Raw genomic sequence first — 57,671 nt, 5'->3', positions numbered from 1 at the left:
CGCACCGGCTCGCCCATGTCGAGCACGAAGACCTCGCCGTTGCCGCCCATGGCCCCGGCCTGGATGACCAACTGGGCCGCCTCGGGAATCGTCATGAAGTAACGGGTGATGTCCGGGTGGGTCACCTCCAGGGGGCCGCCCTGCTCGATCTGGCGACGGAAGCGCGGCACCACCGAGCCGCTCGAGCCCAGGACGTTGCCGAACCGCACCATGCAGAAGCGTGGCCGGCCATTCCCCTCCTCCCGGGCCGCCAGCGCCTGGCAGATCAGCTCCGTCAGGCGCTTGGAGGCTCCCATCACGTTGGTGGGGCGCACCGCCTTGTCGGTCGAGACCATCACGAAGCTCTCGACGCCTGCCGCCACCGCCGCCCGGGCCAGCCCCAGAGTCCCGAAGACGTTGTTGCGCAGCCCCTCGACCAGGTTGCACTCCACCAGGGGCACATGCTTGTAGGCGGCGGCGTGATAGACGGACTGGACCGCGAAGCAGTCCAGGATCTCGCGCATGCGCTCCCCTTCCCGCACCGAGGCCAGCAAGGCGTGGACCTTGACGCGCTCCCCTCGGTCCGCGACCCAGGCCTGGAGTTCCTGGTCGATCGCATAGAGCGCATACTCGGCATTGTCCACCAACACCAGGGCACGAGGCCCCTGGGCGATGACCTGCCGGCACAGCTCGGCCCCGATCGAGCCGCCCGCGCCGGTCACCATGACCACCTTGTCGCGGATGTCGGTCGTCATCAGCGCGGGAAAGGGCGGCACCGGCTCCCTGCCCAGCAGGTCCTCGACCTGGACATCGCAGGTGTCGGCGATCCGGGCCCGTCCGGAGACGAGGTCGTCGGCGCCGGGAATGGTCTGGACCGGCACCGAGAACCGCGCCAGCATCTCGAGGATCTGGCGCCGCCGGCAGCGCGGGGCACTGGGGATCGCCAGCAGGATCTGGGCGATCCCATGGCGGCGGATGAGCGACGGCAAGGTGGCAGGCGGATGGACCGGCAGCCCCTCGACCAGGGAGCCGTGGAGGCCCCGCCAGTCATCCACGAACGCCAGGGGACGATAGCGCTCCCCCTGGTGAAGCGAATGCGCCAGCTCGCAGCCGGCGGCCCCCGCGCCATAGATGATCACCGGCTGGCGCTGGGGGCGCCGGCTCCATCGGTAGAGTTCGTGCAGCGACAGGCGCGAGCCCACCACCGCCAGGATGGCCAGCATGGCGAACACCGGTTCGGCCTGCCAGGCGACGGGCCAGCCGAGGGCCATGTCGAGCCCATGAAGGAGCCCGGTCAGCAGCAGGACCCCCAGCATCAGCGACGACATGACCTTGAGGGTCAGGAAACGCAACACGATGCGATACCCGCCCAGGACCCCGAACACCAGTGGCGTGGCGAGCATCACGGCACCCAGCAGCCCCCAGGTAACCGGGGTGGCCAGGGTATCCTCCCGGCTGGCCAGCAGCTGGGCGATCACCAGCGCCAGGCCGACCAGCAGCGTGTCCGACAGACGCAACAGATTGCGCTTGTAGCAACGCGGCAACCGGACCAATCGCTCCAGTATCCTCATCGCTCGTTCCCTGCCAAGATGTATCGTTGTTATTTCGCCCCCGTGGCAGGGCGCACGCCCCCGCCACCAAACCACATCACAGCTCGCCGACATCATCGGCGGACGACGCCACGTCACCCGGGAGCGTCAGGGTGGGCAGCAGCAGGCTGATCACGCTGTTCCAGCGCGCCAGCGGCGCGGCGGTGACATACACCACGTCCTGGGGTTGCAGGGGAAAGCGCGTGCCCAGCATCAGGCGAGTCGCATCGCTGATGTCGAGCTGATAGACGGTGGCGAGCTTGTCGGCCCCGGCGTCGTGCCCGCGGACGACGAAGATCCCGGAGGGCTCGGCCCGCCGCTCGTCAACCACGACGGCGCGCGCCAGGGCGTCGGTCAGGTTGATGCGCTCGTTGCCCAGCTCGATGGTCCCGGGCCTCAGCACCCGGCCGAGCACCGCCACGTTCTGGTTCTCCGAGGTCGGCACGTGCAGGATGTCCCCGTCGCGCAGCAATCGGTTCTGGGTCAGGTCGCCGCGCCGCATCAGGTCGAACAGCGACAGACGCTCCTCCCGGCCGTTGCGCGTCAGGCGCACGTTGTGCCAGTCGGCGTCCGGGCGCGCGCCCCCCACCTCGCTGATCGCGTCCAGGATGGTCAGGGGCTCGACATCGAGGGGCACCATGCCCGGGGTGACCACGGCCCCGCTGACATAGACCTTCTGGGAGCGGAAGGCGGCCACGCCCACCTCCAACTGGGGATCGGTGATGACCGAGCTCAACCGACGGGTCAAGAGCCGACGGACCTCCTCCAGCGTCAGGCCCGCCACCTGAACGCGCCCCACGTAGGGATAGAACATGGTGCCGTCCGGCCGCACCCGGTTGCCGGCCTCCTCCGGGGAGCGCTCCGCGCCGGCCGGAATGGTGAGCTCGGGATGGTCGTAGATGATCACGCTCAGCACATCCCCCGGCCCCACCCGATACTCATAGGAGGCGATGGCCTCACGCAACGCGGGCGGGGCGGGTCGGGCGATTCGGCCGGTGGCCTGGCCGTCGGCCATGCCCCGTACCACTCGCGGAGTGATCGGCACCAGGTCGACCCGTTCCGCCAGATCGCCCCCCGCTTCCTCCGGCGCGATGTGCCCCCCCGGGGCGAAGGCGCATCCTGCCGTGCCGAGGATGAGGGCGAACAGGATCAACAGCCCGATCCCGCGTCCGGCCATCCCCGGGTTTCTTGAACGACGTTCGGCGACTTCCCCCATCGCACTGGCCCCCTGCTGGTGTCCCCTTGACGCTACCGCCGGAAGGCGAAAAGGCCTTCGTAACGGAATTAAACCGGTCTCACTCCCCTTGCACACGCCGTAACATGCTTTGCCATGGGTCTTTTGCGGCAGTTACATTCAGCTTACGAAGTCACGACCGACCTACCGCACCAATTATCTCCGCCATCGAGAGGGGGATATCCCACCTCGACGAGGGAAGCCGCACGGCTTAGGAAGCCAGGGAGGCATCAGGAGAAAATTGACGGAAGAGGGAAGAGGGAAGAGAGAAGAGAGAAGAGAGAAGAGAAGTAGAGGGCAGGAATGGGAAGATGCCAAGGGAGAGAGGCAGGCATTGGCCGGGCGATACCCTGGGCCACAACGCAAGCGGGGCGCCTTCCGGCGCCCCGCTTGCAGTGTAACTTTGTGTAAGGATAGGGAGCCTAGGCGTAAGCGAACGGGCAACACCGCTTGCCGGTAATCAGTCGGTGTGCTGCCAGTTGTGAGGCAGGAGTTCGCTGAGCTGGCTGGCCTTATGTGTCGGCAGCCGTTCCAGCACATCCTTCAGGTAGGCGTAGGGCTCATGGCCGTTCAGCTTGGCGCACTGGATCAGGCTCATGATGGTGGCGGCGCGCTGGCCGCTGCGCAGTGACCCGGCGAACAGCCAGTTGCTGCGGCCCAGCGTCCAGGGGCGAATCAGGTTCTCAACCCGGTTGTTGTCGATCGTCAGCCCGCCGTCGTCGAGGTAGCGTGTCAGCGCCACCCAACGCTTCAGGCTGTAGTCCAGCGCCTTGGCCGTCGCCGAGCCGTTCGGCACCTTCTCGCGGTGAGCCAGCATCCAGCGGTGCAGCGCGTCGGCGATGGGCCTCGCTCGTGTCTCTCGCAGTCGTTGGCGCTCTTCCGCGGTGAGCGTCTGTGCCTCGCGCTCCACCTGGTAGAGCTGGCCGATCAGCTCGATGGCCTGCTTGGCGATCTGGCTCTTGCCGGCCACATGCAGGTCGACGAACTTGCGACGCGCATGGGCCATGCAGCCGATCTCGGTGACGCCGTTGGCGAAGCTCTGCTTGTAGCCGCTGTAGTCGTCGCAGATCAGCTTGCCCCGCCAGTCGCCGAGGAAGTCACGGGCATGCTGCCCGCCGCGACTCTCGCTGAAGTCGTAGACCACCGCCTTCAACCCGGCGTAGGGCGTGGTGGCGTAGGCCCAGAGGTAGGCGCGGTGCGTCTTCTTCTTGCCCGGGGCCAGCATCGGCACCGGGGTCTCGTCGGCATGCAGCACCGGCTCGCTGAGCAGTAGGTCACGTAAGGCATCGATCAGCGGTTGGAGCCGCACGCCGCAGATGCCGACCCATTCGGCGAGGGTGGAGCGCGGGATTGCCACGCCAGCCCGGGCGAAGATCTGCTCCTGACGATACAGCGGCAGGTGGTCGGCATACTTGGCGATCAGCACCTGGGCCAACAGGCCGGCGGTGGGAATGCCCTTGTCGATGATCTGCGCCGGCATCGGGGCCTGGGTCAGCGTCTCGCACTGGTCGCAGACCCACTTGCCACGGATATGGCGCTCGACGTGGAACACGCCCGGGGTGTAGTCGAGCTTCTCGCTGATCTCCTCGCCGATTCGCCGCAGCTGGCAACCGCAGGCGCAGTGCTCGCTTTCCGGGTCATGGCGAATCTCGGTGCGCGGGAGTTCGGGCGGCAAGGGGGCGCGCTTGGGCGTCTTCCTGGGCGTCGGCGACGTGGAGGCGAGCTTCAGCTCCTCCAGCTCGGTCTCGATGGCGGCGATGTCGGCATCCACCACCTCGTCCAGCAGGCTGATCTGCAGGACGTTGAGCTGCTCGCTGCGCTTGCCGAAGGCATGGCGCTTGAGCAGCGCCAGTTCGTAGCTCAGCTTCTGATTGACTTGCTCGGTATGCCGCAGCGTTTTCTGACTCTGCGCCAGTGCCTGTTCCTGCTGCTCGACCTGCGACATCAGGGTTGCCGCCAGGTGACGGAGTTGATCGGGAGTGAGCTGGGACAGATCGGGCGGCGTTTTCATCCGCCAAGTATGCCAGCCCGCCGGCGACAGCGGGATTAGCGCATCCGCGAATAGCCGGGCCGCCAAGTCTGTGCCGCTCATCACACGACCGAGATCACCCCGTCGGCACCGAGACGCTGCCAGGGCAGGCCTTGCACCAGCGCCGTCACCTGCTCGGAACACAGCGCGACGCGATCGCCGTGCCAGTTACCGGCCCAGTGGAACTTGCCCTGGTTCAAACGCCGGGCGCACAGCCAGACGCCCAGGCCATCGTGAACCAGCACCTTCATGCGGTTGCCGCGACGGTTGGCAAAGAGATAGGCACAGTGCGGGCGAGCCGCGCCGAACACCTTCACCACCCGAGCCAGCGTCGTATCCGGGCCGGCGCGCATGTCCAGCGGCTCGGTGGCCAGCCAGATCTCGTCGATACGGATCATCCCAGCAGCCCTTTCATCCACTGCGCGCACTGGGCCGCCTCGGCGACCGGCCAACGCACGGTGATCGTGCCATGCGCCGAGGGCACCTCGATCCGGATTGCCGCGGCGGAAGTGGGAGGCGTAGGGGAATCAGCCGTTGCTGCCGGGGCCGGAAGTGGCACGAACTCCGGCACGGTCGGCAGTTGGCTCTGGCGTTTGGCCTTGCGAATCCAGGTCTGGACGAGGTTGGTGTTGAGCCCGTGCTGCAGGGCGATCTGGGCAATCGAGGCGTCGCCCTGTAGGCAGGCCGCGACGATCTTGGCCTTGAACGACGGGGTATAGCGACGGCGACGACGGACCTCGCGTTCGGTGCTTGGGGATGTCATGAATAGGTGCCCATCTATTGTTACGTGGGCACCTACTGTCACCGGCCAAGGCCCTTCGCAGAAGGTGTGTTCAGCGACCGGTTACGCCTAGGCGCCCTGCAGCGAGTTCCCCCGCCCCACCGCATAGTACATCAGCCCGTGCCCCTGGACCGTGGCCGGGTCGAAGAGGTTACGGCCATCGACGATCACCGGCATGGCCAGCTCGTCCTTGAGCCAGGCGAAATCCACGGTGCGGAACACCTTCCACTCCGTGCAGATCACCAGGGCGTCGGCGCCCGCCACCGCCTGCTGGCGATCGGCGACCAGCGCCAGGTCGTCGCGCGGCCCGTAGATCCGCCGGCACTCGTCCATGGCCTCGGGATCATAGGCCCGGACCCGGGCGCCGGCGGCCCACAGGGCCTCCATCAGGGTGCGGCTCGGGGCGTCGCGCATGTCGTCGGTGTTGGGCTTGAAGGACAGCCCCCAGACCGCGATGGTGCGCCCGGCCAGCTGGCCGTCGAAGGCGCGGGAGAGCTTGGCGAACAGCGTCTGCTTCTGGCGGTGGTTGACCGCCTCCACCGCCTGCAGCAGGTCCGCCGGGTAGTCGACGTCACCCGCGGTGCGGGCCAGGGCCTGGACGTCCTTGGGGAAACAGGAGCCCCCATAGCCGCAGCCCGGGTAGATGAAGTGGTAGCCGATGCGGGGGTCGGAGCCGATGCCCCGGCGCACCTGCTCCACGTCCGCCCCCAGCCGCTCGGCCAGGTTGGCGATCTCGTTCATGAAGCTGATCTTGGTGGCCAGCATGGCGTTGGCGGCGTACTTGGTGAGCTCCGCAGCCCGCACGTCCATGAACATCAGCTTTTCCTGAAGCCGGATGTAGGGCCCATAGCACTCCCGCATGAGCCCCTTCACCCATTCGGATTCGGTGCCGACGATGATCCGCGCCCCCTGGGTGAAGTCCTCGATGGCGTTGCCTTCCTTGAGGAACTCGGGGTTGGAGCAGACCTCGAACGCCAGGGACTCGCCCCGCTCGTCCAGCACCCGCGCGATGGTGTCGCGCACGCGGTCGGCGGTGCCCACCGGCACCGTGGACTTGTCGACCACCACCACCTCGTCGGTCATGTGGCGGCCGATGGTCTCGGCCACGGCCAGCACGTACTGGAGATCGGCGCTGCCGTCCTCGTCGGGGGGCGTGCCCACGGCGATGAACTGCAGGGTCCCGAAGCGCACCGCCGCCTCGGCGTCGGTGGTGAAGCGCAGCCGCCCTTCTGCCATGTTGTGCCGCACCAGCGTCTCGAGGCCGGGCTCGTAGATCGGGATCTCGCCGGCCTCGAGCCGAGCCACCTTGTCGGCATCCACGTCCATGCAGACGACGTCATGGCCCACGTCGGCCAGGCAGGTACCGGTGACCAGGCCCACATAGCCCGTGCCGAAGATCGTGATTTTCATTCCTTAAGCTCCAACTCGCGTCTAGATCGTCATCATCGGGGGTGGCTGATTCGGCCAGGACGGCCGTCACTCCATGACGGCCCGGCCCCCCAGGGGAGCCGGCGCCTCACGTGGGGCGACATGGCGAAAGGCGCTCCATGGCCAAGAGAGTCGGCATGCCCCTATACGAGCTTGAGCAACTGACCAACTGCCTCCTGTTGGCTCATATATGCGGTGTTAAGCGTCAGTTCGGCCCGGGTGGGAACCTCATAGGGACTGTTGATGCCGGTGAAGTCCCGGATCTTGCCCTCCCGTGCCTTCTGGTAAAGGCCTTTGGGGTCCCGCTGCTCGCAGATGTCCAGCGGCGTGTCCACGTGGACCTCGATGAAGTCGCCTTCATCGAATAGCCGCCGGACCGTCTCACGGTCGGTGCGAAACGGCGAGATGAAGGCGGTGATCACGATAACGCCCGCCTCGGCGAACAGCCTGGCCACTTCTCCTACCCGGCGGATGTTCTCGGTACGGTCGGCCTCGCCCATGCCCAGGTCCTTGCACAGGCCATGGCGAATGTTGTCACCGTCTAACAGCATGGTGTGATAGCCTTGGCGGTTGAGCTCGACCTCCAGGGCATTGGCCAGGCTCGATTTTCCGGAACCGGAAAGCCCGGTGAACCAAACGCACTTGCCGGCATGCCCATTGAGTTTCTCGCGCATAGCCGCGGTCACGCTCGTGCGGTTCCACACCACCTCGGCCTTGCTGTCATGCTCGCGGAACTCGTAGGGCAGCTTGCGATGTTCGTCTTTCTGTGGATGCTCCGCGCGCTGGTGGGCAATCGGCGCCGCTCGATTTGTCATGATCCCGCTCCCTGTGCAGAGGACGCCGCATGGAGTGCTCACCCTTACCGGCCTCGTCGTGCTCGAGTGGCCCGCCACTGGAGGATGTAACGATACGCTATCGAACGACGCAGCGCTGGATGCCTCGACCATGCGACTATGGAGCAGGATTATCTAACTAACTCGATGCGTCATAAGCGGAGATTCAAGCCATATCGCAGAGCCTTTTCCCAGCGCTCATCCCGTTGACAGCATACGATGAAGAAGGGATTCAATAGGCTGTCCTGCTGGTTGTAGCGCAGTGGCTCGAGGCTATGGGCGTTCAGTACCTCCCCTCCGGCGGCGGTCACCACAGCCTGGGCCGCGGCGGTGTCCCACTCGCTGGTGGGCGCCAGGCGCGGATAAAGGTCCGCGGCGCCCTCCGCCACCAGGCACAGCTTCAAGGAGCTGCCCATGAACACGCGCTCGTGGGCCGGGAGCTGGGCACAGAAGGCTTCGAACTCGGCGGAGCCATGGGAGCGGCTGCCCACGATCTTCCAGGGCGACACCTCGGGATCCGGCAGCTGCCTCACCCGGATGGCCGACGCCTCGCCACCCACCTGTTTCCAGGCCCCCTGCCCCGACTGGCCCCACCAGGTCGTTTCCAGCACCGGGGCATGCACGATGCCGAACACCGGCACCCCGTCCTCGACCAGCGCCACGTTGAGGGTGAACTCGCCGTTCTTCTTGATGAACTCCTTGGTGCCGTCGAGGGGGTCGATCAGCCAGTAGCGATGCCAGGCCTGGCGTGTCTCGAAGGGAATTTCCCCGGACTCCTCGGAGAGGATCGGCACCTCTGGCGTCAATGCCTCGAGCAGCGCCACAAGGGCACGGTGCGAGGCCATGTCCGCCTCGGTGAGCGGGCTCTCGTCGGCCTTGGTCTCCACCTCGAAATCACGCCGATAAATGTCGAGCACCTTGAACGCCGTAGTTTGAACGCCCTGGATCAAGCGAGCACGCATCTCATCACTTACCAAAACCTTCAAATTCACACCTAGCCAATAATGAGAAGATGGAAACGAGAAAAGCCAACTGAGACCGGCGTTGTGGACTGCCTAAATTTTTAGGCACCCAACCAGAAACCTGTCGATAAATTTCGAAAAATTGGAAACCCGAGGCCAGCTATCCTCGGAGTTAAAGCCTTATGTTGTTCATGCATTCACTGGCTTCTCCCGAATCAAAAGCCCGCGAGGCGGGGCAATTCCTCCTGCAAGGAGTTCCCCCGCCCCACCGCAAAGTACATCAGCCCATGCCCCTGGACCGTGGCCGGATCGAAGAGGTTACGGCCATCGACGATCACCGGCATGGCCAGCTCGTCCTTGAGCCAGGCGAAGTCCACGGTGCGGAACACCTTCCACTCCGTGCAGATCACCAGGGCGTCGGCGCCCGCCACCGCCTGCTGGCGATCGGCGACCAGCACGAGGTCGTCGCGCTCCCCGTAGATCCGCCGGCACTCGTCCATCGCCTCGGGATCATAGGCCCGGACCCGGGCGCCGGCGGCCCACAGCGCCTCCATCAGGGTGCGGCTCGGGGCGTCGCGCATGTCGTCGGTGTTGGGCTTGAAGGACAGCCCCCAGAGCGCGATGGTGCGCCCGGCCAGCTGGCCGTCGAAGGCCCGGGAGAGCTTGGCGAACAGCGTCTGCTTCTGGCGCTGGTTGACCGCCTCCACCGCCTGCAGCAGGTCCGCCGAGTAGTCGACGTCGCCGGCGGTGCGCGCCAGGGCCTGGACGTCCTTGGGGAAGCAGGAGCCGCCATAGCCGCAGCCTGGGTAGATGAAGTGGTAGCCGATGCGGGGATCGGAGCCGATGCCCCGGCGCACCTGCTCCACGTCCGCCCCCAGCCGCTCGGCCAGGTTGGCGATCTCGTTCATGAAGCTGATCTTGGTGGCCAGCATGGCGTTGGCGGCGTACTTGGTGAGCTCCGCAGCCCGCACGTCCATGAACATCAGCTTTTCCTGAAGCCGGATGTAGGGCCCATAGCACTCCCGCATGAGCCCCTTCACCCATTCGGATTCGGTGCCGACGATGATCCGCGCCCCCTGGGTGAAGTCCTCGATGGCGTTGCCTTCCTTGAGGAACTCGGGGTTGGAGCAGACCTCGAACGCCAGGGACTCGCCCCGCTCGTCCAGCACCCGCGCGATGGTGTCGCGCACGCGGTCGGCGGTGCCCACCGGCACCGTGGACTTGTCGACCACCACCACCTCGTCGGTCATGTGGCGGCCGATGGTCTCGGCCACGGCCAGCACGTACTGGAGATCGGCGCTGCCGTCCTCGTCGGGGGGCGTGCCAACGGCGATGAACTGCAGGGTCCCGAAACGCACCGCCGCCTCGGCGTCGGTGGTGAAGCGCAGCCGCCCTTCTTCCATGTTGTGACGCACCAGGGTCTCGAGCCCGGGCTCGTAGATCGGGATCTCGCCGGCCTCGAGCCGGGCCACCTTGGCGGCATCCACATCCATGCAGACCACGTCATGGCCCACGTCGGCCAGGCAGGTACCGGTGACCAGGCCCACATAGCCCGTGCCGAAGATCGTGATTTTCATTCCTTAAGCTCCCACTCGCGTCTAGATCGTCATCATCGGGGCTGGTTGATTCGGCCAGGACGGCCGTCACTCCATGACGGCCCGGCCCCGCAGGGGAGCCGGCGCCTCACGTGGGGCGACATGGCGAAAGGCGCTCCACAACAGGACCAGCCAGAACGCATAGACCGTCACGCCGCTGTTGTGGGCCAGGAAACTCTGGGTCAGGCCGAACCCCATGAAGCCGACCGGCAACAGGCAGCCCGCCGCCGCCAGGGCTCGCCGGCCGACGTCATGGGACCACAGGCCGCGCCCGAAGAGCAGCAGGGGCACCCCGTACAGGGCCAGCAGGCCCAGCAGCCCCACGGTCCCCTGCTTGGCGGCACGATCGAAGAACTCGTTGTGGGCATGGTCGTAAGCCCCCACATCGGGATGCACCCGCCCCTCCTCGGCCAGGGCCTGCATGGCCGGCCGGTAGGCGGACTCTCCCCAGCCCAGCAGCGGCTTCTCCTGGAAGAGGTGGACGGCGCCCTTCCACATGTCGAATCGCCGGCCGATGGAGGTGGAGATGCGCTCGCCGGTGGCGTACTGGGTAATCTCGGCGACGGCCTGGTCGTAGCGCTTCTGGATGCCCGTCTGCGGGGTCGCCCAGGCCAGGGCGGCCAGCACCATGCCCGCCCCGATCAGCGCCCCCCAGGCCTTCCAGGAGAACCGTCGGGCGAACGCCGCCAGCACTACGACCAGCATGGGCAGCAGGGCAACCCAGCCCCCCCGGCTCCCGGAGAGGATGGAGCCCATGAGACCGCCCAGGGCGCCGAGGCCCAGCACCAGGCACCAGGCCCCGCGACGGGCCTGGGTGCTCGCCCAGCCCAGCCCCGCCAGGCACAGGGTGGCCAGCAACACGCTGAGGTTGCCGAACTGGATGGCATGGCTGAAGCCATCGGGCCGCGGCAGGCCCAGGGCGAACTTCTGCCAGGCGGCGAAGGCTCCCGCCCCCATCGCCCCGAGCGCGAAGCCAGCCCACAGCCAGCCCAGCCGGGGCGGATGCGCGAGCAGCCATATCAGCACGGGCACGGCGAGCAGGAAGCGCAGGGGATCCGCCAGGCCACTGCTGCCTTCATTGTGCAGGCCGGCGAACAGGATCTGCAGGGCGGCGTAGCCCAGCAGCACCGCCAGGATGGCCCTGTCCTGGCCGTCGAGCCTGACCGCCGGGCGTCGGAACACCAGGGAGAGGCTCGCCAGCAACAGCAGGACGGGGCCGATGGAATAGCCGCTGGGCACGGTGAGGGCCAGGGCCCCGCACAGCAGGGCGACGAGGCTGGAGTAGCGCTCCGCCAGGGGGGGATGGGAAGAAAGTTCTGCAGCCATGGATCCGTTCGATGTGTCTTGTGGTGAGCCTCGCCTCGTCGGGACGCGGCCCTCAGGCCGAGCGATAGCCCCGGGGATTGCGAGACTGCCAACGCCAGGTGTCGGCCATCATGGCGTCGAGGTCACGGCTGGCCTGCCAGTCCAGCTCGAGCCGGGCCTTGCGCGGATCCGCCCAGCACTCGGCAATATCGCCGTCCCGCCGCGGGGCGAAGCGATAGGGGACCTCGCGACCGGAGGCGGCCTCGAAGGCCCTGACCATCTCCAGCACGGAGTAGCCGCGCCCGGTGCCCAGGTTCCAGATGCCGACCCCCGGTGCACGCTCGATGGCCCGCATGGCCGCCAGGTGCCCTTCCACCAGGTCCATCACATGGATGTAGTCGCGGACGCCGGTGCCGTCCGGGGTCGGATAGTCATTCCCGAACACCGAGAGCGCCTCGCGACGCCCCACCGCCACCTGGGCGATGAAGGGTACCAGATTGTTGGGCAGGTCGTTGGGATCCTCGCCGATGAGGCCGCTCTCGTGGGCTCCCACCGGATTGAAATAGCGCAGCAGGGCGATGGACCACCGATCGTCGGCGCGGGCCAGGTCCCGCAGCAGCTCCTCGACCATCAGCTTGGAGCGCCCATAGGGATTGGTGGGCGTTCCGGTGGGCACCCCCTCGTGGATCGGCATGGTGGCCACGTCGCCGTAGACGGTGGCCGAGGAACTGAACACCAGCCGGCGGACGCCCGCCGCCTCCATGGCCTGGCACAGCGTGAGGGTGCCGGCGACGTTGTTGTCGTAGTAGCGCAGGGGCTGCTCGACGCTCTGGCCCACGGCCTTGAGCCCGGCGAAGTGCAGCACGTCGGTGACCGCGTGGGCCGTGAACAGCTCATCCAGCAGGGGCCGGTCGCGGATGTCGCCCTCCACCAGGGTCACGCGGCGCCCCGTCAGCGTCTCGACACGCCGCAGGGATTCCGGCGAGGCATTGGCGAAGTTGTCGAGCACCACCACCTCGTGGCCCTTCTCCAGCAGCGAGAGCGCCATGTGCGAGCCGATGTATCCGGCTCCCCCGGTTACCAGGATCGTCATCGTGTCTTCCTTCCGTGGGGTAAACGACTAGCGGGCCCCGAAGCCCGTCAGGATGGTCTTGATCGTCTTGAAGACGATCAGCAGGTCCAGCCAGAGCGAGAAGTGCTTGATGTAGTAGAAGTCGTGCTGGATCTTGATGCGGGTGTCGTCGGCGTTCCCGGCATAGCCCTGAACCACCTGGGCCCAGCCGGTGATCCCGGGCTTGACGACGTTGCGGTATATGTAGAAAGGAATTTCTTTTTCGAACTGATTCACAAACGTACGCTGCTCTGGGCGAGGGCCAATCAAGCTCATGTCGCCTTTCAATACATTGAAAAACTGCGGCAACTCATCAAGGCGTGTCTTCCGTATGAACCGACCAACACGTGTCACCCGCATATCTCCCGTTTGAGCGAGCTTCGCACCATCTTTCTCAGAGTCCTTGACCATGCTCCTGAACTTGTAGATGCGGAAGTTGCGATTCCCCTGCCCAACACGTTCTTGAACAAACAAGGCAGGGCCACGGCTGTCAAGTTTGACGGCTATAGCGGTCAACAGCATCAGCGGAACTGTAATCGGAGCGGTAATGACTATGGCCAATATGTCAATGCAGCGCTTGACAAACGAATACACTGATGAAGGCAACAGCGATCCGAACTCATTCTCGGCCAAGTGATCGATCTGGACTCGTCCGGTAATAGACTCGTCAACCTGCTTGATATGAAAGACAGGGATATAGGCTAGCGTGCACTGCGCCAAGAAACGCTCCCACTCAGGGGTCATGGAATCCGAGCGTAAATCTGCCACAATACCATCGTAGCGGACCCCAGCCAAGTCGGGCCTTTCAAGAATTCTTAGCTCAATCATTGAAGTAGCCTGAAGCTTGTCCGTAATCCCAACTGGGACGACGGCAAGCTTCATTCTACGGAAACGGTGCCCCACGAAATAGCTAGCATAGCACCATGTCAAGCACAGAATATACCCGACAAATAGCACTTGCCTGGAATAGCCTTCTCTTGTAAAGAAAAGCATGCAAATGGCGATGAGAAACACCCCTGTAACCGACGGCAAAATATAGGCTGCAGTATGCGCCCCTGGAAAACGCAACAGTCGGCGTTGAGTGAAGACAGTGGTTATGAAGCCAAGCATGATAGCTACCAAAGTATTGTAGCGGACTTCATTCATATTCAGCCAGAATCCCCACCCCCATCTCTCGAGTGATCCGGGCATAATGACAAAGGGTAGTCCTACGAACAACTGAAAAGAAAGGCTCAAAAGGACTTTCTCGTACCACCGAGAGTGGCGGCGCCGATAGACTTGACTCACTTTTACTCCTTAAACAAAACACCACTTCTCAGACTTGTTAAGCGTCTATTTTACTACAAAATGCATCGAGATTAAATCATACTCTCAGAAGATGCCAGGCTTTCTGTCAACATTTAAAAATGTCAAATCAGAACAACCGCATGTATAAATATTTTTTTGATATCGTGAATAATTCGCCCTTCTGCCACTGTACGTCAAGCGAATTTCACACCATGCCTCGTCCGTAGCTCTGATATACTAATATCTCTCATGCTAAATTGGCATAGTGGCAGAAGGGAGGAGGTTACGAACTCTCTGCCAAGGTGCAGTTTACGAGTCAATTGGGTCCAGTAGCCCCACAAGCTAGTATCGTACCCATTAACAGGGTCGACTATTTGGCGAGCGAGGTCCGTGATACAGTACCTGGTGCGCGCCCCACATCAACATGATCACGGATTGATCTTTAGCAGTGAAGTGGCGGCAGCAATGGGGAATAGAAAACTATATCTTATGGGACAGGTCTTGCGTTTAGTGATTTAGCCTCAGTTTCTTTTGCAGGAAGCTCTGCAAGTACCCAACTTCCAAGAAAGCCACTGCACCACTACAATGTATATTCATCAAGGCCTGTTCAACTGTAAAAGCTTGACAGGCAGTCGCATGAGGACGAACAGCGTGTTCGAATAGATATTATTCTTCTTGAGCGACCTCAGCATTTCTTTGGTCGAGACGATATAGCTTTTCACCCCCACAGCACTGACGCCTCCGACGCGCATCCTTACCCAAGTTTAGCTGGAAGCATTGTAGGGAGACTTTCCAACATAAAAAAGGCGAACAATAAATCGAAGTCCGGGCCAATTTTATATTCAGTCTTGTAATGGACAACACTAGTGCAACCTCTTTTTTGATGAAGGCCGGGGGATGCGGCGGCATCAATCCAAAGCGAAGCATCCATGGCTTGAACAACTTCGCTTTATAGCTCCTGATGCTTCTTCCTGCATTGTTGTTTCCAAAAAAATGACATCGCCCAACAGCGCCTCAATCCCATCGCCCGCCGAAAGCTCTTCCACAACGTCATCAATCGCATGGTTGGTCGCATAAACATCATCGGAATTCAGGATTCCAATCACATCTCCCGATGCTAGGTCGACACCTTTGTTCATCGCATCATAAATGCTTTTGTCCTTCTCGGAAACGATTTTTGAAATTTGTTCCTCGTAGTCCGAAACGATCGCCGATGTACCATCCGAAGATGCTCCATCAACGATGATGTTCTCGATATCGTTACAGGTCTGGGACAGGACGGAATCAATCGTGTCGCGAATAGTCGCTGCGCTGTTCAAGAAATCCGTGATGATAGAGACTTTCAAGTTGGTTCCTTGTCAGTTTCGTCCGTACTGGTCTTCAAGCCGTACGATATCGTCTTCTCCCAGGTAGGCGCCAGATTGCACTTCGATCAGCTCCAGCGGAATCACTCCCGGATTCTCCAGGGCGTGGACTTGCCCCACTGGGATATACGTCGACTCGTTTTCACTCACCAGGTAGCTCTTTTCACCGTTAGTAACCTTGGCGGTACCCGACACCACCACCCAGTGCTCGGCACGGTGGTGATGCATCTGCACCGAGAGCTTGGCACCGGGATTCACGGTTATGCGCTTGACCTGGTAGCGTCCGCCTCTGTCGATGCTATCGTACATCCCCCAGGGTCGATAGACCTCGCGGTGATTCTGGTGCTCGTCGCGCCCCTCGGCCTGGAGTCGCTCGACGATGCACTTGACTTCCTGTACACGGTCCTTGCTGGCAACCAGCACGGCATCCTTGGTCTCCACTACCACCAGCTTGTCGACGCCGACCGTGGCCACCAGGCGATGTTCGGCGTGCACCAGCAGGTCGTGACTATCGTGGACCATCACGTCCCCGTGCATCACGTTACCCTGCTCATCCTGCTCGCTTACCTCCCACAGCGCCGACCAGGAGCCGATATCACTCCAGCCGGCATCGAGCGGCACCACGCTGGCATCGGCCGTACGCTCCATCACCGCAAAGTCGATAGAATCTGCCGGGCATGCATTGAAGGCGTCTTCATCGAGCCGAATGAAATCAAGGTCATGCCGGGCGCCGGCCAAGGCCGCTCGGCAGGCGCTCACCATGGCCGGCTGGAAGCGTTCCAGCTCCTCCAGGTATCGGCGAGCGCGGAACAGGAACATGCCGCTGTTCCAATAGTAGTCGTCCCCCCCCAGGTAATCCTGGGCAGTGGCACGGTCCGGCTTCTCGACGAAGCGCGCGACCCGGTAACCGGCATCGCCCTGGCGCTCACCGCGCTGGATGTAGCCATACCCCGTTTCGGCATGGGTCGGCACCACGCCGAAGGTAACCAGATGGCCCCGCTCGGCCAGCTGCTGGGCCTGGGCCAGGCTTTCGTGGAAAGCCGCCACATCCGGGATCAGGTGATCCGCTGCCAGCACCAGCAGCAGGCTTTCAGAGTCGTGCTCGGCGGCCTGCAGGGCGGCCAGTGCAATTGCCGGTGCGGTATTGCGGCCTTCGGGTTCGAGCAGGATCTGCGCCTTCTCGACACCCTGCTGTCGCAATTGCTCGGCCACTAGGAAGCGGTGCGTCTCGTTACAGATCACCAGTGGTGCGGCGTGATCAAGGGGCGATAGGCGCTTCAGCGTCGCCTGTAGCATGGTGTCCTCGCCGGTCAGCGGCAGGAACTGCTTGGGGCGGAGCTGGCGCGACAGGGGCCACAGCCGTGAGCCGCTTCCCCCGGCCATGATGACAGGCGTGATCATGAATGAATCTCCGTACTTTGTGCTCTATTCATTAAATGAAGGCATCATTTTGAGCCACTTGATTGCTTTAACTCAGGATAACGCAGATATTATAATTCTTTAAATAGCTTTAAAGTCAATTATCTCAACACCCCACTTAACCAAGCGTTTTCTACCAATGCACAATAACAGGATGCTCTTTGCTCTAGTAAAAAAGACGCCGAAAAGTTAAGAATCGTAGACATATAGACGCCAGCTCTTCGAGTCAAACATAATGACAAGCGTAATAAATAATAAAATAAAAATATTTGAATATTTGAATCAAGTTTATCCAACCCTTTTATACAAAGAGTAAAGCGCATAAAAGAAAAATGATTTTAGAGACCCCAAAAAACCCAGCTTTAAATGTTGTCGATAAATTAACCAAACCCAGCGAGAAGATCTTAACTTATTCCCAGACAAGGAGTCAGAAGCAACACAATATTTAGCCAAAATCTCTTGCATGCCAACAGCTGTTCCTGATTTTCCAACTATTTCCAGCCACATCAAGTAGTCTTCATGCCCTACTTCTTTCTGATATACTTTACCAATTTTTTCACAATCATAAACACCAGTCAGGTTACCTATCCAGTTACATAACAACATATCTGTGTAAGCAACAACTGGTTTGGCAAAAACAACTCCTCTATCTCCGCTCTGGTCAAACCTCTGGTAAGAAGAGAAAACAACAGCTGCTCCTTTTTTCAACTCAAATTCTTGTTTTTCAAGTTTGTTTGGCATCCATAAATCATCAGAGTCTAAAAAAGCAATATACTTCCCTTTTGCTCTAGCAATAGCTTGATTTCTAGCTGTTGCAACACCGCAATTTTCTGTCAGAAAAACAGGCCTCACCCTGAAATCATATTCATATGACCTTATTTTAGATTTTGTTTTATCAGTTGAACAATCATCTATAACAATAAGCTCAAAGTCAGAAAAAGATTGGTGCAGAACACTCGCAATGGCAGCATCGATCGTCGACTCCGCGTTGTGGGCAGGCATAATAATACTGAAAGCTGGTCTTTTCATAAAACTCATACTTAGCAAATAATGATGTTAACCCTAGGCGGTCTCAAGTTCCAAGCGCAACGCTATTGAAGGGTGCTCGGTCCACCGACGGATTTCTTGAGTACCTCGGAGTAAACTTCCAGCAGCGTTCGCCAGTCCAGTGTCTTGCGCGGCCGCGTGTTCAGTGAATCTGTAATGACCCCCTGGTTTCTGCACACCCTACGCGGCTAATGCCGGGTGTGCTCGGGGTGCCACATAGGCCAGAGACTGATGTGGCCGCTCTTCGTTGTAGTGATCTTACCCAGCAATCGTGGACACCGATTTAAGCGATCATTCGGGCCTCGAAGGCCTCCGGGCTGATCATCCCAATCGCACTGTGCCGGCGCTGCCGGTTGTAGTCCATCTCGATGTACTCGAACACTTGCCGCCGCATGGCGTCCCGGGTCTCGAATCGCTCGCCATGGATCGCCTCGACCTTGAGGCTATGGAAGAAGCTCTCGGCACAGGCATTGTCGTAGCAGTTGCCTTTGGCACTCATGCTGCACTGGAGGTCGTGCCGGGTCAGCAGCGACTGGTACAGGGTCGAACAGTACTGGCTGCCGCGATCTGAATGTACGATGACCTTCCTGGGCATCTTACGGCGCCACAGCGCCATCTGGAGCGCATCCCCGGCCAGGTCGGCGGTCATCCGATTGCTCATCGCCCAGCCGATCACCTTGCGTGAGAACAGGTCGATCAACACCGCCAAGTAGAGCCATCCTTCACCAGTCGCCAGATAGGTGATGTCGCCAACCCATTTCTCGTTCGGCGCCATGGCGGTGAAATCTTGCTCCAGCAGGTTGGGCGCCACCGGCAGCGAGTGTCGCGAGTTCGTCGTCGCCTTGAACTTGCGCGCCGCCTTGGCGCGAAGCCCCTGGCGTCGCAGGCTGGCAGCGACGGTCTTGCGATTCACCGCCAGGCCATCGTCAACCAAGTCCAGCGCCAATCTGGGGGCACCTGAGCGCCCCTTCCGGCGCTCGTAGGCCTGGGCCACTCGCTGGTCGAGAACCGCCTGCTGGCGGCGTCTCGGGGACGGTTCACCGCCACGCTGTCGCCAGGCGTAGTAGCCGCTGCGAGCGACCCCGAGAAACATGCACATCCGCTGGATGCTGAATGCCTGACGATGCTGATGGATGAAGGCGTACTTCACTTCAGGCTCTTGGCAAAGTACACCGCGGCTTTTTTTGCGATTTCAAGCTCTTCCGACTTCTCGGCCAGTTGGCGCTTGAGCCGGGCATTCTCGTCGGCCAAGGCTTGCTCACGGGCTGAAGCGCTTTGCTGCTGCTGGGCCTTGGTCCGCCACTGGTAGAGCTGGCTGGGCTGGAGACCAAGCTCTCGGGCGGCAGCACTGATGCCGACACGGTCGGCAAGCGCCAGGGCCTCGGCCTTGTAGTCCTGGGAGTAGCGGGTACGGGTCTTCTTCATCGAAGCTGCTTGCCTTGCCATGGGTCACCTCGTCTCAGTGTACTGTCTTAACGAGGTGTCCACTGCTGTTGGGCAAGATCAGGTCACTTCATGGCTGCACTATAGCCTGTGCAGCTATGGAGGGGGTCACTTCAGCCAGGCCCGCATCGTAGCCCTTGATGGGATCGACCGTGTGGCGAGCGATTTCTCGCGACACGGTACTCGGTGCACGGCCCAGTTGAGTGGCGATGGCCCGGATCGAATGAGTCGCTCGCATCATCATGATGGCGGCTCGGTCTTCAGCAGAGATATGTCGATAGCAGTGGGTCATGGCAACACTGTACCTGATGGGTCATGTGTTGCACTTGGTCATTGAGGCCGCCAACTCTATACCTTTCAATCTTGCGTCTCAATCCATTGCATTCAGAGGCTTCGTCGCTCGTGTAGATTTTCTGCTGACCGTAACTTAGAATTTAAAAGCTCGGAAGGAGTATGCCTGTTAACAACATTCAAAAAACCAACACTCATTACAAATATTAAAGCGAAATGGGGCACAAATGCCGATCCACCAGAAAAAATTGAACTTATCAAAAAAAACAAAGCTATTGAGAAAAATGATTTTTTCAAAAAAGCCCTAACGAATAGAAGATAGCTAATTACCCCTGCAAAAGAAAAAAATGACCAAAAGGTTATTACAGGAATTTTAGACAGAAAATGGGAGCATGAAAATGAGCTAACACAAGCATAGTCTAAAGGTATTTCACCATCCCCATGCGCAGCAACAAAATCCACTAAAGGCAGTATTAATCGATGAGAAAATGAAGTCAAACGATAACCACCATCGAGAAAAAACAAGATATCATTAAAAAAACCAATCAGCCGGGGTGTTTGTAAAGAAATTACAATAACAACAAAGAGTGTAGACAGTACAAAATGTTTAGGAGTGGCAACGATTATATTTCTGAATGCATAGAATACAACAGCAATGCCAATAAAAAAGTTCGGGCTTGGGCAAAGCAAAAAACCAACAAAGAAATAAATAAGAGAGGAAGTCCTAGCGCCAACAATGAACAAGGCAGAGCAAGCTAAAGAAAAATAAGCAGCAAAATAACTAGGCTCCATAAAAAAACCAAAAAATCGCTGATTAAAAAAAGAAAGGGAAGATTCACGAGCCAGATTCCCAAGTTGAGGCATATGAACAAAGTTCTTATAAACCTCCATGTTATCCCCAAGAACCCCTGAAGCATGAAGAAAAGAGCCTAATAAAAAAATATTTAAAACCCACTTAAAGATATTTTGTTGAGTAGGAAGACCAAGGGTCTTGATATATGTATATGGGATGGCAGCAACTAAAATCGACGAAACAGCCAAAACAAATTTCAGTGTATTCCCTAAAGGCAAAACAAAAGCAAGCGGAATAAATATTAAAAAAGAGAAAACAACGCACAACAAAGAAGAAAGTCTAATTAAGATACCAGCTTTAAGCAAAATAACTAAGAAAACAGCTGAAAGAGCGTAGCTAAATATAATGACCGGAACGCTATTCCCGGATATAGCAATAACTGAAAATAATACAATGCAAAAAAAATTCACAAAACTCTCGCCTCAATTAGCTTGAATAACTTGCGACTCCAGCTCCCACCATATTGACTAACTATGTCAAATTCATTCAATACAGCATACTCGGTCAACAGGCGTTCAAGATACATTGCACTAAGTTTGCCACATGCGTTACGGTCTAGAGCTAAAAGCTCAGGTCGCGATTTTTCTAAATGCGCCATAAAAAATTTGCATGTATTCTCAGGAATGTAACTGGACCGGGATTCTAGCCATGAAGCAATCTGTTCAGCTTTATTATTAATTCTCATGCCAAAAAGATAAGAAGATACCCAGGACGAGGAAGAGCGCCCATCCACTGGGACAGAAACACGTGCTGTATCAAGCTCCCCGACAAGACATGGTTGCTCCCAGTTAATCGTCAAATTCAGCAATGAAAGAACATCACGCCTCCTTATCAAACGGCGGTTTACGATAGAGTCGTTGCCAATGATAAAAGTGTCAGCCTGAGTTTTCCTCAATAGTGCAAGATATCCAGACCAATCATTCCGCTCATTATCGACCCCAATGACCGTATATTGTTGCGGTAACTGGATCTCATGAAGACGACTGGTTACCTCTTCAACAGCGAATGTCGGTGTGGAAACCAAAAGACAATCAAATTGATCAAGAATTGGCGCGAAGACCCGCAGTAGGGGACGAGTATGCTTCGGATTAAAAATATGCAAGCACAGATCAACCATCAAGATCATCCAAAAACTGATTCAGCTGAAGGCGCAATGCCGCCTGAGAGAAATCATCGCAAGGATTTCGAACGAAAGGCATATCTATATCGTTCAACACTTCCGCAATTTCAGTGGGGTTATCGGCAACCCAAAGGTTAGACGGTGCTGGCGCATTCCCGAATATTGCTGCGATGCTTTCACTATTTGAAACAACATTAACGCCATGATGCAAAGCTTCACAAATTTTGATATTCACCCCCGCACCCTGTTGGATAGGTGCTACTAGCAGGTCAATATTACTCCAGAATTCATTGATATCTTTTACGAAACCAAGATGCTTTGTCTGCGCAGGAAAATCTAGTGAGGCAGCTTCCCAACCTGAACCAGCTAGTACAAATTGGAAAGGGGGCCTCACCCTTGTAAATACATCTTTAATTAGTGATTGTACAGTACGATAGTTTGGCAGCCAACTGGCTGGGCCAATAAAACCGAAACGGGGTATCTCCGAATGAGAGTATCTAATATTAGTTTCTGAAAACGCGGGCCTAAGCTGCGAAACGCGTGGGTTCACCTGCGCGATTACATCCTTTTCAGTCGCAGAAATACAGATAACCCCAGCTGCTTGAGCAAAGCTGTTACGTTCATACCGTTCCAGTCTTTTCTGTAGATCAAAGACTTGCCTTAAGACAGGATTTCTCAATTTATCATTTGCAAGTTTGTATTCAATATTGTGTGCTATTAATATATATTTAGCCTTCTGCTTTTGAACCCACAGCACTGCCTCAAGATGATCTACAAAAACATGGCGATAAATACTCAGATCTTGTTGCAGTACTCTAGAACATCCAGAATGATAAATTACATTCACAGGGGTAGAACTAATCACGCCTTTGAGGAAAGTAACTATCTTATGAATTTTATCATTTTTAAAAAAACGTTCATTGCTGAGCACAACAACATCAACTTCATGATTAGCACAAAGTGCTTCATAAATTCCCTTAGAATAAACAGTACCTCCGTTAAATGGGGAGCGAAACTCAATTGTTGTGACGAAGAGAACTCTATCCTTTTGTCGATGAGCGTCTGCACTCTCAGCGTGACATAGATTGTAGTCATTTTGGGTAGACAGTGCTGGGCTATTCGTCATCTCTTGCATTAATACCCCAAGTCGTTAAAGGCTGAAAGGTTGATACGCCAAGAATGAAATCAAATATTCACACTTTTACAACAACGCTTTAGATGTCGCAATACTGCATTTTACTTTTCCTTTCAGTCCCACTTCAATGCTGGAATTTTCCAAAATGGTTTATCTGCCATCGTTGCAATTGCGTCATGATTCTTACATTTTATTAAAAGACCCTGTACTTCGTAATCCTTGTATAGCTCTTCATAGTTGTGAGACCAGTAAGTGCCAATGCATGCCACTCCTGAGGAAAGAGCAAAAATGAAAGCATGGTAACCCCCAGTGTCAGGATGAGTGTCGTGCCCTCTGATACACTGTTCTTATAAACCGACCAGGGGGCGAAAGGAGATACACATGCCCCGTTACACCGAGGAGCACCGGCAAGCCGTGGTACCCAAGCTGCTGCCTTCAAAATTCTTTAGAGATGCCGATCTCGTGTCCAACCTAGCTTAACACTTAACATGCTGGAATAAGGCTTAGCAAGCAAGCCGAAGTAATATTTAATATTTTGAAATGTAACAAACGATGAAAATTTCTGTAACCGGAAACCATTCTTCTTAGTGGTAACGTCGCCATAATTAATGCCATCACATGCTTAGGCTCGACAACTCGATCAAGTGCGGATTTAATGTGGCAAAAATCCTTGAACGCCAAAAAATGAGCGAAGGCATACAATAAAGATCTGCAGTGCTCTTTACCCTAAAAATATTAAAGCTTGTTGCGTGTGCGCCGGCTTTATCAACAAGCCTGTTATTACCGCAGACCTGATTTCACGAAATATTCAGACCGTTAAATGCATCAAGCCAGTGCTTCGGTCCGCACAAGTAGGCTTTCCCAAATCGTTGCGATGGCATCTGTACTAAAAGAAGCTGCACGTTCCCAGGACTTGACTCGCAACGCCATGTTTCTTGAGGTATCGAAAGATCTCGCAAAAGAAAGAAATTGTGACACGTAATCATCTTGCGGTACAGCCAGATTCCGCAAGCCTGGTCCAAGTACCGCAAGCGATCCGTAGGAATCAGTAGTAATTGGCACTAATCCCCGAGCCATGCCCTCCAGTACGCCGATTCCAAAGGCTTCTGTCCAGCTGCTAGTCGATTTACTCGGCTGTGCAATGATGGAACAAGTATCGATAATACGAGCCATTTCGGATCGAGAGGAAACATGGCCATAGCAACGGGTATTTGGTAATTCCGCATTGAGGACCGTATCGACCATCGGTCCTGACCCCACGAAATGGAACTGGAAGTCTGGTAGTTTAGTAGCTAATTTGATTAGGTCTTCTATGCCTTTTTCTGCTACCATGCGGCCGACATAAACTACATTCCTTGACCAGCCCTTCGTCATTAATTCATCGTGAGTTATAATCCAAGATTCATCAATGCTGTGTCCTACGATTGTGCATTCCGGCCAGTTCGGATAATGGTAGCGAATCGAATCAGCTGTCGCTTGGCTAACACAAAAAATTCCCTTGGCCATAGATGGGACTAGATGCCGCCAGATTTTGCAAGTAAGTCCGAAGTACTTCGGCTTCGGGCTAGTTGCCAATGGAGACCACGTTGGCCAGGAATTATGCATATAGACATGGTGGCGAGCTAAAAAAGGGCAGAGTAGAACTATGCGAATATCATATGGGGCGATGCCAAGAATAATTATTGAACGCTTCATGAGAGGAAGACGCAATAACAACCATAAGAAGCGTGCCGCTAATTTCATTTCACTACTTATACGTTGAACATCAAATTTCACTAAGCTAGCTAAAATTGGCCTCAAAATAGAAAACTGGTGGTACTCTAAATTTTTCTTACGACGTTCTGCCAACCTCTCCAAACCAGCGAGATGGTTTTTTATCTGCCGATCCTGAATAGCAATTATTTGCATTTAATTATTCCAAGTCAGGATTGATATTTTTCCACTTTTTAGTGTCATTGTTACCTCTTTACCTTCATTAAAACCCAGTGCTCGAAGACATGCTCCGGTTCCAGCTTTTTTATTTTACCCAGCAATCGTGGACACCGATCTAAGCGATCATTCGGGCCTCGAAGGCCTCCGGGCTCTTTCACAACCAGAACCCCAGGTCGCTAATCCGCTGCACGAGGTGCTGCGCCAAGGCGCCCGTGACTTGATCGCCAAGGCCGTCGAGGCCGAGCTGACCAGCTTGCTGGCGCAGTATGCCGATCAGCGGCTCGACGATGGACGTCAGGCCGTGGTCCGCAACGGCTACCTGCCCGAGCGCACGGTCCAGACCGGGATCGGGGATGTCAGCGCGCAGGTGCTCAAGGTGCGTGATCGCAGCGGCGGTGGCGCTCGCTTCAACAGCCCCCTGCTGCCGCCCTACCTCAAGCGTGCCCGCAGCATCGAGGAGCTGATCCCCTGGCTCTACCTGAAGGGATCTCCACCGGCGACTACCAAGAGGCCCAGGCGGCGCTGCTGGGCGACCAGGCCAAGGGGCTGTCAGCCAACACGGTGTCACGGCTCAAGAAGCAGTGGGAAGACGAGCATGCCGAGTGGCGGCAGCGGGACCTGTCAGACCGTCGCTACGTCTATTGGTGGGCCGACGGGGTGTACAGCAACGTGCGCCTGGATGACCGCCTGTGCCTGTTGGTGATCATATCGGGGTAACCGAGCAGGGCCACAAGGAACTGGTGGCCGTCGAGGACGGCTTCCGCGAGTCGGCGGCCAGTTGGGAGACGCTGATGACGGGCCTGCGTGGGCGTGGCCTGACCACGGCCCCCAAGCTGGCAGTGGGCGACGGTGCCATGGGGTTCTGGGCGGCTCTGAGTAAGATTTACCCGGAGACGGACCACCAGCGCTGCTGGGTCCACAAGACTGCTAACGTACTGAGTAAGCTGCCGAAATCGGTGCAGCCCAGGGTGAAGGCCGACCTCCATGACATCTGGATGGCCGAGACCCGCGACGAGGCGCACAAGGCCTTCGATCGCACCCTGAAACGCTTCTAGGCCAAGTATCCCAACGCAATGGGGTGCCTGGCCAAGGATCGGGACGAGCAGCTGGCGTTCTATGACTATCCGGCAGAGTACTGGGTGCATATCCGCACCACCAACCCGATCGAGTCGACCTTCGCCACGGTTCGCCTGCGGAGCAAGCGGAGCCGGAACCGCGGGTCCCTGGCGATGGTCTTCAAGCTGCTCCAAAGCGCCGAGAAGCGCATCAAGGGGTTCAGCAAGCTGGAGCTGGTCGTGAACAACGACCGGTTTCAAGATGGGGAGCAGGTAATCGATCAGTCAGACAGGACTGCCGCCTGACTGCCATCCACCAGATTTGACTATAACTCTCGTATCTTGCTTATGCAACTTAATGACTACGCCTCTGCCCCGGATAAATTACGAAAGAAGCTACTTGTCCGCCAGCTAAAAATGATTTCTATAGCCCATTTGATCCTCTGGACTCTACATGCGCCGGCTAAACGAGCACCCACTATTGTTAGTCAAATTCATAGGCACTCACTCTGGTTGTTTATTCTTCACCTACCAACAACTCAGCAAAGAATATCGAACCGACAATCGATTATAATCGCGCTCCTCTTAAATTAAAGATTTTTACAATTATTATGACTGCATCTCAACAAGGAACTGGTCATCTTGGCGCGTCAATTTCTAAACAAAATAGTCAGAATCTTCAAAATAGCTACCTAATTTATCTTTTTTTGAAATTATAGGAAAGCTTCCTTTTTCAATTGGCCAATCGATGTTTAAAAATTGATCATTCCAAAATATACACCTTTCGCTCTCAGGGGCATAAAAATCTGTACACTTGTAAATAAAATCCGCAGTATCGCTGGTTACATAGAAACCGTGTGCAAAGCCAGGAGGCACCCATAGCTGGTGCTGATTCTCTTCGGATAGAAACTCCCCAACCCACAAGCCGAAAGTGGGCGAGCTTTTACGAAGGTCCACCGCAACGTCAAACACCTCGCCACTGGTGACTCGCACCAGCTTTCCCTGAGGGGCTTTGATCTGGTAGTGCAAACCGCGCAAAGTGTGCTGAACCGAGCGACTGTGGTTGTCCTGCACGAAGGTGGCGTCGATACCGGCCTCGGCAAAGGTGCGGGCGTTCCAAGTCTCCATGAAGAAGCCGCGCGAGTCTCCGAACACCCTAGGCTTGATCAGCTTAACGTCAGGGATACGAGTATCAATCACGTCCATGGAATGTCTCAAGCCCCCTGCTCGACTAGCTGTTTGAGGTAGGCCCCATAGCTATTCTTCTTCAGCTCGTCGGCTTGTGCCAGCAACGCCTCGCGAGTTATATACCCCATTCGGTAGGCCACTTCTTCCAGGCAGGCTACTTTCAGGCCTTGGCGCTTCTCCAAGGTTTCGATGAAGCCCGAAGCTTCGTGCAGTGAATCGAAGGTACCGGTGTCCAGCCAGGCATAGCCGCGGCCTAGCAGTTCAACGTTGAGGTCACCCCGCTCAAGATAAGCCTGGTTGACGCTTGTGATCTCTAACTCGCCACGATGAGAAGGCTCTACTTGCTTGGCGATTTCGACCACGTCATTGTCATAGAAGTAGAGACCCGTCACCGCGTAAGGGGATTTGGGTGTATCCGGCTTCTCCTCGATTGAAAGGGCACGCTGGTTCTCATCGAACTCCACCACGCCGAAACGTTCTGGATCGGTAACCCGGTAGCCGAACACCGTAGCGCCGCTCTTCCTAGCGTTGGCGGCCTGCAGTTGCTTGGAAAGTCCGGGACCATGGTAGATGTTGTCGCCCAGCACCAGACAGACCGATTCGTCACCAATAAAATGCTCACCGATGAGAAAAGCCTGGGCGAGGCCATCAGGGCTGGGCTGAACGGCGTAGCTCAGCGCGATGCCGAATTGACTCCCATCACCGAGCAGACGTTGGAAGCCCTCCTGATCCTCGGGTGTGGTGATGATCAGAATTTCCTGAATGCCCGCCAGCATTAGCACCGATAGCGGGTAGTAGATCATCGGCTTGTCGTAGATGGGCAATAGCTGCTTGGAGATGCCTTTAGTTATGGGATAAAGGCGCGTGCCAGAACCGCCGGCCAGTACAATGCCTTTGCGTGCCATGTCGGGTCCTTGTTTACCAATGAGTTTCGCGGAGTACGCGGGCGACGCCATCCTGCCAGTGAGGCATGGTCAGGTCGAAAGTGCGTTCGAGCTTCGACGTGTCGAGCCGAGAGTTGAGTGGGCGCGCGGCGGGAGTAGGCCAGGCGCTGGTGGGAACCGCCTCAATGCGCTCGGCTTTGGCCTGTGTTGCAATGCCCTGCTCTTGCAAGTATTCGGCTATGAAGGTGGCATATCCGCACCAGGTTGTTGTCCTGCTTGCCGCCAGGTGATAGAGCCCTTCTCGTAGCGGGTCGCGATAGGCCTTGGGCATGGCCAAGGCAGTGACGTCCGCGATCAGCTCGGCGCCAGTGGGGGCACCGAACTGATCGTCGACAACTTGCAAAGCATCGCGCTCTCGTATCAATTGCGACATGGTGGCAAGGAAGTTATGACCCCGTGCGGCATAGACCCAGCTAGTACGAAAGATTAGGTGCCGGCAGCCACTATCTTGGATGTAGCGCTCACCCGCGAGCTTGCTGGCCCCGTAGTGGTTCAGCGGAGAGGGGAGATCGACTTCTTTCCAAGGGGCGTTACCGCTTCCATCGAACACGTAGTCGGTTGAGTAGTGCACCAAGAAGGCATTTAAGACTTTCGCTTCTTCCGAAAGCACCCGGGGAGCATCAGCATTGAGCGTTGTCGCCAAGTCGTGTTCCTCCTCGGCACTGTCCACTGCCGTGTAGGCGGCGGCATTGACGATCACCTGGGGCTTGATCACGCGTAACGTGGCACGAAGTCCTTCGAGATCCGCGACATCACCAATAAGGCCATTGTGACCATGGCGATCAAGGGCGATGATATTACCCAGTGGCGCGAGAGCTCGCTGCAGCTCCCATCCTACTTGCCCGTTCTTACCTAGGAGAAGAATCCTCATAGCGTGCTCCCAGTGCACAATCGATCGCGCGGTAACTACGAGACTGAACCCTGATGGTCCAGCTCCAAAGTTGGTTATCAAAATAATACTGCATCGTATTTCTATTGAAGGAGTCGAAAGTCGTCATGGAGTTCGAAACAGGTACTTATCCAGAAAGGCACTATTAGATGTGAGTGGCTCCATTAACTGGACTCTTCTTTAAAAGAAAAAAGACAACACATCTAATTTCACTTTTAAAAGCGTAACTAGCATAACATAGCAACAGAGTCCAATAAGCTGCCATCAAGATGCTTAATGACTCACCCCACAAGGTGAAAATAGTGGCTCCAAAAACGCAAGAAAGAGTAAGGGAATAAAGCAACAACCTAGGAATACGTTTCCAAAGATATATAGAAAACTCAGTTCTAAGCAGGAAAAACACCCAAAAGGAAAAGCAAGTGGTTGCTGCCGCTCCTGAAGCACCAAAGTGCGGGATCAACAGCCAGTTACCTAGCAGATTTATTGCCAAACTCAAGACCGCGGCCACCATAGCGAAGCTGCTACGCTTGGAAATCCCAATGCCCACTACCGTAGTTTCAGACAGAGTATAAAGTAATGGAAAGCCTAAGCAGGATACAACGATCCACTGTACTGCAGTGTATTTCGGCGGAAGGAAAAAAGTAACAAGCCAAGAAAGAAGCCCTGCCAAGCAGAATGCTAGGACAACAAGAGCCAACATATATCTAATTACTTTATTAACATTCTCTAAACCTTCGCCTTTGCTTGCCCATTTATAAACGGTAGGTGCCCAGACGGTGGAAAACACACTTTGCAGAATAGTGGCTGCAGCAGCAAAACTGACAGCTACCGAGTACAAACCAAGCTCTTCAAAACTTGCAAGAGTACGCAAAAATATTTTATCTATTGCAGTGAGACCCCAGAAAGCTATACCACCTATAATAAGCGGAAAACCAAATCGAAGCATATGCTTTAGAAGCTGAATATTAAGCGGCGCCGTAACACTGGCTAACCATTCACGTCGCGTATTATACGCAAACACCACAGATACAAAAACAAGAGCTGATGTGTTAGCGATCACAAGGTTTGTTAGCGACTTTTCAGCGTCAATCAACACATACGCACCAATCACCACTAACATTAAAAGCTTCGGTAGAACTTGACTCATCGAAAAAGCAATACCCTGCTCGTTCATTCTCAACACTAGCGATAGGAAACGAGAGACAAATGCCGCAAGCAAAGCAATTGCTCCCAGTAGGCTGAGATGTTTCTTTGGAATCTCAAATAACAAATCTGCCAAGGCATCACCAAACATTAGTACAGTCAGCAATGTGATTGTCAGCAGGGTAAGCCCAGGAAGAAAAGCAACTTTCAACAATGATGATTTTTCGGAGACTTCATGAAACTCACGTACATATGCTTGATCAAGACCAAGACTAAAAAATAGTGTACTAAATCCGATAGCTACCTGAAGCATAGACATTCTTCCCACATCTTCTTGGGAGAAAAACCAGGTAATAATCGGAAGTGTGATAAAACCTAGCAGAGCGGCGCCTAAAGGGCCTATTGTGAAAGCAGCAATTTTTTTAGGGGTCACTGGTAGAACTCAAAGATTGCGTCGATCACTTGCTGCTGAACTTCCTGCTCTATCCCAAACCACAAGGGCAATCTTACCAAGCGCTCACTTTCAGTAGTGGTAAAGTGATCTGTTCCATAAAAACGGCCATGGTCGCTTCCAGCTTTGGCCGTGTGCAACGGTACATAATGAAACACTGCCAAGATATCTCGATGCCTCAAATGCTCTAACAAAGCCGTACGCTCTTCCATGTCTACTGTTTTCAGATAGAACATATGTGCATTATGAGCACAGTCAGAAGGAATTGACGCTAGCTCTATGCAGCCTTCATTGACCAGCGGCCGGAGTTTATTATCATAGAATCTCCAAGCAGCGAGCCGCGCCTCGTTGATCTTCTTCGCGCTCTCAAGCTGCCCCCAAAGATAGGCAGCCTGTAACTCACTGGGAAGATGGCTGCTGCCAACGTCTACCCACTGGTATTTATCTACCATACCGCGGAAGAACTGGCTGCGGTTCGTGCCTTTTTCCCGAATGATCTCGGCACGCTCGACAAACCGCTCATCATTGATGATGATGAGGCCCCCTTCCCCACCACTGGTATAGTTCTTCGTCTCGTGAAAGCTGAATGCTCCCATATGACCGATGGTGCCTAATGCCCGGCCTTTATAATGACTCATCATGCCTTGGGCTGCGTCTTCAATTACATACAGCTTATGGCGATTTGCTATTGACATGATGGCATCCATCTCACAGCTGACTCCCGCATAGTGCACGGGAACTATGGCACGGGTTTTATCCGTGACTGCCGCCTCAATCAGACATTCATCGATATTCATAGTATCAGGACGAATATCTACAAAAACAATTTTGGCTCCTCTCAAAACGAAGGCATTAGCCGTACTAACGAAAGTGTAGCTGGGCATGATGACTTCATCACCAGGCTCTATGTTGATCAATACAGCAGCCATCTCCAGTGCAGCTGTGCAGGATGGCGTCAGAAGAGCTTTCCTGGCAGGCAGGTTTGCTTCGAACCAAGCTTGGCATTTCTTGCCGAATTGGCCATCGCCAGATAGCTTGTTACTTTTTAGCGCCTGTTTGATGTACTGCTCTTCATCACCCGTAGAGGGTGGCATATTAAATGGAATCATTCACGCTGCTCTTTGAGAAATTGCGCTTCCAATTCGAGTAAATCTTTTTTGCGATCTTTAATTCTACGGGCGGGGTTGCCTGCGTAAATTCCCCAAGGCTGAGTACTTTTATTCACTAGCGTCATGGCTCCAACTGAGCAGCCTTCACCGATCGTCACACCAGGAAAAACAATTGATGCCGAGCCTATAATTACTTGCCTTTCTATAATCACTTCAGCCAGATATTCGTTTTTAAACTTCTTAGGAATTAAAGAATTTACCATTGCGCTACCGCTATAATCATCAGACTGAGCAAAAACCTTAACACCATAAGCCAACGTGCAGAAATCGGAGAGCGTGATACCAGGAGAGCCACCAGCAATCAGGCACATTGGGGTAATGTGGCAATATTTCCCAATCGTGACTTTTCCAGACACAACACAAAAATCGTCAATACGTGAGTAATCCCCAAGCTCGATTGCTTCAGGGTTATAGATGCTCGCCTTATCGCTGACCTTCACTTTTCTGCCTACTGCCTTGAACCCCATGGCCTGTAGAGCTTCTTTTGTCAGATAAGCCATTCTACCCCTCAAAAATATCTAAGAACTGCTTGACCAGAGTCGTTTTTGAAAAGTATGAATGAACAATGCTAGCATTTTTTTGCGCCTCAACATCGCCCAGTGCCTGCAGACTTAAATCTTCAACATCATTCAGCTTGATTCCCAAATCAACCAGAAATCGCCAATGACTCACATCACTCCGCATAAAAACAGTCTTGCCCATGCCCAAAAGCGTGATGGTATTTCCCATAGCCTGCTGACGCCGATGATTAAATACCGCGACATCTATGCTTTGCAAAAAACTAAGATACTGTTCAAAGCGCATAAATTCAGTCATCGGCACTAGCTTTTCACCAAACCACGCTTTTCCCTTAGCAATAATTTTCTTTGCATGCCCCTGATCACCGTATGAGAGAGGAACAAATATTAAAATGTTCTTGTCTTTAAAGGGAAGCAGTCGCTCCAAAGCTTCAATGTGGTTATTGCTGGGATCTGCTGAATTTCCGACAAGAATAGTTAGGGGCCCATTATTCCTTTTTTTTTCGTTGTTTATAGCGATCATAGAGGGATCAAAAACGTTGCTTGGATACATTATACATTCATGATGTATTCCTTTTGCCCCATACCACTGGCGAGCCAGCTCAACATCACCTTCAATATAGGTTACCAAATGCCCAATACGACTGATAACAAAGTGACGTAAGGTTTCATTCACCCGTGAGCGCCAAGTCTTTGTAGCATTTTTATATTGGTAGAGATCACCTCCCCAAATAACCCAGTAACATTTCGGCAACAGCCACGGGCATAGTGCGAGCAATAGGACAAGCCTGATATTGAACAACCCATGAAGCATCACCTTGCGTGCAGCATGTAGTTGCAGCACTAGAATTATATATGCTTTAATCTTTTTAAAGTGACTGCCTCGACAAAGATAGACATTCTTTTTACTTTCAATTTTGTGCACTTCCGATACACCGCCCAGCCAAAACCGATGACTCTCTTTTTTAAAATTCTCCTCAACAAGCCTTATGAATGGCGGAATAAATTTATCTAAGCCAGCCACATGTAAAATCACAACATCACCGCTCAATTTTTACCATTCACTATCACACTAAAATACCAACTAAAACCATACTTTACATATATCATTTTTTCTTAATTTCTCTTGACAACCAGAAATATTATATCTTCTCAAGCAGGTTGTTTTCAGCCCTAGCGTTTCGCATTTGTTTTCGTGAACTTGGTTATCTCCAGCAGGCTAATGTGTACCATTAGACCTCCCTGGCGTTGAATCGGTCAGAGCACGGTGGCACAGATTCTCAAGTGGAAGCGGCTAACAAAATCGGCTGGCTGTCCTGCTGTCCTGTCAGGGACAAGGCCCGACAACTGCTATGAGAAGCACTGTGTACCCGAGCATCTCCTTGACTTGGATACCAAGAAGCAGGGACGCCCGGGAGGATCGCTTGGTCGGCTGCCACCAGCAGAACCAACTTAGCGCAGGTTAGGAGTATGTACATGCCGGCATCGACGACCACTCGCGACCTGAATTCAATCGAACTCACCCGGCTGAGAAAATTTAGTGTGATTGCTCCCTTGCTTACAAGCAAGGCGCTACGGAAGCGGGCCTCCTCGGTCACACGCTCGTTCGGGAGAGCCAAGAAAGCTCCTGATTACCTTGCCTTCCTCAGTTCAACTGACACCGGGGATGCCAGTCTTTAATAACACCCTTGTGTCAGCCGACTGGATCTTTCCATGAAAAATCTGGTGAGGCGATATAGCTAAGCTTTACCTCTCAAACCATGCCCAAGCGCTCGCGCTGATAGCTACCGTCCTGCACTCGATGGCTCCATTCCAGATTATCCAGATACCACTGCACCGTCTTGCGGATGCCTGACTCGAAGGTTTCTTCTGGTCGCCAGCCCAGTTCACGCTCGATCTTGCCGGCGTCGATGGCGTAGCGAAGATCGTGACCAGGGCGGTCGGAAACGAAGGTGATCAGGTCACGGTAAGGGGTAGCGGCAGGGGCAAGTTCCTGCAGCAGATCACAGATGGTCTGGACCACCTCGATGTTCTGCTTTTCGTTGTGCCCGCCGATGTTGTAGGTCTCCCCTACCTTTCCCTCCGTAGCCACCTTGTAGAGCGCCCGGGCGTGGTCTTCCACGTGGAGCCAGTCACGGACCTGCTCTCCCCTGCCGTAGACCGGCAACGCTTTGCCTTCCAGGGCGTTGAGGATCACCAACGGGATCAGTTTCTCGGGAAAGTGGTAGGGACCGTAGTTGTTAGAACAGTTGGTGACCAGGGTGGGCAAGCCGTAGGTGCGCTGCCAGGCGCGCACCAGGTGATCCGAGCTGGCCTTGCTGGCGGAGTATGGCGAGCTGGGAGCGTAGGGCGTCTGCTCGGTGAACAGCCCTTCCGGCCCTTCAAGGTCGCCGTAGACTTCGTCAGTGGAGATATGGTGGAAACGGAAAGCTCTGCGTTCCTCGGGTGCCAGGCTCTGCCAGTAGGCCCGTGCCACTTCCAAGAGTGTGTAGGTACCGACGATGTTGGTCTCGATGAAGGCTGCCGGACCGTCGATGGATCGGTCTACGTGGCTCTCGGCGGCCAGGTGCATCACCGCATCCGGCTGGTGCTCAGCGAACACGCGTTCCAGCTCGTCCCGATGGCAGATGTCCACCTGCTCGAAGGCGTAACGCGGGCTGTCGGCGACCTCGCCTAAGGATTCCAGGTTGCCAGCGTAGGTCAGCTTGTCGACATTAACCACGCTGTCGTCAGTGTTGGCGATTATATAGCGAATCACGGCCGAGCCGATGAAGCCCGCGCCGCCGGTGATGAGCAATTTCATGAGCTAAGTATCGAATCCGGGGTTAGGTATTTCGTGGTGGCTTGTGCTGTTGGTTGGGCGTGCGGCGATGCCATGGTCGTGTTCTTTGAGATGCCAGTCACATTACGCTCTGGGGCAATCTTAATTGCAATAGTTGTCGGGTCCCGCATGATTGATAACACGTTTCTGAAATAACTCCGGCCGCTTCGTCTGCCTGTCTTTCATCGCTGAAATGGGCGGTTGATGATCCAGTGCCTTCTGCGGGATGTGGTGGTTGTACAACCAACAGTAGCGTTTCAGCGTCTGTTCCAGGTCTTCACCGGATTCATACCGCCGGGTCGCCAGCACGTCGCTGATGCGGCCGTTGAAGCGCTCGACCATCCCATTGGTCTGTGGCCGCCCTGGCTTGATAAGTCGATGTTGGATGCCATGCGCTTGGCATTACCGATCGAAGGGGTGACGATCACTCGGTTGCCGCTCTCCCGCCCGTGTGAAGCGATCGGTGAATGATTTCCCATAGTACCTTCTCGACCTTGAACGGCGCTTTCTCAACCAAGCGCTTCATGAAGGATCGAGCATCCTCGGCAGACTGGCTGTGCCGCACTTCCAGGTACACCCAGCGGGTCGCACGGTGGATAGTCACGTACAAGTATCGCTTCTGCTGCTCGTCGGGCATCTGCGGCAAGTGCTTGATATCGACATGGACGAAGCCAAGGGCATAGGCTCGGAATCGCTTATGTGCCGGCTCCTCGCTGCCACCCGCGTCCTGTCGGGCAAGCTCCGCCAAGGTTGGGACTTCGCGTCGCCTCAGCATGCGGTGCAGGCCTGATCGGGACAGCTGGGGATTCAGGAACTCACGAGCGACCACCAGCAAGTCATCTAGGCCTAGACGTAGGAATTCGCGGGCCGCGATGAGCACGGCTTCCTGGTCAGCCGTCAGCGTAGCCAGCAGGTTGTGCCGGGTATGCGAGCGGTCCTGAGCGTCATCCCGGTACCGCCAGCGGCGAATGGTCGAGTCGGAAACGCCGTAACGGCGTGCCAGCTCGCTATCGCTGATGCTGGAAGGCGCTGCCTGGATCTCGGCGCGGATCTTCGGTGTCGTGGTCGCCTGGTTATGTAGCTTGATGTCCATATCCCTGCTCCCGGATGAACTGCTGCAGAAGCTCTTTGGCGGCCAGCAAAGGATACCTCCTATGGCTCATCTGATCATCCGGGACCTTACAAAAGTGGACGCCGTATGCTCAGTGATTTTTCCAGAATTGGAAGGAAGTCAATATCGCCGGAACTCGTCCAGAACTGAAAACGGCTATCCAGATTTGGAAAATCACCAAGCCGGTCGCGGGCCCAGCATTCCAGAAATGGACGCTTTTGGCAAAAAAATTTCTCCAGAAATGGAACGAATTCAGTATCGCCAGACATCCGTCCAAAACTGAAAAATGCTTACCAATAATGGAATTTATCCATTATCGACGGCGACGTAAGCCCTTATTGTATAGTGTTTGTTTCGATAAGCCGAGGGCTATTGATTAGCCATCGCTCTGAATGTCGTCATCTAGGCTTTGGCGAACTTGCCCAACAAAATGCATGAAAAAAGCTGATATCACCGCAAGCATGCCGCCCAGCACCAGGGCAAGTGCCATAATCAGGCTGCGGCTGGTACCAGTGGTAGCCAGGCTCTGAACGGCAACTTGTTCGATCCGCGCTTCCCGAAGCTGGCTCAGCTGCGACTGCAAGTCGGCCGCGCGTGTCGTGTAGCTCGCCACTAGCTCGCTCGCCGAGCCACTATCGGATTGCTGTACGGTCCCCAGGGCCACCTCGATGCTGTCGAGTTGTTGTTCGAGTACGCTACGGCGCTGTTCGATCCTGTCGTTCTGATCGGATTCGATGCGTCTCAATAGCTCGCCGTGAAGCGATTCGACGAGGGAAGTATTCTCCGGCGGAGTGACGGTGCTCAACCGCACTAGCAGAGTGCCTTCAGGATGGCTCAGCGATACCTGGAAAGGCAGTCCATTCAAGTCGGCTGAGGCCAGAAGCTCACGAGTGGCCGGTCCCAGATAGAGGTTGTCGATCTTGGCCAGCACGCTCTGGGGTGTCTCCAGCGCAGTGCTATAGAGGTCATCGCCGTTCGCCGGCTGCTCGGCCACCTGATAGAGAGAGACGTACTCATAGCTCCGGGGCAGCCACAATGCATAGGCCAGAGCGGCGAGGACGACTACGATGAAGACGGTAGCCATCAACTGCCAACGGACGATCAGGATCTTGGTGAGGTCGACAAGGGAGATCTCGTCATCCCTTGGGTATGGGCGAGGCTCAACGATTGGAGGTTGCTTTTCCATCTAGTGACTCATCTGCTGACACCGCCAGGATCCGGGCGGTGCTCAAAATGTGGTATCAGAGCGGCCCATGTTCGTGGCGTTTGTTATGCTTGGTGCCGTTGAACGAAGGCTCACGTTACAGGGCTAGCGACAACAGTTCATGGTACTCGAGATTTTATCAGCCTTTAGTACCTTGACGCCTCAGCCCCCAAGACGATGTTAGACGAGATCGTCGGACGGAGGGATGTTGCCCGTATTACTGGCAGCAGGCCCTGTTACTTGGCTTACTTGTAGGCGTAGTTGTAGTAACCGTAGCCGTATCTGGTCGCGGCCTTGCGTTCCATGGCGTTGAGGATGGCGCCCTTGACCTGCACGCCGGCCGTCTCGAGGCGACGGTTGGCCACTTGCAGTTCCTTCACCGGGTTCATCTGGAAGCGGGTGACCATCAGGGTGGTGCCGCATTGCTTGCCGATCACGGCGGCGTCGGTCACCGCCAGGATCGGCGGCGTGTCGATGATCACCAGCTCGTAGCGGCGGCTCACTTCCTCCAGGAAGTCGCTGAAGCGCGCCTGCATCAACAGCTCGGATGGGTTGGGAGGGGCACTGCCGCGAGAGATGAAGTCCAGTCCCTCGACTTTGCCCTGGCGCACCACCTCGTCCAGCTCGGCCTTGCCGGAGAGCAGCTCGGAGAGCCCCCCTTCGCTGCGCTCGCCGAAGGCATGATGGAGATGCCCCTTGCGCATGTCGGCATCGACGACCAGGACCTTCTGCCCGCCCTGGGCACAGACGGCCGCCAGGTTGAGGGAGACGAAGCTCTTGCCGATCCCGGGGCTGGGGCCGGTGATCGCCATGCGATTGTCGCTGGCTTCCATCGTGGCGAAATGCAGGCTGGTGCGCAGCCCGCGCAAGGCCTCGATGGCGGTGTCGGCGGGGGCCCGGTCGGCAAGCAGGCCGGCCGCCACGTCGTGGCCATGCTTCTCGTTGCGCCGCTTGACCCGCTTGACCAGCTTACCCTGCTCGTCGGAGAGCGGCACCGTGGCGTAGACGGGGATGCCGACGTCCTCGATCTGCTCGGGGGATTCCACGCCCTTGTTGAGCAGGCCGCGCACCAGCACCAGGCCCACGGAGAGCATGGCGCCGAGCAGGGTCGCGAGCACCACGATCAACGACTTCTTGGGCTCCACGGGGATCGGCTGGACGATCGCCTCGTCCAGGATGCGCACATTGCCCACCGTGCTGGCCCGGGCGATCTTCATCTCCTGGATCTTGTTGAGCAGCTGGACGTAGACCTCCTGGTTGACCTTGACGTCGCGGCTCATGCGCAGTACCTGCTGCTGGGTCTCGGGCAGGTTGTCGACCCGGGCCTCGAGCTGGTCGCGCTCGCGCTGCAGCTGCGCCTTCTTCTCCAGCAGGGCCTCGTAGGTGGGGTGGCTGGTGGTGAAGCGCCGCGAGATCTCGGCCTCGGTGAAGGCCAGCTCGTTGAGCTGCTTCTCCAGCTCGACGATGCGCTCGAGGATCGACTGGGTCTCCAGGGAGAGATCGACGCTGTCCCGCTCCAGCCGGTAGGCGTTGAGCTGGTCCTCGGCGACACGCAGCTGCTCGCGCACCTGGGGGGCCTGCTCCTCGAGGAAGGCCAGGCTCTTCTCGGCCTCGGCGGCCTGTCGCTGAATGTTTTGGGTGAGGTAGACCTCGGTGATGGCATCCAGGGCGCGCGCGGCGCGCTGTGGATCGGTATCGCGCAGCGCCAGGTCGAGCAGGCCGCTGTCCTTGCCCTGCTGGCTGACGCTGAACCGCGAACGCAGGTCATTGATCACCGCCAGGCGCGAGGCCTTGGTCAGGGTGAAGGTGGCGCCCTCCCCGGCCATGAGCTCGGCCACCCGCAGCGTGACCTGTCCATCCAGGAAGGCCTCGTCCGCCCCGACTCGGCCCTCGCCCAGCCGACGGTCGCCCAGGCTCAGCGCATAGCGCTCCTCGCCGAGCACCCGCAGCTCGAACGCCTCGCCCAGGAAGGGCTCACCCACCGCGAAATTGCCGATGTTGATCGTCTCCCCGGCCCAGACGCTCTCATCGGCGAAGCTTGGCCGCTCCATGCCATGGCGGACCAGGAAGTCGCCGACGACCGGCAGCCGGTTCGGGATGACCTGCAGGTCAAGGCGCTCCTGGTCCACGGCGCGCCCCAGCACCATCCGCGAGCGCAGGATGCCCACCTCCGCATCCGCCGACGGCTCCTCACCGAGGATCGATTTCACGTCCTCCAGCGGATTCGACAGCCCGGCCTTCTTCTCGACCTGCACCAGGGCATCGGCCCGGTAGACCGGCGTGGCCAGCAGGGCATAGACGATCCCGCCGATGGCGAACAGCGCGGTGATGCCGATGATCCACCACTTGTGATCGAGGAGCAGGCCGAACAGGCGGCCGAGGTCGATTTCGTCGTCGGCGGGGGCGGCAGAGGGACGTGGCTGAGGATAGCTCTGGGAGGATTCGGTCATAGGGGTACTGTCGAAGTTAAGCGCCGAGCGCCGAGCGCCGAGCCGCCAAGCTGGGGAGTGCTATCTTGAAGGCTCGGTGACGCGTTGTGGGTTGGCAACGATGAAATTTGAGGATTTGCTGGTCTGGAAGCGGTCTGCACGATTATGTGCAGAAGTATTCCAAGCTTTCAGCCAGTCCAGGGAATTCGGCTTCAAGGACCAGATCACTCGATCCGCGTTATCCATCGCCAGCAACATTGCCGAAGGCTACGAGCGTGACAGCGATCGAGACCGAGTCAAGTTTCTCAGCTATGCCAAAGGATCATGCGCCGAACTCAGGGCTCAGATCTATATCGGCATGGAAATCGGATACATCAGCAGGACCGTAGGGCAACGCTGGGCCGCAGAGACCCGCGAAATCTCAAAGATGCTCTATGCGCTGATGTCCAAAATGCGGCGCTGACTTCTTCTGATTCTTGCTGCATTGGCCGCTTGGCCGCTTGGCCGCTTGGCCGCTTGGCCGCTTGCCGCTAAAGCTTGCTGACCCAGGCCGCCGTGGCTTCCTTCAGCAGCTCATGCACGTGCTCGAAGGCTTCGCGGCTCTTGCGGTAGGGGTCGGGGATCTCGCGACCCTTGCCGCCGTCGAGCCAGCGGCCGATGAGCATGGTCTTGCCCAGGGCGGCGGGAGCCAGGTCGGCGACGGCGCGGCGCTGGCCTTCGCTCATCACCAGGATGAGATCGGCCGATTGCAGCATCTCTTGAGTGACCTGGCGGGCCTGGTGGGCGTGGACGTCGAGGCCGTCGGCCTCGGCGAGTTCCCGGGCGGTGGGTTCGACGCCCTGACCCACCAGGGCGCCGAGGCCGGCGGAGGAGATGTCACGCTCGGGCAGGGCCTGCCTGAGCAGGGCCTCAACCACGGGGCTGCGGCAGATGTTGCCGGTGCAGAGTACGAGGATTCGCTGGAACATCAGAGGTCATCCCGCAGGTCGTTGGCGTCGTTGGCCGCGCGGGTCACCTGGTAGACGGCGGTGACGGTGGGCAGCAGCTGGTTGATCACGCGGTTCCAGCGGCCCAGCGGGGTGGTCGTCACGTAGACCACGTCGGTGGGCTCCAGGCGGAACTGGGTGCCCAGCACCATGGCGGCGGCGTTGCGGGCATCCAGCTGGTAGACGGTGGCGAGCTTGTCGTCCCGCTGCAGGTTGCGCCGGAACACGAAGATGCCGCTGGCATCGGCCTGAGCCTCGTTGAAGCTGCCCGCCCGGCTCAGCGCCTCGGTCAGGGTCATGCGGGAACGCCCCATCGGCAGGGCCTGGGGCTCGCCGACCTCGCCCATCACGAAGACCTTCTGGTCGCCCAGGTCGGGCACGTGCAGCACGTCGCCGTCCTTGAGCAGCAGGTCCTGGGAAAGGTTGCCCCGATTGAGCATGTCGTACAGCGAGATGGTGCGGGTCTCGCCGTCCCGAGTCAGCTGCACGCCATGCCAGTTCGCCTCGGGGTTTAGGCCGCCGGTCATGCCGATGGCATCCAGCAGGGTCATGGGCACGTTGGTGATCGGCAGGCGGCCGGGCTCGCGCACCTCGCCGGTGACCAGCACGTCCTGGGAGTTGAAGGCCGCGACCCGCACCTCGACCTGGGGCTCGGCGATGTACTCGGCGAGACGGCGCGAGATGATATGGCGCACCTCGGCGACGGTCTTGCCTTCCACCTGCACCCGCCCGACGTAGGGATAGAAGATGGTGCCGTCCTGGTGCACCGAGTTGCCCGATTCCACGGCGCTGCGCTCGCCGCCGGCCGGGATGGTCAGCTCCGGGTGGTCGTAGACGGTGATATTCAATACGTCGCCCTTGCCGATCCGGTAGTCATAGTCATCCAGGGCGGCACGCTGCTCCTCGCTGAGGCGACGCAGGGCGGCGTCGCTCGGCCCGTTCTCCTGGCTGTTCACCAGCCCCAGGGTGATCGGCTCGACATCCACGAGGTCATCGACCGGGGCGGTTTCCATGTTGTTGGCGAAGTGGCTTCCCGGCGCGAAGGCACAGCCGGCAAGCCCGACCATGACCAGCACGGCGACCAGGAGTTTGACGGGCGTTGAAAGATGCATGCAGGACTGCCTGTAGGTTATTAAGGACTGCTTGATTAGACACGCTACCGCCCCGAGGTATCGTGGCGTATCCCCGAGGCCTGTCGTCGTTCGACGACGCGCAAGTGATTGTCTTGCCGATGGATTGGTTCTGAACAGCCTGGGGATGATACATGACGATTGGATGACTCCACTAGTGCCAAGAGCGGGTCCGTTGGCCGATGTCAGAGATCTCTTACAAGATCCGCTCCGTGGACCATTCATGTCGAAACCCCCATGGAATTGCGCGGATTTCTCGCAAATGAATTTTCGATGGCCCGACTATCATCCCGCCATCAAAAGCATTAGCATCTGGCAAAACACCATCGTCCACCCTCAGGGAGAATCGAGATGCTCAAGAAAGGACTGGCTTACGTCGCCATCGCCGGCATGCTGGCCTCACCGCTCGCCATGGGCCAAACCTCCGGTGTCGCCGGGGCAGGCGCGGGTGCCGGAGGAGGCGCGGGTGCTGGCGCGGGGGCAGGTGCCGGCGCTGGAGCAGCAGGTGCCGGGGCAGGCGCTGCGGGTGCTGGCGCGGCTGGCGCCGCGGGTGCAGCCGGTGCCGCGGGTGCGGCGGCCGGGGGTATCGGCGCCGCGGCAGGCCTGGGTACCGCCGTCACGGTGGGCGCCACCGTTGCCGGCGCCGTGGCGGCTGGCGCCGCCTTGAGCGCATCCTCCAGCAGCGGCGGCAGCGGCACCAGCGGCACCACCGGCACCAACTGATCGATGCCGCGCTCGCGAGCGACCGGCAAGCGCCAAGGCCGCCTACGGGCGGTCTTGTTGTGTGCCCTGTTCGGATCGCTCGGCGGTTGCGCCAGCTCCGGCAAGACGCCCCTCGGCGCCTCGGTGACGGCCCTGTGGCCCGACCGGGGCGAGGCGAACGCCCGCGCCGCCGAGCTGCCCTATGCCTCACTGAGCGCCCGGCTCGACGATGTCCAGGGGCTGCTGGTGATGGGCGCCCAGGCAGGCGACGTCAGCTACTGGCCGGCCCGCGACGGCCTGGTCCTCGAACTCTGGCATGGCGGCCTGCATGCCGTGCGGGGCCTCGAGACCGAGCTGCTCGGAAGCGCCTATTCCCCCGGCCCGCCCTGGCGAGAGGATTCCCCGCAGGCGTTCCGTCTGGTTCGCCACCTGAGCGATGCGTCGGGTAATATCCGGCGGGTGCAGGCCGAGGGCAGCATGCACTGCGCGCGCCCCGAACGCCTCGCCCTGCCGCTCGGCGAGCGCCGGCTCGAGCGCTGCGAACTGACGCTTGCCTGGGCGGGGGGCGAAACGACCGATACGACCCTCTGGCGTGATCCCGATACCCGGCACCCCTGGGCCGTGGAGACCACCCCCTGGCCCGGGGCGCCCGAACTGGAGTGGCAGGTCGCCCGTCACTGGTGGTAACCCGTTTGACTGAATCCAAGATGCGACACTTCATGCTCTGGGCGCTGCTCTCGGCCGCCGCCCTCCCGGGCGCTGCCATGGCACAGCCCGAACGGATGCCCCCCACCCTGGTCGAGGCCTGGCTGGCCTGGCAGGAAGAGCGCCAGGCGGACGGCCAGCCCCCCTTCGACTGGGCCTACAGCGTCGCGCTGCGCGAGCGCGACGCCGCCGAATGGCAGGGGCGGCGCGCCCGGCTGCTCAGCGAGATGACAGGCCTGGAACAGATCCTGCGCGCCGCCGGCCGCCCGGACCTGGCCGACACCCTCGGCCACTGGTCGACGCGCCTGGAGGGCCTGCCGGCGCTGCCCGCCCGCAGCGCCGATCAAGCCCTGGACCTGCCGGCCCTGGCCGGCGACCTGCGCGCGAATCCGGCGATGAGCGAGATCCGCCTGCTGGGCACCTGCCGGCCCCCGGCCTGGATCGAGGCCTGGACCCTGACCGGCGTCAGCCGCCAGCCCTGGCGACCGGGCCTGACGGTCGCCGAGGCCGTCGACGCCTGGCCGGATGAGGCCCGGCGCGGCCTCGACCGGGTGACGGTCATCGGCCCGAACGGCACCACCCAGGCACTCGGCACGGCCGCCTGGAACCGGGACGACCTGCCCCTGGCCCCAGGCGCCCGTCTCGTGACGCCGCTGCCCTCCCCCGGGCCCGGCCAGACCCTCGAAGCCGACCTGATCCACCGCGAGCTGGTGGCCTTCCTCGCCAGCCGCCTCCCCGGTGACGACTGCACGCTATGGCAAAACCATCCTTAGGGGGCAGACCCCAAATTCCGCTTAGGGGTCTGACCCCGCTGTTGTTGCTGGCCTCGAGCCCGCTCCTGGCCAATGAGCTGGGTACCGGCCAGAGCGACTTCGGCGGCATCGGACTGATGCAGACGCCCACGGCACGCATGGGCGAGGTCGGCCATTTCGCCATCGGCTGGAACCGCACCGAGCCCTATCGTCGCGTCAGTATCTTCGCCCAGCCCCTGGACTGGATCGAGGTGGGCTTTCGCTATGTCTCGGTGGAGAACCGCCTTTTCGGGGAGAGCATCGCCGGCGACCGGGACTACCTGGACAAGGGCATCGACGCCAAGGTCCGGCTGCGGGAAGAGTCCCGCTACTGGCCCGAGCTCGCGGTGGGCCTGCGGGATGCCGGCGGCACCACCCTGTTCGGCGCCGAGTACCTGGCGGCCAGCAAGCGCTGGCACGACCTCGACTTCACCCTGGGGCTCGGCTGGGGCTACCTGGGCAATGCCGCGGATGGGGATTCCCCGCTGGAATGGGTCGACGATCGCTTCGCTACCCGCCCCACCGATGCCGGGGGCGACCAGGGCGGCGAGTTCGCCCTCGACCAGCTGTTCCGGGGTCCCATGGCGGTCTTCGGCGGCATCGAGTACCAGACCCCCTGGGACCCGCTACTGCTGCAGCTCGAGTACGAGGGCAACGATTACTCCAACGAGCCCAGCACCGAGGATCTCTCACCGGATTCCCGCTTCAATCTGGGCGCCCGCCTGCGGCTGAGCGACAGCATCGAGCTACGCGCCGGCTGGCAGCGCGGCAATGAGCTGATGGCCGGCATCAACCTCTCCACCAACCTGGCCGGCCTCAGCCAGGTCAAGCAGGATCCGCCGCCCCGGGCGCTGGATGCCCACCAGGCATCGGACTGGCCCACCGTCGCGGCGGACCTGCGTTCCAACGCCGGCATCCGGGTGCACGAGATCCGCCAGGCCGATGACGACTTGACCGTGATCGGCGAACCCATGACCTATCGTCACCTCACCCAGAGCGAGGGCCGCGCCGGGCGCATCCTGCAGGGCAAGGCGGCCCCCGAGGTCGAGACCTTCCGCTTCCGCTGGCAGGGCCGCGGCCTGGACCTGCGCGAGGACGTGCACGATCGCGACGACTTCGTGGCGGCGGCCCGCTCCCGCGACGCCGAACCCCGTCACCGTTACGGCATCTATGCCTATGACCACCTGACCGATGACGATGCCTCGTCGCTCTACCAGGCCGATCCCCGGCGCTTCACCTGGCAGATCGGCCCGGGGGTCGAGCAGAACTTCGGCGGCCCGGACGGCTACCTCTACCGGCTCTTCGCCGCCGCCTCCGCGGAAGTGACCACCGACGCCAACGGCTGGTTCTCCGGCGAGCTCACCGCCACCGTGGCGGACAACCTGGACAAGTACGACTACATCGCCGACTCCGACCTGCCCCGTGTACGCACCTTCATCGGCGACTACCTCTCCGAGTCCACCGTGGGCATCACCAGCCTCCAGTACAACCGCACGGCGCGGCTCGGGGACGACGTCTTCGCCATGGGCTATGGCGGCCTGCTGGAGATGATGTACGCCGGGGCCGGGGGCGAGCTGCTGTATCGTCCCTTCAACGCCGGCTGGGCCCTGGGCCTGGACGTGAACCGGGTGCGCCAGCGGGACTTCGACCAGCGCTTCGCGCTGCGGGACTACGAGACCTGGACCGGCCACGCCACCGCCTACGTGGACACCGGCATGGAGGACATCCTCGCCAAGCTCAGCGTCGGCCGCTACCTGGCCGGCGACGTCGGCGCGACCCTGGACATGTCCCGCGAGTTCGACAACGGGGTGCGCATCGGCGCCTGGGCCACCTTCACCGATGCCGGGGATGACTTCGGCGAGGGCGGTTTCGACAAGGCCTTCTACATCACCCTGCCGCTGGACGCCTTCTTCGTTCGCTCCAGCCGGGACCAGGCGACCATCGCCTGGCAGCCGCTGACCCGCGACGGCGGCGCCCGCCTCAACCGCCGCCACGAGCTCTACGACATCACCGCGGAACGCGAGCTGGGCCGCTACTGGGAGTCGTACGACAAGACCTGGGACTAACCCCCAGGGTGCGCGGCCGTGCGTGGTCACGGGGAATCTCCCCCTGTGGCCACGCACGTTAACGGCGCGTTTATCTCGATTTTCTTACAAACGGTCCGGCGCCTCCCGAGGGTCTATCCTGAGTGGCATGCGCACGCGCCGGGCTCCCAGGCCCATGGGACCCCGGTCGCATCGGAATGGCGCCCCCAAGGGAGATTCGAGATGCTCAAGACCGCTCTGGCCTACGCCGCCATCGCAGGAATGCTGACCTCCCCCCTCGCCGTGGGCCAGGAGCCCGGGACCGGCACCGCGACAGGCTCGGGCGCCGCCGCGGGTGCCGAAGCCGGTGGCGCCGCCGCGGGCGGCCTGGCCGGCGCCACCGGGCTTTCCACCGCCGCCCTCACCGGGCTGACGGTCGCCGGCGTCGTCGCCGTCGGCGTGGCGGTGGCGGCCTCCGGCGGTGGCGGTGGCGGCGGTGCCACCGGCACCCAGTGAACGGCCGGGGCTCGCTCGCCGCCCCGAGCCCCCCACATGGGTGGCCTGAGGGTACGAGGACATCTCGTACGACCCCAGGAGCCGATCGCCGATACGAGGTGAAGCGGCTCGCGACTTATGGCGCGCCCGCAAGATCGACAGAATCCCTGCCAGCCCAACGACAACAAGAAGATGGGCAAACGCCTCTTCCGATCAGCGCAGGGATTCGTCATGAAGCATCGTTGCCCCCACTGCCACGGGTATGGCATCTACCCCCACCGTCGCCGACTCTGGCACCGCTGGCTCAGGCGGCCCCGGACCTACTACTGCATCGACTGCGCCACGTCGCTCAGGCGCCGGGAGCTCATCGTGGAAGGACGTCCGGGATAGTCGCGAGTCCGCCACCCCACCCTAGCCGGCTTCGCCGCACGCCAGGGTCACCGTCACCCCATGCCCCGCTTCCCGGGCCCAGGCGAGGATCCGCTGCCTGAAGGCCTCCTGGACCTCGGGCTCCCCATGCACCAGGCGGATGTGGCGGGGCGGATGGCGCATGCGCCGGATGAAGTCCAGCAGGTGACGCCGATCCGCATGGGCGGAATAGCCGCCGACGGTCTCGACGTGGGCCCGGATGTCGAAGCGCTCGCCATCCAGCTCCACCCAACCGCCGCTCGGCCCGTATCGCTGGATCGCCCGCCCCGGCGTCCCTCTGGCCTGGTAGCCGACGAACACCACGGCGTGGCGAGGATCCCCGAGCATCCGCTTCAGGTAGTTGACCACCCGCCCGCCGGTGGCCATGCCGCTGGCGGCGATCACCACCGCCGGGCGCCCGGTGCGAGCCAGATACTCCACGGTCCGCTCGTGGGCGTCGTGGCTGTCCACCGTGTAGAGGTTCTCGAAGCTCAGGGGATGACGCCCCGAGCGCAGGCGCCGATGCGCCTCGGCGTCCCACCAGGGCTTGAGAGCCCGGTACGCCTCGGTGAAACGCGCCGCCAGGGGTGAGTCGACGATGATCTCCAGGTCCCGCCAACGCGGGCTACGGCCACGGTGGATCAGGCTTTCGATCTCGTAGAGCAGCTCCTGGGTACGGCCGATGCTGAAGGCCGGGATGATCACGCTGCCCTCGTTGGCCAGGGCCCGGTCGATGGCGGCGGCGAGCCGTTCGCGGCGCTCGGTGCGGTCCTCGTGATCGCGGTCGCCGTAGGTGCTCTCGATCACCAGGGTATCGGCACGATACGGCGAGCGCGGCGCCGGCAGCAGGGGCGTATGGGGCGCGCCGAGATCCCCGGAGAAGACCGTGCGGTGTCGTCCCCCGGTGGCGCGATCCTCGAAGTCGACCTCCACATAGGCCGATCCCAGGATATGGCCGGCCCGCTGGAGCTTCACGCGGACCCGGTGCCGGGCGTCATCGATGAGGGCGTGCCAGTGGCGATAGTCCAGGGGCACCAGCCGCTCACCGACCTCATCGAGGAAACGCTCGATCAGTCTTTGATCCCGGGTGAAGCCGATCTTCAGCGCATCCTCGATCACCAGCGGCAGCAGCCTCGCCGAGGGCGGCGAACACAGGATCGGCCCGCGATAGCCCGCGGCGAGCAGGTACGGCAGGCGCCCGACATGGTCGATATGCACATGGGTGACGACCAGCGCCAGCAGGTCCGCCACCGGGAATTCGACGCGATGCTGGGCCAGGGTATCGGCCCCAACGGCATCCCCTCCCTGGAAGAGGCCGCAATCCACCAGCAGCGCCCGATCCTCGGCGAACTGCAGGCGATGGCAGCTGCCGGTCACGCCCCGGGCGGCACCATGATGGACGAGATGGGGATAGGACATGGCTCGGCCTCCCTGCCAAGACGCATGCCTCGGAGTCTAGTTCACTCAACCCGAGAGCACCGCATACCTCATCCCTGGCTCACCGCCTTTACAACCCCCCCGGTACGGTGGACACTGGCCACACGTGTAACAATATGAAACCAAGGCGCCACCCTTCCACTGAGTCCCGCCCATGACGCAGACCTCCGCTCCCAATCGCCGCCTGATCGCCTGGTTCATCGGCACCACGATCTTCACCTTCACGGTGCTGATGCATGTCACCTTCCCCAATCTGGGCGGCACCGGCCTTCGCATGCCCCATAACGCTGCGGTGTGGATGGGCTTCGGGGTGATGATGGCCATCGCGATGTGGCCGGCCACTCGCGGCGTCATCCACTACAGCAGCTTCCATATCGGCCTTGGGCTATTGCTGCTGGCCCTATGGTTGCCCTTCCTGTGGACCTGGAACGAGGCCTCGCTGATCGCGCTCCCCCGCATGCTCGGCGTGACGGCGGGCGGGATTCTGTTGCTGGGGCTCGCGCAGCTCCAGCTGACCCAGCGGGATTGGTGGTGGCTGGGCTTTGCGATCCTGCTGGGTGCCCTGCTGGAAACCCTGCTGAGTTACGCGCAGCTCTACTGGCTGGAGCCGGGAAACTGGCTCGGTTATAACGTGAATTACCAGTATCCCTATGGGATCTTTCAGCAAAAGAATGTCTTGGCCAGCTTCCTGGTCACCGGCCTCGCGGTCTCCGCCTGGTTGATCATCGAGGCGAAAAGAACCTGGGAGCGAGGCGTCACCCTGCTGGCGCCGCTTTTCATGCCGGCCATTCTCTGGTTTGCTGCGTCGGTCATCGGCTGGTTGACCGCCGCAATCGTCATTCCCCTGCTCCTCGCCTACCTATGGAGTCAGCACCGCAATGTATGCAAATGGTGGGCGGGCGCTTTGGTTATCGGTGCACTGCTGGCCTACCTGCTCTGGAACCCGTCTGAGGGATCCCTGCGCAGTGCCGAATCCGTGGCCAGCACCTCCGGCTCCCGCTGGTACGTCCTGACCCACTCACTGAGAATGATCCTGGAAAATCCCTTCCTCGGCTGGGGTTATGGGCGTTTCCAGCACGATTTCCTGTACAGCTTCGCCGATTGGCGAGCCGCCCAGCCCATCAATCAGCCGGCGATCGTCGAACCTTATATCTGGGAAACCTTCTCCCACCCTCACAATGAGTTGCTTTTCTGGGGCGTCGAGGGCGGCCTGCTCCCCATGTTGGTTTTACTCGTATTCGGCGTTTGGTTACTGTGGCGCACCTATGCAAATGGCCCCAAGGGCCATCGCCTGCTGCTGGCCGCACTACTGCTGCCGCTCACCCTGCACTCCATGACGGAGCTTCCCTTCTATCATAGCCAGGCAAGCTGGCTTGGGTTCATTTTGCTGGCCGGCATGGTGGCTAGCCAATGCTATCAAACCAGGCTGCGGGATAACCGTTACACCTTTGGAATCCGAGTCGGCTCTTTAGTCGCGACTCCAGTCTTGCTCATCTTTATGGTGACGCACCTACAGACACTGTGGAAAGTCAAAACCCATGTCGCTTCTCAAGGCCTGGAAACTGGCACCTTGTCTGATGTAATCAACCCCTTGGGCATTTCTAATACACTGGAATTTCTTGTCATGTCCCAACAACTCAATAAAGCAGCTAGCCTTGGTCTCGAGGCATCTATTTCGGGTTACTTAACATGGGCCAGAGAATTTGCACACTTGGAGCCCAGCCCGCCCCTTTTTTCAAATATTATCCAGGCTGAAAAGTTACTAGACACTTCTTCCCAAGGAGTCACCACCATAGACAAAGCGCACGACCTCTTCCCCGCCTCGAATTTTCTTCAGCCATAGAATGGTAAGCCGCACATAATAGAGGAAGTAGACGTGCGGTAATGATTTTCCTGCTTTCGTTTTCGTACTGCACAAAGTTCTCTTATAGGCTCCCCGCCTTAACTAGTTATTTAACATCATGAATATCATAGGAGATTTCGCCACTTTCAACTACTGGGGGAGCTGCCACTTCAACACCCCATCGGCAGAACATTTGTGGGAGGATGCTACACAAGGGAGCAGATTGTCATAACCACCTAAATTTTCTTGAGCACACATGCCTATGCGCTGATGACCAGCACATACACATACTTGCGCCACATAACGAACTGGCAGTTATCAGCATGATGAAGATCACATGGCACCGCTGTGTTCAGGGCATCAATCGCCGCTTCCATCACAACGGCATGCTGCTCTAGAGCTGTTGACTCTCTTACCGGATAGCCGTCCTTGCTCGGCGCGAACCCGGGAATGGAAGCTAAGACCAGAAAATTATGACCCGACGAAAAGTGAAAACGGCCAGCAGAAGCCGGCCGTTTTCACTTAAGGAGATCTACCCCAGTTTTAATAAACCACTACTGAGATTACTCGCATTACTGGCATGAACTTGGCAAGTAGGCCGTATCAGCTAAGCCGGCACACGTCCAACCAGTAATTTGACCATTTGCTTCCGTGGGTGTCAATGTCATGGTTTGACCACTGTGAACACCAGCGTCAAAACTTACCGTAATAACACCATTCGATGCAACTGTCACCCCGCTAATATATTTCCCATCCAGCGTAGGGGACAATGAAATATTAGTAGTCAATGCTCCGTCTTGAGCAACCTGCTCCGCAACATCTAATTGCACCCCAGAGACTACGGACAAGCCTTCAGAGGCCTGCGCCCTACCCACATAGTCTTGATAGGCAGGAATTGCGATAGCCGCCAAGATCCCGATGATCGCCACCACGATCATCAGCTCGATCAGGGTGAAACCGCCCTGACGAGCCTTCATGCTGCGCTGCATCGTTTGTCTTTTCATCGTCTCCACCCCTTGCTCCAAGCATCGCCAGCCCCGTGCTGGCGATGGTTTTTACCTCGGGCCGCCTCCGGCCTCGCCAAGGCAGCCTTGAGACCACCCTGATACTTACATTAATTTACATTTTGCCTTCGTGCAAGCTCGTCACCTTTTCGGGTAACTCCTTGATGCGCTTACTCATACTGACGCATGCCTGTTTCAGGTCAAGGAAAAGGTTGAAACCGCGTCGTGGGACTATGGGCGGGTGCCCCACTCAGGCGCTAGAATCCAGGGTGCCGAGCTAGTACTTGCCATATATATGACAGGACGCCGATGAACGACTACCGCCCCCCCGGCCCCGAACAGGTCGAGACGCCCCAGCCCCAGGATTCGCCCCTTTCCAGCGTGGCGAACCGACGCGGCATGCGCGGGCTCTCCAAGCGGCTGGTCGCCGACGGGCTGATCAGCGAGGCCGCGGCCAGCCGCGCCGAGGAAGTGGCCCGGGAGGCCGAGGTCTCGCTGCTGGAGCACATCATCGACGCCGGCATGGTGCCCGCCCGCCAGGCCACCCTGACCGCCGCCTGGGAATACGGGCTGCCGATCATCGACCTGGATGCCCTGCGCCTGGCGAGCCTGCCCCCGGCGGCGGAGTTTCCGGACAAGATCCTGCGCCGGCTGGGCATCCTGCCGCTCACCCGGCACGGGCACCGCCTCACGGTGGCCGTGCCCTACCCGTCCACCCTGGCCCAGCTCGACGAGCTGCAGTTCGCCACCGGCCTGACCCCGGAAGGCGTCCTGGCGCCGGTCGACCAACTGGGCCCGGTGCTGGAGAGCTACCTGGCGAGCACCGAGAACTCGATGCTCGACGAGCTGGCCAACGTCGACGATGCCATCGGCGAGCTGGAGTACGACGAAGGCGCCACCGACATCACCGACGAACAGCAGCAGGTGGCGGCCGCCGGCGACGACGCCCCCATCGTCAAGTTCGTCAACAAGATCCTGCTGGACGCCATCCGGCGCGGCGCCTCGGATATTCACTTCGAGCCCTACGAGACCAGCTACCGGGTACGCTTCCGCATCGACGGCATGCTGCACGACGTGGCGCATCCGCCCTTCGCCATGCGCACGCGGATCGCGGCCCGGCTCAAGGTGATGTCGCGGCTGGACATCTCCGAGCGCCGGCTGCCCCAGGACGGCGCCATCAAGCTGCGGATCTCCAAGACCCGTTCGATCGACTTCCGCGTCAACTCCCTGCCCACCGTCTACGGCGAGAAGGTCGTGCTGCGGATCCTCGACCCGTCCTCGGCGCAGCTGGGCATCGAGGAACTGGGCTTCACCCCCGAGCAGCGCGCCATGTACGAGGCGGTGCTGGACGATCCCCAGGGCATGATCCTGGTCACCGGCCCCACCGGCAGCGGCAAGACGGTGACCCTCTACACGGGTATCAACATCCTCAACGAGGTGGAGCGCAACATCTGCACCGCCGAGGACCCGGTGGAGATCAAGGTGCCCGGGGTCAACCAGGTGAACGTGCTGCCCAAGATCGGCCTCGACTTCGCCAGCGCCCTGCGCGCCTTCCTGCGCCAGGACCCGGACGTGGTGATGGTCGGCGAGATCCGTGACCTGGAGACCGCCGAGATCGCGGTCAAGGCGGCCCAGACCGGCCACCTGGTGCTCTCCACGGTACACACCAACTCGGCGGCGGAAACGCTCACGCGCCTGGCCAACATGGGCGTCGCGCCCTTCAATATCGCCAGTTCCGTGAGCCTGATCATCGCCCAGCGCCTCGCCCGCCGCCTGTGCAAGCACTGCAAGCAGCCCGCCGATATCCCCCGGGAGGCGCTGCTCTCCCAGGGCTTCACCCCGGAGGAGGTCGAGCAGGCCACCCTCTACGAACCGGTGGGCTGCAAGCACTGTACCCAGGGCTTCAAGGGTCGCGTCGGCATCTACGAGGTGGTGCCCGTCTCCGACGCCATGAGCAAGCTGATCATGACCCACGGCAACTCCATGGACTTCGATGCCCAGGCCCGGCAGGAGGGGCACCCGGACCTGCGCCGCAGCGGCCTGCTCAAGGTCATGCAGGGCCTGACCAGCCTGGCGGAGGTCAATCGGGTGACGAAGGATTGATCAGCGGCCAAGCGGCAAAAACGAGGCTCAAGTAGAAAGTAACAAGTAGAAAGAGGGGCTCCTTTCCACTTTCCACTTTCTCCTTTCTACTTGCTACTCGTCACTTGCTACTCGTTCCTTGGCTGCTCGGCGCTAGGCGCTGGTAGCTGCCCGCCGGGCAAAGATTTCACGCAACGCAGGGATCACGATCATGGCCACCGCAACCATGCCGAAATCCAAGAAGATCAAGCTCTACCGTTGGCGTTGGACCGGCAAGGGACCTCAGGGGCGCCATGTCAGCGGCGAGATCATCGCCAGCAAGAGGTTTGAGGTCGAGAAGGAGCTGGCCGGCCAGAACATCATCGTCAAGAACATTCGCCGCAAGAGCGGCATCGGCGGGGGCATGGGCAAGATCAAGCCCCGCGACATCATGCTGTTCGCGCGTCAGATGGCCACCATGATCCGCGCCGGGGTGCCCGCCCTGCAGGCCTTCCAGGTCGTGGCGGAGAGCATGAAGAAGCCGGCCATGAGCGCCCTGGTGCAGGAGCTGATGAACGACGTGGCCGCCGGTGCCAGCTTCTCCGAGGCCCTCAAGCGCCATCCCGAGCACTTCGATCGGCTGTTCTGCAACCTGGTGGAGGCCGGCGAGCAGTCCGGCTCGCTGGATCGCATGCTCGAGCGGGTGGCCACCTACAAGGAGAAGGTCGAGTCGCTGAAGGGCCGGGTGAAGAAGGCGCTCTGGTATCCCGCCGCGGTCATCGCCGTGGGCATCGGCGTCACCGCCCTGCTGCTGATCAAGGTGGTGCCCCAGTTCGAGAGCCTCTTCCATGGCTTCGGCGCGGAGCTGCCGGCCATGACGCGCATGACCATCCATCTCTCCGAGCTCGCCCAGGCGTACTGGCTGTGGGTGCTGGGGGGCTTCGTGGCCACCGTCTTCCTGATCCGCGGCGGGATGAAACGCTCGGAGAGTTTCGCCTATCGGATGCACGCGCTGGCGCTGCGCATCCCGGTCATCGGCGACATCCTCGACAAGTCCTGCGTGGCGCGCTATTCGCGCACGCTGGCCACCACGTTCGGCGCCGGCGTGCCGCTGGTGGAGGCCCTGGAGACCTCGTCGGGCGCCACGGGCAACAAGGTCTACGAGCGCGCCGTCGACCAGGTCCGCGACGACGTGGCCACCGGCCAGCAGCTGCACTTCGCCATGCGTCTCACCGAGCAGTTCCCGCCGCTGGCGGTGCAGATGGTCGGCATCGGCGAGGAAGCCGGCGCCCTGGACGCCATGCTCAACCGCGTGGCGGACTACTACGAGGAAGAGGTCGACAACAAGGTCGACGCCCTCACCTCGCTGCTGGAGCCCTTCATCATCGTGGTGCTGGGGGTGCTGGTCGGCGGCCTGGTCATCTCGATGTACCTGCCGATCTTCGAGTTGGGGAGTGTGATCTGAAGCTGCAAGCTGCAAGCTGCAAGCTGCAAGCTGCAAGCTGCAAGCTGCAAGCTGCAAGCTGCAAGCTGCAAGCTGCAAGCTGCAAGCTGCAAGCTGCAAGCTGCAAGGGAGTGTGACCCCCCCCGAGGCAGGCGACAAGGGGTTTCCTTGTAGCTTGCTCCTTGTAGCTTGTAGCTCAGGCGGCTTCCTTGAAGCTGCCGGTCAGGCACTCATCGCAACGACCTCACTCCTCCGCCTGCGGCAAGGGCGCGTTCATGGCCGCGACCAGCACCGGCATCATGCGCTGCACCAGGTCCTGCACCGAGACCCGCTCGCCGTAGTCGTGCTCGGCGATGTCACGCAGGGCGTCGAGCCCCGAGAGGGTGAAGATCACCGACCCGAGGATGAAGTGGGAGCGCCAGAAGCGCTCGGCATCCGGCAGTTCCGGCGTGGCGCGCTGGACCATCTCGCCGAAGCGGGTGAAGACGCTGCCGTACTCCTCGCGAATGAAGCGCCTCAGGTGTCCCTGGGCCTGGCTGTAGGCCAGGCCCAGCAGGCGCATGAACACCTTGAGGCTGTTGCGCTCGGCGGGCACCTCGAGGACGGTGCGGGCCATGGTCTCGAGCAGCTCTTCGAGGGGGATGGGGCCCTGCTCGCCGCCATGCCGGGCTTCCAGCTCGTCCAGGGCCGTGTGGAAGCGTTCGGTGAAGGGGTCGAGGTAGCGGGCGAAGACCGCCTGGATCAGCGACTTCTTGGAGCCGAAGTGGTAGTTGACCGCGGCCAGGTTCACCTTGGCCTTGCTGGTGATGTTGCGCAGCGAAGTCTCGGCGAAGCCGCGCTCGGCGAACAGCACCTCGGCGGTATCGAGAATGCGCGTGACGGTATCGGGCTGAGCCATGGGCGAGTCCAGGGTTGGAAACATCTGTTTGAATATGACCTGAGTGTATGACAGGCCGAGGCCTTGCTCAATGCGCAGCAGCGACACCTGTTTGAAACACGATCGGCGCGACGATCGATCACCCAAACGCCGGCCCGAGATGGCACCCGGGAGTCGTCCCTGGCCAGGCCTTTTACTGGATGGATTGCCATGCTGTATACTTGACCAATACACCGATTCCGCCGCGGAGGTCGCATGGCACGCCCCCTCACCCCTCGCCAGCAGAACGTCTACGACTTCATCGTCAAGACGATGAACGACCTGGGCTATCCGCCCACCCGCGCGGAGATCTCCCGCGCCCTGGGGTTCAAGTCGCCGAACGCCGCGGAAGAACACCTGCGAGCCCTGGAGCGCAAGGGCGTGATCCGCGTGATCCGCGGCACCTCCCGCGGCATTCGCCTGCCCGCCCAGGAGCCGGAGCCCGTCCAGGCCTCGGCCGGCGCGGAGGAACCGCCCCAGGGCCTGCCGATCATCGGCGAGGTGGCCGCCGGCAGCCCGATCCTGGCCGCCGAGCACATCGACCGCTACTGCCCGCTGCCGCCCGACTACTTCACCCCCCGGGCCGACTACCTGTTGCGGGTGCGCGGCCTGTCCATGAAGGACGTGGGCATCCTCGAGGGCGACCTGCTCGCCGTGCATCGCACCGATCGGGTGCGGGACGGCCAGATCGTGGTCGCCCGCCTGGAGGACGAGGTCACCGTCAAGCGCTTCCATCGCCAGGGGCACCGGGTGACCCTGGAGGCCGAGAACGCCGACTTCGCCCCCATCGAGGTGGACCTGCGCCAGGATGCCCTGGACATCGAGGGCATCGGGGTGGGGGTGATTCGAGGCGGCAATGGCCAGGCCCTGGGTTAGGCTCCGTCGGCATGCCGGACAGATGACCGCACACGGCCAGCCGACGCCCCCTTAGCGTTCCGCCATGCAGAAGCCACGCAAGATCCTGCATGCCGACTGCGACTGCTTCTTCGCCGCGGTCGAGATGCGCGATGACCCCAGCCTGCGCGATATCCCGATGGCCATCGGCCGTTCCCGGGAGCATCGCGGGGTCATCGCCACCTGCAACTACCCGGCCCGAGCCTTCGGCATCCATTCGGCCATGCCCACCGCCCAGGCCCTGCGGCTCTGCCCTCACCTGACCCTGCTGCCGGGGGATTTCGAGAAGTACCGGGACGTTTCCCGGCAGATCCAGGCGGTCTTCCACGAGCTGACGCCCCTGGTGGAGCCCCTCTCCCTGGACGAGGCCTTCCTGGACGTGACGGACGTGGAGGCCTTCCAGGGCAGCGCCACCTGGATGGCCCAGTGGCTGAAGGCCGAGTGCCTGGCACGCACGGGCATCACCGTCTCGGTGGGGGCGGCCCCCGCCAAGTTCCTGGCGAAGATCGCCAGCGACTGGGAGAAGCCCGACGGCCTGACGGTCATCGCCCCGGACCGAGTGGAGGCCTTCGTCTCGGCGCTGCCGGTGAAGAAGCTGCATGGGGTGGGTCCGGCCACCTCGGTGCGGCTCGAGGCCCTGGGCATCGAGACCTGCGCGGACCTGCGCCGGCTGCCCCTCGAGCGCCTGAGGGAGGAGTTCGGCAAGTTCGGCCACCGGCTCTATGAGCTGGCCCGGGGGATCGACGAGCGCCCGGTAAAGGTCGAGCGGGAGCGCAAGTCGGTGAGCGTGGAGACCACCTTCGACCGGGACCTGCCCGGCCTGACCGAGGCCAGGGAAGCCCTGGTGCCGCTCTGCCGGCGCCTGGAGGAACGCCTGGCCCGGCATGGCCATCCGTCGCCGGCGGGGATCTTCGTCAAGGTACGCTTCGACGACTTCAGCCTGACCACCCTGGAAAGCCGGGGGCTGGCCACCGACCAGGCCAGCTTCCAGCTCCTGCTGGAGCAGGCCTGGGCCCGGGCCGAGCGGCCGGTGCGCCTGCTGGGAGTCGGGGTGAGGCTGGTCCCCGAGGCCGCACGGCAGCAGTTGGAGTTGGAGCTGTAAGCGGCCAAGCGGCCAAGCGGCCAAGCGGCCAAGCGGCCAAGCGGCCAAGCGGCCAAGCGAAGGCTCGAGT

General features: G+C 59.3%; 47 protein-coding genes and 5 pseudogenes (1 of these 52 cut by a window edge). 13 read left to right on the top strand and 39 right to left on the bottom strand.

What is annotated here, in order from left to right; all coding sequences use genetic code 11:
• The 22 genes and pseudogenes from BEI_RS08455 to BEI_RS08360 all read right to left on the bottom strand — a co-directional run.
• Window positions 1-1,550 carry the 5' portion of a polysaccharide biosynthesis protein gene (locus BEI_RS08455; RefSeq protein ID WP_193765184.1) on the bottom strand. The gene continues 436 nt to the left of window position 1, outside the view, so only the first 1,550 of its 1,986 coding nucleotides appear in the window; its start codon is at window positions 1,548-1,550; the stop codon falls past the left edge of the window.
• A gap of 76 nt (window positions 1,551-1,626) precedes the next feature.
• Window positions 1,627-2,745 (bottom strand): polysaccharide export protein, encoded by a 1,119-nt coding sequence (locus BEI_RS08450; protein ID WP_097789097.1) that lies wholly within the window; start codon window positions 2,743-2,745, stop codon window positions 1,627-1,629.
• Window positions 2,746-3,262: 517 nt separating this feature from the next.
• Entirely contained in the window at window positions 3,263-4,813 is a 1,551-nt protein-coding gene (gene tnpC / locus BEI_RS08445; protein ID WP_097789096.1) for an IS66 family transposase, read from the bottom strand.
• An 80-nt stretch (window positions 4,814-4,893) separates the two neighbouring features.
• Window positions 4,894-5,229 carry an IS66 family insertion sequence element accessory protein TnpB gene (gene tnpB / locus BEI_RS08440; protein ID WP_097788508.1) on the bottom strand — a complete coding sequence of 112 codons (336 nt, stop codon included), beginning with the start codon at window positions 5,227-5,229 and terminating at the stop codon, window positions 4,894-4,896.
• Entirely contained in the window at window positions 5,226-5,594 is a 369-nt protein-coding gene (gene tnpA, locus BEI_RS08435) for an IS66-like element accessory protein TnpA (RefSeq protein WP_097788507.1), read from the bottom strand. The genes tnpB and tnpA overlap by 4 nt, the downstream gene beginning before the upstream one ends.
• Window positions 5,595-5,681: 87 nt before the next feature.
• On the bottom strand, window positions 5,682-7,022 hold the full coding sequence (locus BEI_RS08430) for a UDP-glucose dehydrogenase family protein (protein WP_097789095.1): 1,341 nt from the start codon (window positions 7,020-7,022) through the stop codon (window positions 5,682-5,684).
• Between the two features lie 161 nt (window positions 7,023-7,183).
• The gene (gene cysC, locus BEI_RS08425) at window positions 7,184-7,855 is read right to left on the bottom strand and encodes an adenylyl-sulfate kinase (RefSeq protein WP_097789094.1); all 672 of its coding nucleotides are present in this window, start codon (window positions 7,853-7,855) and stop codon (window positions 7,184-7,186) included.
• A gap of 170 nt (window positions 7,856-8,025) precedes the next feature.
• Window positions 8,026-8,835: a 3'(2'),5'-bisphosphate nucleotidase CysQ gene (cysQ, locus tag BEI_RS08420; protein ID WP_097789093.1), complete on the bottom strand. Its 810-nt coding sequence runs from the start codon at window positions 8,833-8,835 to the stop codon at window positions 8,026-8,028.
• Window positions 8,836-9,050: 215 nt separating this feature from the next.
• Window positions 9,051-10,412 (bottom strand): UDP-glucose dehydrogenase family protein, encoded by a 1,362-nt coding sequence (locus tag BEI_RS08415; protein WP_097789092.1) that lies wholly within the window; start codon window positions 10,410-10,412, stop codon window positions 9,051-9,053.
• A 66-nt stretch (window positions 10,413-10,478) separates the two neighbouring features.
• Window positions 10,479-11,756, bottom strand: coding sequence for an O-antigen ligase family protein (locus tag BEI_RS08410; protein WP_097789091.1), 1,278 nt, complete (start codon window positions 11,754-11,756; stop codon window positions 10,479-10,481).
• A 52-nt stretch (window positions 11,757-11,808) separates the two neighbouring features.
• Complete coding sequence (galE, locus tag BEI_RS08405) at window positions 11,809-12,828, bottom strand: UDP-glucose 4-epimerase GalE (RefSeq protein WP_097789090.1); 1,020 nt, start codon at window positions 12,826-12,828, stop codon at window positions 11,809-11,811.
• Window positions 12,829-12,855: 27 nt separating this feature from the next.
• Window positions 12,856-13,992 carry a sugar transferase gene (locus tag BEI_RS08400; RefSeq protein WP_227644654.1) on the bottom strand — a complete coding sequence of 379 codons (1,137 nt, stop codon included), beginning with the start codon at window positions 13,990-13,992 and terminating at the stop codon, window positions 12,856-12,858.
• 1,049 nt (window positions 13,993-15,041) lie between these two features.
• A complete protein-coding gene (locus BEI_RS08395; protein WP_097789089.1) occupies window positions 15,042-15,479 on the bottom strand; it encodes a glycosyltransferase in 438 nt (145 codons plus the stop codon).
• Window positions 15,480-15,491: 12 nt separating this feature from the next.
• Window positions 15,492-16,898: a mannose-1-phosphate guanylyltransferase/mannose-6-phosphate isomerase gene (locus BEI_RS08390; RefSeq protein WP_097789088.1), complete on the bottom strand. Its 1,407-nt coding sequence runs from the start codon at window positions 16,896-16,898 to the stop codon at window positions 15,492-15,494.
• Window positions 16,899-17,204: 306 nt separating this feature from the next.
• A complete protein-coding gene (locus BEI_RS08385; RefSeq protein WP_097789087.1) occupies window positions 17,205-17,945 on the bottom strand; it encodes a glycosyltransferase family 2 protein in 741 nt (246 codons plus the stop codon).
• Window positions 17,946-18,007: 62 nt separating this feature from the next.
• A pseudogene (locus tag BEI_RS19475) lies at window positions 18,008-18,121 on the bottom strand (IS30 family transposase); the annotation flags it as partial.
• Between the two features lie 125 nt (window positions 18,122-18,246).
• Window positions 18,247-19,409 (bottom strand): IS3 family transposase gene (locus tag BEI_RS08375; protein ID WP_097789086.1). Its coding sequence is split into 2 segments (ribosomal slippage): window positions 18,247-19,151 and window positions 19,151-19,409, totalling 1,164 coding nucleotides; the frame shifts between segments, so codons are not numbered across the junction.
• Between the two features lie 112 nt (window positions 19,410-19,521).
• Window positions 19,522-19,698 (bottom strand): annotated as a pseudogene (locus tag BEI_RS08370) (helix-turn-helix domain-containing protein); the annotation flags it as partial.
• Window positions 19,699-19,790: 92 nt separating this feature from the next.
• A complete protein-coding gene (locus tag BEI_RS18980) occupies window positions 19,791-20,960 on the bottom strand; it encodes a hypothetical protein (RefSeq protein WP_153045780.1) in 1,170 nt (389 codons plus the stop codon).
• Complete coding sequence (locus BEI_RS18975; RefSeq protein ID WP_153045779.1) at window positions 20,957-21,667, bottom strand: hypothetical protein; 711 nt, start codon at window positions 21,665-21,667, stop codon at window positions 20,957-20,959. Before BEI_RS18975 ends, BEI_RS18980 begins: the two co-directional genes overlap by 4 nt.
• A complete protein-coding gene (locus BEI_RS08365; RefSeq protein ID WP_097789085.1) occupies window positions 21,660-22,805 on the bottom strand; it encodes a glycosyltransferase in 1,146 nt (381 codons plus the stop codon). Before BEI_RS08365 ends, BEI_RS18975 begins: the two co-directional genes overlap by 8 nt.
• Before the next feature lie 825 nt (window positions 22,806-23,630).
• The gene (locus BEI_RS08360; protein WP_097789084.1) at window positions 23,631-24,713 is read right to left on the bottom strand and encodes a glycosyltransferase family 4 protein; all 1,083 of its coding nucleotides are present in this window, start codon (window positions 24,711-24,713) and stop codon (window positions 23,631-23,633) included.
• Between the two features lie 127 nt (window positions 24,714-24,840).
• Between BEI_RS08360 and BEI_RS08355 the strand changes: the two are divergent.
• Window positions 24,841-26,098, top strand: a pseudogene (locus BEI_RS08355) (IS256 family transposase).
• Window positions 26,099-26,449: 351 nt separating this feature from the next.
• On the opposite strand, the gene rfbC reads toward BEI_RS08355, so the two are convergent.
• From rfbC to BEI_RS08310, 9 genes and pseudogenes are all read right to left on the bottom strand, one after another.
• Window positions 26,450-26,998 carry a dTDP-4-dehydrorhamnose 3,5-epimerase gene (rfbC, locus tag BEI_RS08350; protein WP_097789083.1) on the bottom strand — a complete coding sequence of 183 codons (549 nt, stop codon included), beginning with the start codon at window positions 26,996-26,998 and terminating at the stop codon, window positions 26,450-26,452.
• Between the two features lie 8 nt (window positions 26,999-27,006).
• Complete coding sequence (rfbA, locus tag BEI_RS08345) at window positions 27,007-27,885, bottom strand: glucose-1-phosphate thymidylyltransferase RfbA (RefSeq protein WP_097789082.1); 879 nt, start codon at window positions 27,883-27,885, stop codon at window positions 27,007-27,009.
• A 13-nt stretch (window positions 27,886-27,898) separates the two neighbouring features.
• Window positions 27,899-28,813 (bottom strand): dTDP-4-dehydrorhamnose reductase, encoded by a 915-nt coding sequence (gene rfbD, locus BEI_RS08340; RefSeq protein ID WP_227644651.1) that lies wholly within the window; start codon window positions 28,811-28,813, stop codon window positions 27,899-27,901.
• A gap of 145 nt (window positions 28,814-28,958) precedes the next feature.
• On the bottom strand, window positions 28,959-30,389 hold the full coding sequence (locus BEI_RS08335) for an oligosaccharide flippase family protein (protein WP_097789080.1): 1,431 nt from the start codon (window positions 30,387-30,389) through the stop codon (window positions 28,959-28,961).
• Complete coding sequence (gene rffA / locus BEI_RS08330) at window positions 30,386-31,516, bottom strand: dTDP-4-amino-4,6-dideoxygalactose transaminase (protein WP_097789079.1); 1,131 nt, start codon at window positions 31,514-31,516, stop codon at window positions 30,386-30,388. Before rffA ends, BEI_RS08335 begins: the two co-directional genes overlap by 4 nt.
• On the bottom strand, window positions 31,513-32,076 hold the full coding sequence (locus BEI_RS08325) for an acyltransferase (protein ID WP_097789078.1): 564 nt from the start codon (window positions 32,074-32,076) through the stop codon (window positions 31,513-31,515). Before BEI_RS08325 ends, rffA begins: the two co-directional genes overlap by 4 nt.
• A 1-nt stretch (window position 32,077) precedes the next feature.
• Window positions 32,078-33,145, bottom strand: coding sequence for a TDP-N-acetylfucosamine:lipid II N-acetylfucosaminyltransferase family protein (locus tag BEI_RS08320; RefSeq protein WP_097789077.1), 1,068 nt, complete (start codon window positions 33,143-33,145; stop codon window positions 32,078-32,080).
• Between the two features lie 702 nt (window positions 33,146-33,847).
• A complete protein-coding gene (gene rfbB, locus BEI_RS08315) occupies window positions 33,848-34,897 on the bottom strand; it encodes a dTDP-glucose 4,6-dehydratase (RefSeq protein WP_097789076.1) in 1,050 nt (349 codons plus the stop codon).
• Between the two features lie 120 nt (window positions 34,898-35,017).
• Window positions 35,018-36,008, bottom strand: a pseudogene (locus BEI_RS08310) (integrase core domain-containing protein).
• A 61-nt stretch (window positions 36,009-36,069) separates the two neighbouring features.
• Here BEI_RS08310 and BEI_RS18970 point away from each other — a divergent pair.
• Window positions 36,070-36,309 carry a hypothetical protein gene (locus BEI_RS18970; RefSeq protein WP_153045778.1) on the top strand — a complete coding sequence of 80 codons (240 nt, stop codon included), beginning with the start codon at window positions 36,070-36,072 and terminating at the stop codon, window positions 36,307-36,309.
• Window positions 36,310-36,402: 93 nt separating this feature from the next.
• Here the strand turns inward: BEI_RS18970 and BEI_RS08305 are convergent, their stop codons facing one another.
• Window positions 36,403-37,212, bottom strand: a complete 810-nt coding sequence (locus BEI_RS08305) for a Wzz/FepE/Etk N-terminal domain-containing protein (protein ID WP_097789075.1) — start codon at window positions 37,210-37,212, stop codon at window positions 36,403-36,405.
• A 263-nt stretch (window positions 37,213-37,475) separates the two neighbouring features.
• Entirely contained in the window at window positions 37,476-39,680 is a 2,205-nt protein-coding gene (locus BEI_RS08300; RefSeq protein WP_097789074.1) for a polysaccharide biosynthesis tyrosine autokinase, read from the bottom strand.
• Between the two features lie 100 nt (window positions 39,681-39,780).
• On the opposite strand from BEI_RS08300, the gene BEI_RS08295 reads away from it, so the two are divergent.
• Entirely contained in the window at window positions 39,781-40,122 is a 342-nt protein-coding gene (locus tag BEI_RS08295) for a four helix bundle protein (RefSeq protein WP_097789073.1), read from the top strand.
• Window positions 40,123-40,189: 67 nt separating this feature from the next.
• Here BEI_RS08295 and BEI_RS08290 read toward each other — a convergent pair whose 3' ends face one another.
• Entirely contained in the window at window positions 40,190-40,627 is a 438-nt protein-coding gene (locus BEI_RS08290) for a low molecular weight protein-tyrosine-phosphatase (protein WP_097789072.1), read from the bottom strand.
• Entirely contained in the window at window positions 40,627-41,757 is a 1,131-nt protein-coding gene (locus tag BEI_RS08285; RefSeq protein WP_097789071.1) for a polysaccharide export protein, read from the bottom strand. Before BEI_RS08285 ends, BEI_RS08290 begins: the two co-directional genes overlap by 1 nt.
• Window positions 41,758-42,202: 445 nt before the next feature.
• Between BEI_RS08285 and BEI_RS19145 the strand changes: the two genes are divergently transcribed.
• The 5 genes from BEI_RS19145 to BEI_RS08260 all read left to right on the top strand — a co-directional run bounded on the left by BEI_RS19145 (window position 42,203) and on the right by BEI_RS08260 (window position 46,513).
• On the top strand, window positions 42,203-42,442 hold the full coding sequence (locus tag BEI_RS19145) for a hypothetical protein (protein WP_193765183.1): 240 nt from the start codon (window positions 42,203-42,205) through the stop codon (window positions 42,440-42,442).
• A gap of 113 nt (window positions 42,443-42,555) precedes the next feature.
• Window positions 42,556-43,164 carry a YjbF family lipoprotein gene (locus BEI_RS08275; protein ID WP_193765182.1) on the top strand — a complete coding sequence of 203 codons (609 nt, stop codon included), beginning with the start codon at window positions 42,556-42,558 and terminating at the stop codon, window positions 43,162-43,164.
• A gap of 20 nt (window positions 43,165-43,184) precedes the next feature.
• A complete protein-coding gene (locus tag BEI_RS08270) occupies window positions 43,185-43,955 on the top strand; it encodes a capsule biosynthesis GfcC family protein (RefSeq protein WP_097789069.1) in 771 nt (256 codons plus the stop codon).
• A 41-nt stretch (window positions 43,956-43,996) separates the two neighbouring features.
• Window positions 43,997-46,039, top strand: a complete 2,043-nt coding sequence (locus BEI_RS08265; protein WP_227644648.1) for a YjbH domain-containing protein — start codon at window positions 43,997-43,999, stop codon at window positions 46,037-46,039.
• A gap of 201 nt (window positions 46,040-46,240) precedes the next feature.
• Window positions 46,241-46,513, top strand: coding sequence for a hypothetical protein (locus BEI_RS08260; RefSeq protein WP_193765181.1), 273 nt, complete (start codon window positions 46,241-46,243; stop codon window positions 46,511-46,513).
• Window positions 46,514-46,903: 390 nt separating this feature from the next.
• Here BEI_RS08260 and BEI_RS08255 read toward each other — a convergent pair whose 3' ends face one another.
• Complete coding sequence (locus tag BEI_RS08255; RefSeq protein ID WP_097789067.1) at window positions 46,904-48,319, bottom strand: MBL fold metallo-hydrolase RNA specificity domain-containing protein; 1,416 nt, start codon at window positions 48,317-48,319, stop codon at window positions 46,904-46,906.
• Window positions 48,320-48,491: 172 nt separating this feature from the next.
• Between BEI_RS08255 and BEI_RS08250 the strand changes: the two genes are divergently transcribed.
• The gene (locus BEI_RS08250; RefSeq protein ID WP_097789066.1) at window positions 48,492-50,180 is read left to right on the top strand and encodes a PglL family O-oligosaccharyltransferase; all 1,689 of its coding nucleotides are present in this window, start codon (window positions 48,492-48,494) and stop codon (window positions 50,178-50,180) included.
• 572 nt (window positions 50,181-50,752) lie between these two features.
• Here the strand turns inward: BEI_RS08250 and BEI_RS08245 are convergent.
• Together BEI_RS08245 and BEI_RS19470 are read right to left on the bottom strand one after the other, a co-directional pair.
• Window positions 50,753-51,055 carry a pilin gene (locus BEI_RS08245; RefSeq protein ID WP_417340742.1) on the bottom strand — a complete coding sequence of 101 codons (303 nt, stop codon included), beginning with the start codon at window positions 51,053-51,055 and terminating at the stop codon, window positions 50,753-50,755.
• Window positions 51,046-51,157, bottom strand: a pseudogene (locus BEI_RS19470) (prepilin-type N-terminal cleavage/methylation domain-containing protein); the annotation flags it as partial. The gene BEI_RS08245 and the pseudogene BEI_RS19470, both read right to left, overlap by 10 nt.
• Before the next feature lie 336 nt (window positions 51,158-51,493).
• Here BEI_RS19470 and pilB point away from each other — a divergent pair.
• The gene (gene pilB, locus BEI_RS08240) at window positions 51,494-53,287 is read left to right on the top strand and encodes a type IV-A pilus assembly ATPase PilB (RefSeq protein ID WP_420809732.1); all 1,794 of its coding nucleotides are present in this window, start codon (window positions 51,494-51,496) and stop codon (window positions 53,285-53,287) included.
• 190 nt (window positions 53,288-53,477) lie between these two features.
• Window positions 53,478-54,710, top strand: coding sequence for a type II secretion system F family protein (locus BEI_RS08235; protein WP_097789065.1), 1,233 nt, complete (start codon window positions 53,478-53,480; stop codon window positions 54,708-54,710).
• A 223-nt stretch (window positions 54,711-54,933) separates the two neighbouring features.
• On the opposite strand, the gene BEI_RS08230 is transcribed toward BEI_RS08235, so the two are convergent.
• The gene (locus tag BEI_RS08230; RefSeq protein ID WP_097789064.1) at window positions 54,934-55,587 is read right to left on the bottom strand and encodes a TetR/AcrR family transcriptional regulator; all 654 of its coding nucleotides are present in this window, start codon (window positions 55,585-55,587) and stop codon (window positions 54,934-54,936) included.
• Between the two features lie 234 nt (window positions 55,588-55,821).
• Here BEI_RS08230 and lexA point away from each other — a divergent pair, with 234 nt between their 5' ends.
• Window positions 55,822-56,481, top strand: coding sequence for a transcriptional repressor LexA (lexA, locus tag BEI_RS08225; protein ID WP_097789063.1), 660 nt, complete (start codon window positions 55,822-55,824; stop codon window positions 56,479-56,481).
• A 64-nt stretch (window positions 56,482-56,545) separates the two neighbouring features.
• Window positions 56,546-57,601 (top strand): DNA polymerase IV, encoded by a 1,056-nt coding sequence (gene dinB / locus BEI_RS08220; protein WP_097789062.1) that lies wholly within the window; start codon window positions 56,546-56,548, stop codon window positions 57,599-57,601.
• Window positions 57,602-57,671: the final 70 nt, after the last annotated feature.

The organism is Halomonas beimenensis (genome assembly GCF_002549795.1).
Classification (GTDB): Bacteria; Pseudomonadota; Gammaproteobacteria; order Pseudomonadales; family Halomonadaceae; genus Halomonas; species Halomonas beimenensis.
The sequence above is the reverse complement of the archived record's forward strand: the minus strand, read 5'-3'. Positions and strand labels throughout refer to the sequence as shown.

Coding starts and splice junctions, on each gene's coding strand:
- BEI_RS08450 (WP_097789097.1), bottom strand. CDS start 2,745: ATGGCCGGACGCGGGATCGGGCTGTTGATCCTGTTCGCCCTCATCCTC.
- tnpC (WP_097789096.1), bottom strand. CDS start 4,813: ATGAAAACGCCGCCCGATCTGTCCCAGCTCACTCCCGATCAACTCCGT.
- tnpB (WP_097788508.1), bottom strand. CDS start 5,229: ATGATCCGTATCGACGAGATCTGGCTGGCCACCGAGCCGCTGGACATG.
- tnpA (WP_097788507.1), bottom strand. CDS start 5,594: ATGACATCCCCAAGCACCGAACGCGAGGTCCGTCGTCGCCGTCGCTAT.
- BEI_RS08430 (WP_097789095.1), bottom strand. CDS start 7,022: ATGAAAATCACGATCTTCGGCACGGGCTATGTGGGCCTGGTCACCGGT.
- cysC (WP_097789094.1), bottom strand. CDS start 7,855: ATGACAAATCGAGCGGCGCCGATTGCCCACCAGCGCGCGGAGCATCCA.
- cysQ (WP_097789093.1), bottom strand. CDS start 8,835: ATGCGTGCTCGCTTGATCCAGGGCGTTCAAACTACGGCGTTCAAGGTG.
- BEI_RS08415 (WP_097789092.1), bottom strand. CDS start 10,412: ATGAAAATCACGATCTTCGGCACGGGCTATGTGGGCCTGGTCACCGGT.
- BEI_RS08410 (WP_097789091.1), bottom strand. CDS start 11,756: ATGGCTGCAGAACTTTCTTCCCATCCCCCCCTGGCGGAGCGCTACTCC.
- galE (WP_097789090.1), bottom strand. CDS start 12,828: ATGACGATCCTGGTAACCGGGGGAGCCGGATACATCGGCTCGCACATG.
- BEI_RS08400 (WP_227644654.1), bottom strand. CDS start 13,992: ATGAATGAAGTCCGCTACAATACTTTGGTAGCTATCATGCTTGGCTTC.
- BEI_RS08390 (WP_097789088.1), bottom strand. CDS start 16,898: ATGATCACGCCTGTCATCATGGCCGGGGGAAGCGGCTCACGGCTGTGG.
- BEI_RS08385 (WP_097789087.1), bottom strand. CDS start 17,945: ATGAAAAGACCAGCTTTCAGTATTATTATGCCTGCCCACAACGCGGAG.
- BEI_RS18975 (WP_153045779.1), bottom strand. CDS start 21,667: ATGGTTGATCTGTGCTTGCATATTTTTAATCCGAAGCATACTCGTCCC.
- BEI_RS08365 (WP_097789085.1), bottom strand. CDS start 22,805: ATGCAAGAGATGACGAATAGCCCAGCACTGTCTACCCAAAATGACTAC.
- BEI_RS08360 (WP_097789084.1), bottom strand. CDS start 24,713: ATGCAAATAATTGCTATTCAGGATCGGCAGATAAAAAACCATCTCGCT.
- rfbC (WP_097789083.1), bottom strand. CDS start 26,998: ATGGACGTGATTGATACTCGTATCCCTGACGTTAAGCTGATCAAGCCT.
- rfbA (WP_097789082.1), bottom strand. CDS start 27,885: ATGGCACGCAAAGGCATTGTACTGGCCGGCGGTTCTGGCACGCGCCTT.
- rffA (WP_097789079.1), bottom strand. CDS start 31,516: ATGATTCCATTTAATATGCCACCCTCTACGGGTGATGAAGAGCAGTAC.
- BEI_RS08325 (WP_097789078.1), bottom strand. CDS start 32,076: ATGGCTTATCTGACAAAAGAAGCTCTACAGGCCATGGGGTTCAAGGCA.
- rfbB (WP_097789076.1), bottom strand. CDS start 34,897: ATGAAATTGCTCATCACCGGCGGCGCGGGCTTCATCGGCTCGGCCGTG.
- BEI_RS18970 (WP_153045778.1), top strand. CDS start 36,070: ATGGCTCATCTGATCATCCGGGACCTTACAAAAGTGGACGCCGTATGC.
- BEI_RS08305 (WP_097789075.1), bottom strand. CDS start 37,212: ATGGAAAAGCAACCTCCAATCGTTGAGCCTCGCCCATACCCAAGGGAT.
- BEI_RS08300 (WP_097789074.1), bottom strand. CDS start 39,680: ATGACCGAATCCTCCCAGAGCTATCCTCAGCCACGTCCCTCTGCCGCC.
- BEI_RS08295 (WP_097789073.1), top strand. CDS start 39,781: ATGAAATTTGAGGATTTGCTGGTCTGGAAGCGGTCTGCACGATTATGT.
- BEI_RS08290 (WP_097789072.1), bottom strand. CDS start 40,627: ATGTTCCAGCGAATCCTCGTACTCTGCACCGGCAACATCTGCCGCAGC.
- BEI_RS08285 (WP_097789071.1), bottom strand. CDS start 41,757: ATGCATCTTTCAACGCCCGTCAAACTCCTGGTCGCCGTGCTGGTCATG.
- BEI_RS08270 (WP_097789069.1), top strand. CDS start 43,185: ATGCGACACTTCATGCTCTGGGCGCTGCTCTCGGCCGCCGCCCTCCCG.
- BEI_RS08260 (WP_193765181.1), top strand. CDS start 46,241: ATGCTCAAGACCGCTCTGGCCTACGCCGCCATCGCAGGAATGCTGACC.
- BEI_RS08255 (WP_097789067.1), bottom strand. CDS start 48,319: ATGTCCTATCCCCATCTCGTCCATCATGGTGCCGCCCGGGGCGTGACC.
- BEI_RS08250 (WP_097789066.1), top strand. CDS start 48,492: ATGACGCAGACCTCCGCTCCCAATCGCCGCCTGATCGCCTGGTTCATC.
- pilB (WP_420809732.1), top strand. CDS start 51,494: ATGAACGACTACCGCCCCCCCGGCCCCGAACAGGTCGAGACGCCCCAG.
- BEI_RS08235 (WP_097789065.1), top strand. CDS start 53,478: ATGGCCACCGCAACCATGCCGAAATCCAAGAAGATCAAGCTCTACCGT.
- BEI_RS08230 (WP_097789064.1), bottom strand. CDS start 55,587: ATGGCTCAGCCCGATACCGTCACGCGCATTCTCGATACCGCCGAGGTG.
- lexA (WP_097789063.1), top strand. CDS start 55,822: ATGGCACGCCCCCTCACCCCTCGCCAGCAGAACGTCTACGACTTCATC.
- dinB (WP_097789062.1), top strand. CDS start 56,546: ATGCAGAAGCCACGCAAGATCCTGCATGCCGACTGCGACTGCTTCTTC.